Origin of the sequence: Vibrio ordalii ATCC 33509 (assembly GCA_000257205.1) — a bacterium.
GTDB lineage: Bacteria > Pseudomonadota > Gammaproteobacteria > Enterobacterales > Vibrionaceae > Vibrio > Vibrio ordalii.
The window spans coordinates 1-53,922 of the sequence record AEZC01000100.1 but is presented as its reverse complement, the minus strand read 5'-3'; the positions used below and the strand labels follow the sequence as shown (position 1 = coordinate 53,922).

Here is a 53,922-nt window from a genome sequence, read left to right as displayed (position 1 = left end):
CCTGTCTATGCCGCCATTCTATGGGCTGTAGGCGCATCGACAGAGCAGATCATAACTGCAGTATCAAGCAATGCCATTGTGTCGTGTGGAATGGGTGTTCTCTATGGCTATTTTTTAGATATGTGCCGCCGTTGGTTCCGTGTCCCTGGCTATCATCGTAGCGCCTAATCGTGACACTCACTGAAGAAAGGCTTGTATTGAATTTCATCAAATAAGTCAATAAGTAGTCAAACGAACCAAAGTGGTGGGCTTTTTTATTATTTTGGCTTGACCTAATCCTATAGAATCATTAAATTAACGCCTCGTTAGCCAAATGCGCTAACCACAATATAATTTGGTGAGTTGTCCGAGTGGCTTAAGGAGCACGCCTGGAAAGTGTGTATACGGCAACGTATCGAGAGTTCGAATCTCTTGCTCACCGCCATCTTATTGAAAAAAGACGTCTTAGGGCGTCTTTTTTCTTATTTAAAACTTCTTAAAATCAATAAATTATAGCCCGTATTCTTCCGTATTCGTCTAGCCAAATCCATTGTTTCAAGTAATACCCAAAGCAATACAAAGGCGTTTTTCTGATGTGAGTATTACTTTTTGCCCTTTCTTATGCTGATATTAAATCATGATGTCTCTGTTTTTATTTAACAATGTTGGGTGTAAGTAATACCATGATTTTGAGGTTCTTCGGCGTTGTTCAGGTCTTACTTGAGGGATAGATGATGGCCTATAAATTGACGGTAAGACAGGTACAAAGCGCAAAACCTAAGGACAAGGTTTATCGATTATCGGATGGAGGTAATTTGTACTTTTGTCTACGGCTCAATAATTCGAGATCTTGGCAGTTTCGCTATACAAGGCCAGGACAAGATAAAGTGACTTACCTGTCTGTCGGCACTTACCCAGATATGAGTTTGGCGGAAGCGCGAGATAAAGCCTTAGAGTCAAGAAAGATGCGTGCAGAAGGCATCGATCCTCAGTTAACGAGAGAAGAACAAAAATCCCAAGCGATTCTCGAGAAAAATGCGATTTTCCAGTTTGTTGCTGAACAATGGAAAGCGACGAAAGAGGGGAGAATCAAAGAAAAGACACTTCTGGGTAATTGGCGCAAGCTTGAACTTTACGCATTTCCAAAACTGGGGTCGATTCCAGTCACTAAGATTTCCGCACCGATTGCGATTGCAGCTCTTCGTCCTGTCGAAAAACGGGATTAAGAAGTGTTTGTTTTTAGCCTTAATCAATTTATGTAAAACATGACGCTAGCAACGGACATTAACTACTGACAATCGAGCTAATGACCAACGAGTTTGGTATCTGGCGCAGAGCCGAGAAGTTGTTGTGCATAAGAAATTTCACTTTCTGTTACTGGTCCCAAAGCCGCATCGGAGACTAAGTGCGTTTTTGTGGCCTTCGAAGAGTCGGTGAGCTAATTTAAAAGATACACGGGTGCGAAATCATGCCACTCTTCAGGTAACTGAGAGTTAACTAAGCGAAATACTTTTCGTGTTTTTGGAGAAATATGGTGAACCGCAGAGCCGTAATGTTTGCGGTAGATGTGCTCTAACACTCCATGTTGTTCGAGTTTTTGTAACCCTTGCTCAAGGTATTTTTGCAGTTTGGCTTGGCTCGGATTCACATAAAAGACGATAGGCAAAGGGTAGAAAAGCATCAGGCTCGGCTCTATGGCGAGCCTAGCCGTCTGATGTGGATACTCATCTAGCAGGCTCTGTGCTTCGTTGATACCGAGCGGGATAAAATCACACAACCCTTCTTGTAGCAGTAAAAACTGTTGTGCCAGTGTGCCACGTTCCAAGACCTGAAAACCATTTTGCCGCAAGAGTTCGGCGTCTGCCCAAGTGCCGGGAATGCCAGCGATTCGCTGTTGCAACTCAGAGAGCGATAAGTGAGTAAACTGATCTTGTTCACTACGGCGTACAATCAAGACACGGCAACCCAAGATGCCGCCGCAAATGGCGTGAGGCACCATCAGGTATGTTCCTTTGGCAAATTTACGGTTGCCGGCGACCGTGGTAGTGAGATCGGTACCGAATGTAAAAATGCTGGCTTCATCGGAGGCGAGAGGATAGTCCGTGGCATCATGGACGATGTCACAAGGCAGTTGCTGTGCTTGCAGGACCGCACGCAGCACATCGAGTTCGTGCTCTTGTCGTATCCATGATTTGTTACCATTCCAGAAATTGAGCATAGTAAGTAACTCCAACTTGTAATCTAACCTTATCATTTCACAGAATATTTAACCAAGAAAGCGCTTTCTTAAATTGTATGGAGAATTGTTCAAAAAATGGACAGCCATGATGATTCACACTCTTATCGGAGAATAAACGTTTGTTATGTCACAAAATTCATGACTGTTTTTATGTTGTAACCAATTGATTTTAATGACTTCTATTATTTTAACTTAACGGGGGGTGATGTTAACTTATTGATAAGTATGAGTTAACTGAATCTGTGATCTCTGGTCGGTTTTATCCATCTCCATTTGAATAGTTGCCTGCAAAGGGGAAGAATCCATAAAAAGAAAGCGCTTTCTTTCTCGTTTTGCCATCAATAAAACCGTTATTGTACGCACAATGGGAAGTGCATCGAAAAATAATAAGAAATCGCTTTCATGGGGTGTAACTAAAACAAGGATAATGTGATGCAAAAGAAAACTCTGCTCGCTACTCTCGCTGCCGGCCTTATGTTAACTGCAACCGCGACCACTGCGGCTGAGGTTAAACAAGGCGGTACGTTGACAGTGCCAATCATCAACACGGGGTTTGTTGATAACTTCAACCCATATACCACCAAAGATCTGTTGCACGGAGTGATGTTCGAACCTCTGTTGGTATTCAATAACATGACGGGGAAAACGGATTTCCGTTTGGCAAAATCGGTCGCTTACTCGGACGACTTGAAAACCCTCACTCTGACACTGCGTGACGGCTTGAAATGGTCTGATGGCTCACCGCTCACGGCAGACGACGTGGTCTATAGCTTTATGCTCACCAAAGACGCGCCAGCGTTTGACCAAAAAGGGATTTGGTCTGCTAAGAACCTGCAAACCATCACTGCCAAAGACGCCACAACGGTGGTATTTAACCTGAATGAAGCGGACTCTACCTTCGTTTGGAACCTAGAGCGTTACCACATTGTTCCTAAGCACATCTGGTCAAAAGTGGCAGACTTAACCACCTTTACCAACCCAAATCCAGTGGGTAGCGGCCCGATGACGGTGGTGAAATACGTTAAACCGCAACAAATGGAATTGTGCCGAAACCCGAACTACTACCTTGAAGGTCGTCCATATCTTGATTGCGTCAACTTCCGCTCTTACAACGACAACTCGCAAATTCAACCAGCGTTGATCAAAGGAGAAATCGACTGGGGATCAAACTTCATTGCGGATGTGGAATCGACGTTTGTCGCGCAAGATAAAGCCAACAACCACTTCTGGTACCCAGCCAACGATGCGATTCACCTATACGTCAACACCAAGAAAGCGCCTTTTGATGACTTGCGTGTGCGTCAGGCATTGTCAATGGCTTTGGATCGCCAAGAGATTGTCGATATCGCTGCTTATGGCTACCCAACGCCAAACTACAACGTTGGCGGCATTGGTGAGCTGTACAAAACGCATATCGACCCTAAGATTGCGCAAAAATATGGTTATTTGACCCAATATAACCCAGAGAAAGCGAAACAGTTGCTAGAAGAAGCGGGCATTGTGGATCGCAATGGTGATGGTTTACGTGACAACAAAGATGGCTCAACGGTTCAGTTTGATATCGAAGTGGTGAATGGCTGGACCGACTGGATCCAAGTGGTGCAGATGGTCACGGAATACTTTGACGAAATCGGCATCAAAGCCAACGTGAAAACCGTGGACTGGGCGGTGTATGACGCTAACTTGAAAGAGAGCAAGTACACCATGTCGATCAACTGGTCGATGGTCGCCACCAACCCAATTTTGGCCTACCAAGAGTATTTCTCGACATCGCGTATCGGCAAAACATGGCACGCGGGCCACGGTGTGAACTCGCCAGAGATCGACAAGTTGATTGAAAGCTTCGGCAAAATCGGCGATGCGAAAAAGCAAGAAGCAATCCTTTCTCAATTGCAGAAATACACCGCAGAAAACCTACCATTTATTCCTCTGTTCTCTAACCCAACTTGGTTCCAATACAGCACCAAGAAGATTGTTGGTTGGCCAAATGCAGAAAACCCATATGTACAGCCAGTGTGGTATGACGGCGGTAAGCGAGTGATCATCCTCAACAACTTACACCTGAAATAAGTGGTTTGTGTTTTCAATTGTTAGGAGTCACCGCCACGGTGGTGGCTCCTAGGTTAAAAGGTGTGTTATGTCGTTTTTACTTCGCCGTTTTGGCTTTTATTTTACTGCCTTCCTGATTGCGATTTCATTCAACTTTATGTTGCCGCGCTTGATGCCTGGAGATCCGGTGGATGCTCTGTTTGCGGCAGCCCAAGGTCGAATGGATCCGGCTCAGATGGACGCAGTTCGTGAGATGTATGGTTTTGTCGATGGCAACCTGTTCGAGCAGTATCTGGCTTACATGAAAAGCGTGTTTACGCTTGAGCTTGGCCCTTCGGTACTGATGTTCCCTGTAAGCGTATCGGATGTGATTGCCATGGCGCTGCCATGGACCATGTTTCTTGCGCTGGGCTCTTTGATTGTCGCATTGATCATCGGTGTCAGCATTGGTACCTATGCGTCTTATCGTCGTGAAGGACTGTTTGGCCAAGTGGTGCCACCGGTGTTGGCCTTCATTAGTAACTTCCCTTATGTCGTCACCGCGCTGCTGCTGTTCTACTTCTTTGGGTTGAAGTTGGAATTGCTGCCGCTGGCGTACACCTACGACCCAGCGTTAGAACCGGGCTTTAACCTGGAATTTATTGGCAGCGTAGCGAAACACGCGGTGCTTCCAGTGGGTTCGATGGTGGTGGTCGGCATCGCGACGTGGGTGTTTAACATGCGCAACGCGATGATCAACGTGCTCGGTGAAGATTACGTCACCATGGCCGAAGCGAAAGGATTGAGCAGTTTCCGCGTGATGTATCGCTATGCTGGCCGCAACGCGATTTTGCCAGTGGCGACCGCAATTGCCATGGCGATCGGTTTCTCCTTCGCTGGTTCTATCATGACTGAAGTAGTATTCAACTACCAAGGGCTGGGCAACATTCTGCTGAAAGGGATTGTTGCGCGTGACTACCCGCTGATCCAAGCCATCTTGTTGATTCTCGTGACGGCAGTTTTAACGGCGAACTTTATTGCCGATCTGCTCTACGTCTGGCTTGACCCCCGCATTTCAAACTAAGGTGTACCATGGACAAGACAATCAATACTAATAAAGCGTCCGAACCCGTTGAAATGATCGCTCGTGAGCCTCGTTTCTCGTGGAAAAAGACCAAAAAAACACTAGGTAAAATTTACGCATTTTTCTATGGCAACCCGCCAGGGATTATTGGTGGTTTGTTACTGACTATCATCCTCTGCGGTGCGCTGTTTGCGCCAGTATTGGCGACGCACAACCCAGAAAAGCGCGTGGCTCGCCCACATGTGGCACCAAATGCAGAATACGTGCTTGGTACCACGCGCAGTGGCCGCGATGTTTACAGCCAAGTGCTGCATGGCGCGCGCAAATCACTCACCGTAGCCATCGCTGCGGGTGTCATTGCCATGAGCCTAGCGGTGATCATTGGTGTTTCATCCGGCTACTTTGGCGGCAAAATTGATGAGCGCCTTAACTTTCTGACCAACGTCTTTCTGGTGTTCCCACAACTGCCCTTGCTGATTGTGCTCGCCGCCTTTCTTGGTCAGGTGGGATCCTTGGTGATCACCGTTTTGCTCGGAATAACGTCGTGGCCTTGGGGCGCTCGGGTCATCCGCTCGCAAACCATGGCGATTCGCAATAAAGAGTTCATCATTTCGGCAGAAGTAATGGGCGAGTCAAAAATTCGCATCCTCTTAGTGGAGATCCTGCCAAACCTTGTTTCCATCGTATTCGGTGGCTTCTTGGGCACCGTGATTTACGCCATGGGCGCGGAAGCGGGCCTAGGTATTCTTGGCTTAGGTGACGCAACCGAGGTGAGCTGGGGCTCAATGCTTTACTGGGCGCAAACCTCCTCGTCTCTCTACACTGGCGCATGGTGGGAGATGCTGGTACCAGCGTCGGCACTGGCTATTACCGGCGGCGCATTGGCGCTGATCAACATGTCGATCGACCAAGTGAGTAATCCGAAACTGCGCACTGGCCCACACATCAAACTGTGGCATCAATTGAAAAAGCAAGCCGATAAACGTCGAGGCCTACTATGAGTCAGTTACTTGAAATCAATAACTTGTGCGTAGATTACATCTCACCCAATGGCGTGGCGCGCGCAGTGAATAACGTTAGTCTTTCCATCGCACCTGGTGAAACGCTCGGACTGGCTGGCGAATCGGGCTGTGGTAAAAGCACCTTAGCGTTTGCCATCTCGCGTCTGCATAAAGCACCAGCGCTGATCTCGGAGGGGGAAATCCTCTACAAAGGACAAGATGTGCTGAAGATGAACGATCGCCAACTGCGCGATTTCCGTTGGAACGATGTTTCGGTGGTGTTCCAAAGCGCGATGAACTCGCTCAACCCGGTGATCACCATTGGCGAGCAACTGACGGATGTGATTTTGGCGCACCGTAAAGTGCCTTACACACAAGCCCATGAGCGAGCGGTAGAATTGCTGAAAATCGTTGGTATTCATGGCGATCGTATGAGCAGCTTTCCGCATCAGTTGAGCGGCGGGATGAGACAGCGTGTGGTGATTGCGGTGGCACTCGCCCTTGAGCCCAAACTGATCATCATGGATGAGCCAACCACGGCGCTGGATGTGGTGGTTGAGCGTGAAATCCTCAACGAGCTGTACGAACTCAAGAGCAAGTTTGGCTTCTCGATTCTGTTCATCAGTCACGATTTGAGTCTGATGGGTGAAATCGCTGACCGCATTGGCGTGATGTACACCGGCAACCTGATTGAGCTGGGTGAAGCGCAGCAAGTGTTTGGCAATCCGCAGCACCCTTATACCAAAGGATTGATCTCGTCATTCCCGACCATTCACGGGCCAAAAGAGCGTCTTTACGGTATTCCGGGTAACCCGGTCAATCTGCTCAACATCCCAACAGGATGTAATTTCCAAGAGCGTTGCGGAGTGTGTGCATCTGTATGTAAGCAGCAAGATCCACATCTCAAACGTGTCGGCAACGGCAGCTTAGTCTCTTGTCATTCAGCGTAGTTGGGGGAAATATGCAACAAGTAAACACACCTGAGGTGATTCTTTCGGTTAAGAATCTGGTGAAAGATTTTCCTCTGGGTCAATCGGTGAAAAGTAATCTGATGCGCGCGGTGAACGACGTGTCGTTTGAACTGCGCAAAGGCGAAGCGTTGGCGATTGTTGGTGAGTCGGGCTCGGGTAAAAGTACCGGAGCACGTATTTTAACCCGCATCTACGATAAAACCGTAGGGGAAGTCAGCTTCAAAGGCCAACCGCTGGCTGATTACATCAAAGAAAATGGTGAGTTGGAATACGCACGCCAAGTGCAGATGATTTTCCAAGACCCCTTTGGCTCACTCAATCCGGTGCACACCATCTATCACCACATTGCGCGTCCGTTGCAGATCCACAAACGAGCCGATAACGCCGCTATTCCCAAACTGGTGTTTGAACTGCTTGAGCTGGTGGGTCTGTCGCCAGCCAAAGAGACGGCGGAAAAATACCCGCACGAGCTCAGCGGCGGTCAGCGTCAGCGCGTCGCGATTGCGCGTGCCATCGCTGTTGACCCGGAAGTGATTTTGGCCGATGAGCCGATCTCGATGCTGGATGTGTCGGTCCGTTTAGGCATTTTGAACTTGATGGCGGATCTGAAAGACAAACACGGCATCTCATTTATGTACATTACCCACGACATCGCAACCGCGCGTTACTTTGCAGAAAAAACCGCGGTGATGTACGTCGGCCATATGGTGGCGTGGGGTGACAGTGATAGTGTGACGCAAAACCCGCAGCATCCGTATTCGCAGTTGCTGCTTTCGGCAGTGCCGGAAGTCGGCAGAGCGGGGCGACGGGAACTGCAAGCGAAAAAAGGCGAGATTCCACTGTGGAAACCCAGCAGTGTTGGCTGCCCATTTGTGGCTCGTTGCTTGAAAGCCACCGAATTGTGTACGCGTTCGCTGCCAGAAGCCACCCAAATTGCAGAAAACCACTTTGCTCGTTGCCATCACCTAGCTGGGTGATGGTTAGCTTCTCTATTTAAAAAAGCGCAAAGAGAAAGCGCTTTCTTTTAGTCGGAATGAAATTATGAATCTTACACAGGTTAAAAATCAAACGGTCACAGGTTCTTTTGTTGATTTACTTGGCGAGCGTTACTACAAAATCGCCAACCTAGATAAAATGGCCCCATTTTTCATTAGTGTGGTTTCGTCCAGCGATCATTGGCTGTTTATCTCCTCAACAGGCAGTTTGTCGGCGGGGCGCATTCGTCCTGAAAATGCCCTTTTTCCCTACAAGTCGGTGGATCATATCCATGAAAGTGCGGAAAACACTGGCTCAAAAACTATTGTCCGTGTGCAGCAAGATGGCCGTTGGGTACTGTGGGAACCGTTCAACCGTTTCCACGATGGCTTGTACCAAGTCGAGCGCAATCTCTACAAAAACAGCATTGGTGACAAAATCGTTTTTGAAGAGCTTAACCACACGTTAAAGTTGAAATTCCAATACACTTGGGCCAGCAGCGAAGAATTTGGCTTTGTGCGCCGCGCGCAAATTAGCGATCTCGCTGGCCAAGAGCGTGAACTCGATATTCTCGACGGTTTACAAAACCTATTGCCATCTGGCGCGCCATTGGCAGCGTTGCAAACACGCAGTGCCTTGGTGGATGCCTACAAGTGGAATGAGCAAGTTGCAGGCACTTCACTGGCGCTCTACACCATGTATGCCAAGTTAAGTGACCGCGCAGAGCCTGCCGAATCACTGTTAGCGACCACGGTGTTTAGCATCGATAACGACTACGGGCAGATTTTGCTCAGCAGCGAACAGTTAGGTGCTTTCCGTTGTGGTGAACCGATTGCCAATGAGCCATTGACGCGTGGCGTGCGCGGCAGCTACTTGATCAACAAAACCATCAAGCTGCCAGCAGGGCAGAGCAAGCACTGGCTGATTGTCGCCGATATCGACAAAAATCATTGTGATGTGCGCGCTTTAGAGCAGCAGCTTGCGACGCCAGCCAATGTGGAACAGCAGATCGAGGCGAGCATCGCACAAAATCAGCAAGAGCTGATTGCCCTGATGTCGGGCGGGGATGCTTGGCAAGTGACCGCAGAGGAAACCACGTTTGTACACCACTACGCCAACGTGCTGTTCAATAGCATGCGCGGCGGCGTGATTGAAAACAATTACCAGCTCGACAAGCAAGATGTGCTGAAAACCATGCGCAAAACCAACCAACAGGTGGTGGCACGCCAGCAAACCTTCTTTGCCGACCTGCCTGAGAGCTTCACTCATGCAGAATTAGTTCGTCTGGCAAAGCTCACTGGCGATGCACAGCTGCTGCGTTTGAGCTACGAATACTTGCCATTAACCTTTGGCCGTCGCCATGGTGACCCAAGCCGCCCTTGGAACCACTACGAAATCAAACTCAAAGATGACAAAGGTGAGCGTTTACTCTCTTACCAAGGCAACTGGCGCGATATTTTCCAAAACTGGGAAGCGCTGGCGCTGAGCTATCCGGGTTTCATCTCTTCATTCATGGCGAAGTTTGTTAACGCCTCGACCATGGATGGCTACAACCCCTATCGCATCACCAAAGAGGGCATCGAGTGGGAATTGTTGGAAGCGGATGACCCGTGGAGCAATATCGGTTACTGGGGCGATCACCAGATCATCTATTTGCTGAAATTCCTCGAGTTGGCGAAGAAATATCAACGTGAAGAGCTCAGCGAACTGCTCACCAGCGATCTGTTTAGCTACGCCAATGTGCCGTACGAGTTGTGTGGCGTGGATAAGTTGTTCGCCAATCCAAAAGACACGGTGGCATTTAATCATGATCTGCAAAAGCGTATCGAAGAAAAAGTGGCGAAGCTGGTCAGTGATGGCCGTTTGATCCTCGAAGGCGAAGACCGCGTTTACATGGTGAACTTGTGCGAAAAAGTGCTGGTGCCTTTGCTGTCGAAACTGAGTAATTTGGTGCTGGATGGGGGGATTTGGCTTAACACTCAGCGCCCGGAATGGAACGATGCCAACAACGCGATTGTCGGCAATGGTCTTTCGATGGTGACTTTGTACTACATGCGCCGTTATGTGGCTTTCTTGCAGGGATTGATGAGTGAACTGCCGTCCTCTGTCTCGATGTCGAAAGAAGTGTTTGATTGGATGCTCGCCATCACCCGTATTTTGCAAGACGCAACCAAAGAGATCCGCCAAGGCACGGTGAACCGTCAAACACGCAAAGCGATTTTGACCCTGTTAGAAAAATCGGCCGACGACTATAGACAGCGCGTTTACCGCATGAACGGTTTCTCGGGCAAAACCAAGGTGGAGAAAAGCGCGCTCGAGAAACTGTTGGAAGCCAGCCTTGCGGTACTTGATTCGAGCATCGAGAACAACTTGCGTGAAGACGGTTTGTACAATGCCTATAACATCCTGACTTACTCGGGTGAAAGCTTAAATATCGAAAATCTCTACCCAATGCTGGAAGGGCAAGTGGCGGTATTGAGCGCGGGCGTGCTGACACCGAAACAAGCCGTTGAGTTGTTAGACAAACTGTTTAGCAGCGAAATGTACCGTGACGATCAGCAAAGCTTTATGCTCTATCCAGATCGCCAGTTGCCCGCGTTTGTTGAGCGCAATCGCATCGCGCCTGCACAAGTTGAAGCAACTCGTGTCATTAGCGAGATGCTAGCCAAGGGCGATCAGCGCATTGTGCAGCGTGATATCCAAGGCGATTGCCATTTCCACGCTGCGTTTGAAAATGTCGATGGGCTGCGCAAGGCGGTCGCACAGGTGAAAGCAGATTATCCTGAGCTTGGCAAAGAGCAGTGGGACGAGCTGGATGCGCTTTACGAGCAAGTGTTCAACCATCGCGCCTTTACTGGTCGCTCTGGCACTATGTTTGGTTACGAAGGCTTGGGCTGCATCTACTGGCACATGGTTTCAAAGCTGCTGCTGGCGGTACAAGAGAACTACCAACACGCTTGGGAGCAAGATGCAAACAGCGAAGAGACTAAGCAGTTGGCGCACTACTACTACCGCGTTCGTCAGGGTATTGGTTTTAACAAAACGCCACAAAATTACGGCGCGTTCCCAACCGACCCATACTCGCATACGCCAAAACACGCTGGCGCTCAGCAGCCTGGCATGACGGGCCAAGTGAAAGAGGAAGTGCTGACCCGCTTTGCCGAGCTCGGTATTGAGGTTAACGTGCAGCGCATTGGTCTTCAGCCAACGCTATTGAGAAAGCAAGAGTTCCTCATTCAAGCAACCCCCTTTAGCTGTTTGAGCGTCTCGGGTGAAAAACGCAGCTACGTGGTGGAAGCCGGTCAGTTAGCCTTCACTTACTGCCAAGTGCCGTTTATTTACCAGCTCAGCGAGCAGGATAAAGGGCATATTGAAGTGATGATGAGTGACGACAGCGTGCAGTTGTTTGAGCAACTTGAGCTCGATGAGCGCATCAGCCAAGCGATTTTTGCTCGCACGGGTGAAGTGGAAAAAGTGGTGGTGAGTTTGCCAGAGTCGATGCTGTATCGCGGTTAATTGCTAAGTCAATCAAGCTGAAAAAACGATGGCCTCATCATATGAGGCCATTTTGCTTTTCACAACGAGAGGCTAAGGCATAGGGATCTCGTTGTTTCTTCATCGAACCGCCGTCATTTATTGGCAGGCTTTCACCGAATCTCGCACCACCAGCTCTGGCGTCAGCTTGTGCTTTAATGGATAGTTTTGCTTGTTGACCAAGGCCAATACCCCTTTGGCCGCTTCGCAGCCCATTTCCATCACTGGAAAGTTCACTGTGGTTAAACGTGGGCGAATGTGCTGGCTGTGGGTATCGTTATCAAAACCTACCACAGAGAGATCGTCGCCAATCGCAAATCCGCGTTCTGCGGCCACGTCATAAACTGCGAGAGCAATGTTGTCGTTTTGGCAGAAAATGGCGGTGATTTGTGGATCGCGATCGAGCAGACGGCGCGCCGCTTCGTGGTTGCCTTGATGGTCAAAACGCCCTTCGACAATCAAATTGGTATCGTAGGCAATACCAAACTCAGCCAGTGCATTGCGATAACCTTGTAAGCGATCGCGGCTATCACCTTTGCTTAGCTGACCAGTAATGCACGCCACTTTGCTGTGGCCATGTTCCAGCAGGTGCTTGGTCGCCAAATAGCCGCCGAGTTCGTTATCAATAAAAATGCAGTGATTGGCAATTTCAGGAATGTAGCGGTTCAAAACAATCGTGGCGTTTTGACGCTCAACCACGTCAATCAGTTCATCGTCAGAAAGAGTATCAGAATGGACAATCAAACCGTCCACCTGCTTTGAGCGCAGGAAGTTGATCGAATCTTGCTCTTTGGTGTGAGACTCCTGACCACTGGTGACGATCAAGTGAATGTTGTTTTGTCTTACGGTATTTTCCGCGTGGTGCATCAGTGGGCCATAAAATGGGCCGTCTAGCGAGCCGACCAACATGCCAATGCTGTTGGAACGGCTTGAAGCGAGCGCCTGTGCAAAGGCATTCGGTTTGTAACCGAGCTTTTCAATCGCTTCGAAGACTTTCTTACGATTGGCTTCTTTGACCGTTGGATGGTTATTGAGTGCTCTTGAAACCGTTGATTGAGAGACATTCGCCAGCTCGGATACTTCTTTAATGGTGATCAATGGAACTCCCCTTATGTTGCCTTTTGAGTTCAAGTCGACAGTGTAACCTCGTGTTCTCACAGCACCTAGCGCTCTTGACATCGAGATTAAAAAATTTGGAACTGAACAAGGTTCAGCGCATCTGCGTCAAATCCAATCACAATTAAAACGTGGTAGAAGCGATTATAATGTGATCTATGCATAAAGAAAGCGCTTGCTTATTGGTGGCGCTCACGTTTTTCTCCCTTATTTTTTTCTAGAATGGTTTTATCGACTGAGAGCATTGCGAGCTGCGTGTTTGTCAATGTTATTTCTGTTGCTTAGCGAGAGAGAACTTCGGACTATAGTCAATTTTCTCGCTCTTTTTTTAAACAAAAAAGAAATCGCTTTCTTTTTGTTATCTATAACGCTAGGACTTATAACGTGAATCTCATGATGAGCTTCTATAGTGCTTCATTATTTGGTTACTTTGACCAACGAGTGAAGTCTGGTGTCTACGAATCTAATAAATTTTGATAGCAGTGTGGCGATGAATTACTGCCGATGGAGGAACGATGAAATTACACAATCGTAATCGAATTAACCAGCTTGCTTTGGCCGTTTCCCTTGGCCTTTTGGCGGGCTGCAGCCAAACCGGCGACAGCGCATCCGGAACCGATCTTGTCCAAACCAAAAAGCCAGTGATGCTACTGGATCAACCTACGCCACCGAGCGCACAGTGGCAACTGGTGTGGGCCGATGAGTTTGACGGCAGTGAAATCAACAAGCGAAATTGGAGCCTTGAACAAAACTGTTGTGGCGGTGGTAACAACGAGCAGCAGTGTTATACCAAGCGCAGTCGCAATGCTTTTGTTCAAGATGGTTACTTGCACATTGTGGCGCACAAAGAGAGTTTCACAGGCCCGGATGATGCTGAGGGTAAGCCGGGGATGAACAAAACGTTGCCGTTTACTTCGGCACGTTTGCGCTCTAAAGATAAGCGCGACCACAAATATGGCCGCTTTGAAATTCGCGCCAAACTGCCATCAGGGCAGGGAACGTGGCCAGCGATTTGGATGCTGCCGACCGACAGCAAATACGGCACTTGGGCGGCCTCTGGTGAAATCGACATCATGGAAGCGGTTAACCTGAAAGCGCAATCCGATGCGCCAGGAGCACAAGCGGGTGATGGTGAAAATCGCATTTACGGCAGCCTGCATTATGGCAAAGCATGGCCAGATAATGTCTACAGTGGGCAAGGCGCGTCACTGCCGAACAACATCAACCCTGCTGATGACTTCCATACCTACGCGATTGAGTGGGAAGAAGGGGAAATTCGTTGGTACGTCGACAACATTCACTACGCGACACAAACGCAAGATGAGTGGTACAGCCAATACAAAGTCGATGGTGCTCTGGTCAACGCCAAAGGCGCAGCACCGTTTGATGAACGTTTCCATTTGCTGCTCAACCTTGCCGTGGGCGGCTCTTGGTCGGCCAATGCTAACCAAAAAGGGATTGATAAATCGGACTTCCCGAAAACCATGCTGGTCGATTACGTCAAAGTGTACCGCTGCTCGGTGGATCGCTGGAAAGGCAAAGGCTGTGCAACCATTGGTGAGCAAGCGGTGAAGGTCAAAGGGCATCAAGCCCCTGCGATTTTGGCGCAAGATGATCGCTACGCTGAGGGGCCAAACCTAGATATTTTCTCCGAAAGCCTCAACAGTAACTTGGCGTATGGCAGTTACGACCCAATGGACATTATTTCACACCAAGAAGTGGCCGATGGCGAGCATGGTCAAGTGCTGAAGATCACCAAGCAAAATGGCGCGGGTAATCTCTATTTCCGCTCGCCGACCACCGACGTGAGCCATTGGTTAGAGAGTGGCGAGCTGATTTTTGATATCAAAGTCGAGTCGATGACCGAGGGCAGTGAGTTGATGGTGAAGATCGACAGTGGCTGGCCAAAGACCAGTGACATGACGGTGACACTACCAGCGATGGGTGAATGGGGCGAAGTGCGTATTAAGCTGGCGGATTTACTCGCTCAGTCAAACCGCTTTGTTGCAGGTAATCAAGCGGATCCAACCATGATCAATAACTTATTGGTATTTGAACCTACGGCCGCGATGACATTCAGTTTAGATAACATTCGTTTCGAAAAACGCTGATCAATGCGCACTCTATCAAGCTCGTGGTGAAAATCACGGGTCCTTTTCGTTTTTTAAGGCTTCTTTTTATTTTTTAAGGTACAAAACGGCTTGAAAGTGTTTCTTTCTTTCTTTCTTTCTTTCTTTCTTTCTTTCTTTCTTTCTTTCTTTCTTTCATTGATAAGCTAAATATCAATTTGTGACGAATAACCAAGAAGGCGCTTTCTTTGATGAGGCTGATCACGGTTTTATCTTAGAAGATCCTTTTATACTTCTCTTGCACTGAACAAGGCGGTTGAGGCTATTAATTTATTAGCTTCATTGCATAGTTGAACGTGAATACTTAGTTTGCGTTCGTCACCAATGTTCAGTTTTTTTATAAAGAATAAAGAAAGCGCTTTCTTTTAAGGGCTAATGATGGAACATGGAGTTAATATGAAACTTTCTAAGCTTACCCTCGCTTGTCTCGTTGCGACTGCGGGCCTATCCGCTGCACCCGTTGTTCATGCTGAAAAATCAGATGGTTTTGAGTTCCACGGTTACTTCCGTGCGGGCGCACTGTACAGCAAGAATGACGATTTTAAACGTTCAAAATTCCCAGCGTCTAAAGAGCGCCTAGGCCGCTTGGGCATTGAATCTGACAACCATTTTGAGCTTGCGCTACAGAAAAACTTTGAAAACGATGACGGCCAAAAAATTCGCATCAAAACGCGTGTTGGTGCCGATAACGCACAGTCAGCTGGCAACAACCAGCTTGGCACCAACGCAGATGCGGCGAATAGCAGCATCGGTATGGTGGAAACCTTCGTTGAGTTTGATGGTGTTACTGAAACTGGCACACTTTGGGGCGGTACGCGCTTCTACGGCAAAGACAACTACATCTTCATGACCGACTTCTTCTACACCGACATGTCGGGTACCGGTGTGGGTATCGAAGGTGTTCAACTGGGTGATTACAAGTGGGATTTTGCGTATATCGCCAGTGATAACGCAGAAGATTCATTCTGGGCAACCAACTCGAACAACCCCATGCACTCTGTGCACGTCGGCGTTGATTTAAATGGTGTGGAACTGCACGCCATGGGCAAATACCTACCAGACAACTTTGTCGATGGTACAGAATACGCCAGCAACGGTGTTGAGATGACCGTGATTGTCCACTCAGACAAAGTATTCGGTTTATCAGACAAAGGCTTTACTAAGTACATCGCTCAGGCAGGTAAAGGCCTCGGTTCTGGTCAGCTACTGGGCGGCACACTGACCACTTACAATGCGTACAAGCCAGGCAATGGCTCGTTGGAAGGCCCTTCAAAAATGAAGAAAGTGGAAAGCGGTGATGTCTCTGCTCGTGCATTGGTATGGGGTGGCTACTTCTTTGAAAACGGCGTCAGCATCTTCCACTCTATCCAAGGTCAATACAACGATCTCGACAACGGCGGCAAAGACAGCTGGGCGTCGGCGATGATTCGTCCATCGTTCCCAGTGGCGCAAAACTTCTTCATCGCGACAGAAGCAGGCTTCCAGTACAACAAATGGGAAGATGCAAACGGCGTGGGTGACGATGCCACTAACTACAAACTGACGGTTGCACCAACTATTATCGTCCCAACCGGTTTTGGTCCTGCACCTGAAATCCGTTTCCTTGCAACATACCTAGACGGATCAATGCGTGATAAAGCGGACATCCTTGTGGGTATCCAAGCAGACATGTGGTGGTAAGCCACCTGTAGGGTAATGGGAGAGATTACCCAGTAGGGAGTGGCACTTTAAGGGACCGCCACTCCCAGTTTGGCAACAGGCAAGTCGGGCTACACGGGGGAACTTGTTTTTGTTGTATGAATGCATGCCACTGCCATTCATTACGCCGCTGACAACAGCGGATTTTTTCATTTCGGCTGCCGATCGTATTGGCTAGGGCTTAGGCCAAACTTCTGCTTAAAGCACTTGGAAAAATAGTTGCTATCACTGAATCCACACTGATCCGCCACCTGTTGAATCGACATGCCAGGTTCGTTATTCAAGAGATCGCGCCCGTAATTGAGCTGCATTTCACGCAAATATAAGTTGGGGGAGGTGTTGAGAAACTGCTTAAACAGCCGCTCCAATTGGCGCTGGCTGACAAACGCCGCTTGAGCGACATCGCCACTGTGGATGTCGCCGTCGGCAAAATGCTGCTCAATAAAAATCAGTGCGCGGCTGAGCGCCAGCGTGGTGTTGGGCAGTTCGTGCGTTTGCTGCTGATACATACGCGCAAGGGTGATGACCAATTGCTGCATCAAACTGGTGAGCATGGTTTCAAAGCCGCTTTCCCCTTGTTGATATTCGTGGCGAATCGCCTCAATCAACTGCGTGATCAATGGCTGTTGTTCATCATTGAGCGTGAGCTTAGCGCGGTATTCGCCAGTTTGGCGGGCAATCGGCTCAACCTTAAACATCGCCTGATAACCAGAGAGTTTTCTCAATGAGGGCGTTTCGAAAAACGGCGTACCCGCTTCAAACATCAAATTGATGATTTCCAGCCGATCGACATCCTGAAAAGCGTGCTCAATATCGCCGTTGATCACAAACACATCCCCAGCAGTGAGCGGATAGACATGAGAAGCAACAAGGTGGTTACCTTTGCCACTCACCACCAAAAACAGCTCAGAAAAATCGTGTTTATGCAGGCCAAAATCGCTGTGATGGTGGCCATCAACGTAAGCAAATTTGAAGTGGGGATAGCGAAGATGATGTTGCAACTGATAGGTGATGCTCATGTCGCTATTTTCCTTTTATTGGTCGGAATATTGGTAGAATTGCGCATTTGGCAAGCTTACACTGAAGCTCAATCAATGAGAATGCCGCAGGCAAAAATAAGGCCAAGATAAGGCAAAAAGAGGGCGATAAAGCGATGAGAAATCCAGCGATAGAAAAAGCGCAGCAAGCACTGGTGTCAGTGAGCCGACAAGCCGCGGCAGAAGGCATCGTCCTGCTGAAAAATGATGACCAAGCCCTACCGATTCAGCCATCGCAGGTGCTCTCCTTGTTTGGCCGTTGCCAGATAAATACCTATCGCAGCGGCACAGGTTCTGGCGGCGCGGTGAACGTGCCTTATGCAGTGAATGCATTGCAAGGTTTGCAAGCCAATCCGACTATTCAACTTAATACTTCGTTAGTCGCTCTGTATCAAGATTGGCTAGCCCACCATCCGTTTGATGATGGCGGCGGTGGCTGGGCGGCAGAGCCTTGGTTTCAACATGAAATGTCGCTGACCGATGAGGTCGTGGCGCAGGCTGCGTCGCAGTCAGACAAAGCGCTGGTGTTTATTGGCCGCACCGCCGGTGAAGATAAAGATTACGCCGATGAAGCAGGCAGCTACCGCTTAACGGAATTGGAAACGGACATGCTAACCAAAGTGTGCCGCCATTTCTCCTGTGTGATCGTGGTGATGAACGTCACCAACATTATCGATATGTCGTGGTTAACTCGCCTTGAAAACCATCACGCGATCAAAGCGGTACTCTATAGTTGGGCGGCGGGGATGGAAGGTGGTCATGCGCTGGCCGATGTGCTGTCTGGCGCTGTCTCACCCAGTGGCCGTTTGACTGATACCATCGCCCATCGTTTGCAAGATTACCCCTCTTCCGCCCATTTTGGCCGCAAAGATTTCAATCTCTACGCGGAAGATATTTACGTCGGCTATCGCTACTTTGAAACTTTTGCCCCAGAAGCGGTGCAGTTTGAATTTGGTGCAGGCTTATCCTACAGCCAATTTGAGCGCCGTTTGCTGCAGTGCTCGAGTGACGTGGCCGATGCTAGTGGCGATCTCACCAACGCCAAGTCGCTCTATTTTGAGATTGAAGTGCGCAACATCGGCCAGCAATTTAGCAGCAAAGAAGTGGTGCAGCTGTATGTTGAAGCGCCACAAGGCCAACTTGGCAAACCCGCCAGAGCGCTGTGTGGGTTTGCAAAAACCAGCGAGCTAGCGCCAAACGGCAGCGAAGTGGTACGCATCTGTGTGCCGGTGGCTTTGCTGGCATCGTTTGACGATAGCGGCGCGAGTGGCTACCCAAACAGTTATGTGCTTGAAGCAGGGCAGTATCATTTCTACCTTGGCGGCAGCGTGCGCCAAGCGCAGAAAATCGACACGACATGGTGGGTAGAGCAAACCACCTCACTGGAAACACTCAGTGAAGCCTGCGCGCCAGCCCGTCAGTTTGAACGCCTAGTGCCGGCCGAGCGCCAAGCCAATGGCGTCTATCAACCCCGCTATCAGCCTGTGCCATTGCGTACGGTGGATCTGGCGCAGCGAATCGAAGCGAATTTGCCGCCAACCTATGCGTTCACGGGCGATCAAGGCATTAAGCTGGCCGATGTCGCCCAAGGCCGCGCCAGCCTAGAAGCGTTTGTTGCCCAACTCACAGCTGAACAACTGGCCATTCTGGTGCGTGGTGAAGGCATGTGCAGCCCGAAAGTGACGCCGGGTACCGCCGCGGCGTTTGGTGGGGTATGCACTTCACTGTTTGAGTTTGGTATTCCGGTGGCCGCGGCGGCCGATGGCCCATCGGGCATTCGCATGGACAGTGGCCATCAAGCGACCCAAGTGCCAATTGGCACACTGCTCGCCTGCACGTGGAACACTGAGCTCAATCAACAGTTGTATTATTTGCTAGGCCAAGAGTTGCAAGCCTACCAAATCGACACCTTGCTCGGTCCGGGCATCAATATTCATCGCCACCCACTCAATGGCCGTAATTTCGAATATTTCTCGGAAGACCCACTGTTAACCGGTTGGATTGCGGCTGCGCAAACCACAGGCTTAAAACAAGCGGGTGTTTCCGGAACCATCAAACACTTTTCGGCCAACGATCAAGAAACCGCACGAGTGGATGTGGATAGCGTGATGTCGCAGCGCGCGCTGCGTGAAATCCACATCAAGCCATTTGAAATGGCGGTGAAGTATGGTCAGGCGTCCAGCATCATGACCGCTTACAATCCGGTCAACGGCCATTGGGCGGCGTCTAACTACGATCTCAACACCACCATTTTGCGTGGTGAATGGGGCTACACCGGCATTGTGATGACCGACTGGTGGGCGAAAATGAATCACCCCGTGGACGGGGGTGAAGAGAGTAAGCGCTTTACTGGCTATATGTTGCGAGCGCAAAACGATCTCTACATGGTGGTGGAAAACGACGCCGCAGAGCGCAACCCGATGGAAGACGACACCTTGCGCGCGTTAGCACAAGGCGATCTGACGCTCGGCGAGTTGCAGCGCAGCGCGATGAACATCTGCCGCTTTATTTTGCAATCGCCAGTGATGCAAAGGCCGCTGCAGGCGTATCAAGCGGTGAAGCCTTTTGTACAGCTAGCGGTTCAGGCGCGTCAAGCTGTTCCTGAATCGCCACCAATCTGCTTTGCGGATCAAACCATCGAGCTCAACAGCCAAACATCCAGCCAATGTTTGTTGCAGGTAGAACAAAGTGGCACCTACGTCTGCTTTGCTCAAATGGCTTACGATCGAGAAGCATTGGCGCAATCTTCTTGCAGTTTGAGTATCAATGGTGAGTTTGCCATGTCACTGCCGATCAATGGCACCAACGGGCAGAGTGTCAAAGTGGAAGGTCGAGCCATCTCTCTGTCATCGGGTGTTTACTGGCTAGAGAGCCAATTTGTGAAAAAAGGCGCAGTGTTGCAAACCTTACTCTTTGAGAGACAAGAAGAATAAGGCTGGTCAATTTGCGCTAAATTTAGCCATGATTTTTCTCTGTATTTGTGTGACTTGTTGCTTCAATCGATGGAACAAAGATCCTGCATCCATCGCTTTAATACGACGAGATTTAGCATTATTAAAAAGCCGCCTGAATTGGCGGCTAGGGTTGGATTCTCTATTTTAACTTGATGGCTGATCGCTATTACTACGCTGGAAAGCCATTGAGAGGCAGTCGTGTTTAATAGTTATAGTTCACCCAAAAACACTTGGCTTGCTTTAGTAAATTCACTATCGGTAAAGGTTAATTATACTGCCGAATTAGGTGTCTAACCTACACAGAAGCGATATTGTGACTCTTAAGCACGTTTTTTTAGCGTAAGAAATATTCTATTTTGTGGCCAGTAATAGCCGAGAGACTTTTGAATAAATAAAGAAGAGCTCCCATCATGATCAAGGTGACAGGAATGGAAATGACTGGGAAACTCAATGCCGTCATTTTGCCTATTTCTTCATTGAATGCTTCGGTTCCTGCTGGGCTAGTTACTATCCACTTTGCTAGCACATAGTTCAGTACCGCCGAGATAAAAAATGAAAAGGCGATCAGATAAGAGCCAAATTTCAACCTACGCTCAAATTCCGTCTGTTTTTGCTCACTGTCCAAAGCACCCTTTAGCTTGCTATGATCGATAATATCCTCATTAAGCAGCATTTTGCGCACCAACGGGTAGCCAATAAGGTTGCTCACTATGATGATCACGAAAATCAACCCAGGGATAGCCGCCTCTTTAATAGCAATGTAGGCAGGATCCAATTGCATCAAGCCAATGCCGCCTGTCAGTAATACGCTAATCATCCCAAGGGCGGAGTAGAAATTGATTTTACGCTCTTGGATAAAACTGACTAGGCCAAATAATAGTGGAAACGCCAATGCCGCTACTAGCGCCCAAGTTGGGCCAAGGTTATCTTCGCCACTCATTTTACTCAAAATAATCACTGGGATAATAATATTGACCAATACATTACTGAGTAAGTTTTTATTGGATTTCATGTAAAAGAGTCCTTTATTAATTCAGTGTTTAGTATACAAATGACTGGGTTTGACTCAAGTTTCTTACTCATGAGAGGCCGAGTTTATTGTAAGCAGTTGTTGAGTTGTATTTTCAATTCATTGAATCTAAATCCGTTTCCTTTCCCCTGCGCTTCTTCTCTCAATAAATTGCTAGGTGCATCGCCATGCAGCTTGGTGAATCCCCAATTTGTTATATCCATTATGAATGATGCATCAAACTCGCTTATCTCAACCGCAGTTGCGCCATCAAAGAGTCAGGTCTTGGCTGCGAGGGAGCAAAGCTGGGGCTAGACGAATATTTGGCAGTGAAATAGACACTAATGGGAGGCTTAAACTAACCTTTCTCTCACTATTTTTGTTGAGTCAGTAACACCCATCTTAAGGGGCCATTGGTTTCAAAATCATTAGCCTCTTGGCAGATCATATACAGCTCACCGACTTGAATCACTGCACCGATAGAATAAGCTTGGTCCTTATAATAGCAAACACGTTGCAAAGCTTTACCTTCAGTAGCTACCACAACCGGTAGCGAAGCGGTATTGATTACTTTCGTGTAGCCAAAGCTAGGAGCAATCAATAATAACCAAACACAGTACTTCAGCATGGTGTCTCTCCTATTTATAGTGAGGTAGTTAATCAAATTGCCGCTGATAGCGGGGCAGCATACTTTCATTGCCCAGTAACCCACCTTGATGAATATAAATCACCGTTTTTTCTGGATGAGCTTCCATCCAAGGTAACAAACATTGCCACATCATAGGGTCATACAACAGATCAAATTCCACATGAGTCTGCTCAAGTAGATTTTGCCACATCCGATAATCGGCTTCGTACAATCGTCCAAAGTGATGCTTTTTCTCTGTAGATATAATCGTAGGGTACTGGCGCTCTTCAAGCTCGTCAAATTGTTGGATGAGGTAGTCATTTCCCCCTACACAAGCACAGGTCAGAACCTCAATGCCGTGCGGTTTTAGATATTTTTGCAGGTAGATCGCAGTGGTTCCTGTCCCGGAGGGCAACGCAACGACGAATTGCGTTTTTGTCTCCATTCTCATCCAGTTGAGAATTTCTAGAGCCAGCTGCTTAATGCCTGTTTCGGCCATCTTTGAGCGACCGCCTTCCGGTACGACTAAGCATGAAGCATCAGGCTGGCGGATCGTATTAATATACTGCTCGGGGGGCATTATATTGATGGGGCTAACTTCGATGATGTGCGTTCCTAAATCCAGTGCACCACGATAGTTGCCAATCGGTCTTTGTTGTAGCCACGTTGGAATGTGGTCTACATAAAACTCAAATTTCCACCCTTTAATGAGTGCAAGAGCTGCCAGAGAATAGAGAGCATTCGACTGCGCCGAACCATAGCTGATTAAAGTGCTGATGCCGGGGAGATCGCTATCCAATAACGCCATGAACTTACGCGCTTTATTTCCGGAAAAATGGCTGTGAAGTTGATCATCACGTTTTAAATAGAAGCGGTTATTGGCAAAAGTATGTTGCGTTATGGGGGTGTCAGACAGTTTCATGATGATTTTCGAGCAGAAAAGGGCCGTAGTATATACTGACCTGAGTAAAAATTGCAGTGTTGGCCGATTTTATCGCTCGTCAGTTACTGCTTTGCCTCTCATGCGGCAAAAAAAAGCCCAGAGCAAAAGGCGCTGGGCGGATACAAATAAACATAGGAGTTAATAAGAAAAAGCAGCATATCGGTAGTTACAGTAAGAAGAAAAATTTGACGGCCTGTAAAATTCTTAATGCTCTGCTAACTACACTTATTGAGACTGAGCATTTCACAATCAGTTCCATCTTAAAGCTATTTTTTTCAATTTATTTTTAAAATATTTATCTTTCATTAGCTTACTTCTATTTTGCTCTTCAGCTCCGATCATTTCGTAAAAATGCGATGTTAATTGCTTGTTAATCAATTGTGTCGATAGTATATTTCAAACACCTGTTTGATACGAGTGATTGAAATGGCACCAAGAAGTAGTACCAAAGAAAAAATCCTAGATGTTGCAGAGGGATTGTTTGCTGAACATGGCTTCAACGATACATCGTTACGAGCTATCACCAGCAAAGCTGGAGTAAATCTAGCTTCGGTTAACTACCATTTTGGTGATAAGAAAACGTTAGTGCGGGCAGTGTTGAATCGTTATTTAGAAGCATTTATGCCGGCCGTTCAACAAGCGCTGCAGGAGTTAAACTCCCAAGATGAATATCAAATGTCTGAAGTGTTTGAGTCATTGCGTACACCATTACGTGCGTTGAATGATGTTAGGCCCAATGGTACCAGCCGTTTTATGTTGTTGATTGGTCGCGGCTATACCGATGTGCAAGGTCATTTACGTTGGTTTATCACCACACGCTACAGCGATGTATTGTCACTGTTTACTCAGTCAGTGATGAAGGCGAACCCAAAACTGACGCCTGAAACTCTATTCTGGCGTTTGCACTTCACGTTAGGCACGTGTGTTTTTACCATGGCGTCGAGCCAAGCATTGGCTGAGATTGCCGAAAGTGATTTTGGCAACCAAGTGGATGCCAAAGCCGTCGTCGACTTACTTATTCCTTATTTAGCCGCCGGCGTTGCGGCTGATTAACCCAATTAAATCTATTATAAGAAGTAACAATCCAAGCGAACAAAAGGATCTGATCATGAGCTCTCTACGAAGAAAATGGATAAGCGACCCCGCCTTTAAACTGTTTAAGCAAGTTTTGCCTCCGTTATCGGAGACAGAAAAAGAGGCGATGGAAGCGGGCAGCGTTTGGTGGGATGGTGAACTGTTTTCAGGTCGTCCAGACTTTACCAAGCTGCATCATTACCCAAAACCAACCTTGTCAGATGAAGAGCAATCTTTCATTGATAATGAGTTGGAAACGCTGCTGTCCATGTTAGATGACCATAAAATCGTGAAAGAAGATCGCGACTTGCCAGCGGAAGTGTGGACGTTTCTGCGTAAAGAGCGTTTCTTCTCTTTGATTATTTCAAAGGCCTACGGTGGTCGTGAATTTTCCGCACTCGCCAACTCCACCATAGTGTCACGGATTGCGACGCGCAGTATCAGTACCGCTGTTACAGTGATGGTGCCAAACTCGCTTGGCCCGGGAGAGCTCCTCTCTCACTACGGTACACAACAACAGAAAGACTACTGGCTTCCTCGCTTAGCTGACGGTACGGATATCCCTTGTTTTGCGCTGACCGGGCCAGAAGCAGGCTCCGATGCTGGCGGCATTCCTGATCAAGGCGTGGTGTGTTACGGCAAGCACGAGGGCAAAGAAGTCCTTGGGATTAAACTCAGTTGGAATAAGCGTTATATCACGCTGGCTCCGGTTGCAACTGTGCTAGGCCTAGCTTTCAAACTCAGTGATCCTGAAAAACTTCTAGGCGATAAGCTCGATATCGGTATTACCTGCGCGTTGATCCCTGCTAATCACAAAGGCGTGGAAATTGGCGAGCGACACGATCCACTCGGCCTTGCGTTTATGAACGGCCCAACGCGTGGTCAAGATGTTTTCATCCCGATGGATTGGCTCATCGGTGGTGCTGACTATGCGGGTAAAGGCTGGCGCATGCTGGTGGAATGTTTGTCGGCAGGGCGTGGTATTTCATTACCCGCACTTGGTACGGCGATTGGCCACTTAACTTCGCGTACGACAGGTGCATACGCTTATGTGCGCAAGCAATTTGGCATGTCGATTGGTAAATTTGAAGGGGTAGCTGAAGCACTGGGCCGTATCGGTGGCTTAACTTATTTGCTTGAAGCGACACGAACCTTAACCACGACCTCGCTCGATTTAAAAGAAAAACCGGGTATAGTGACCGCCATTGCCAAATACCATATGACAGAAATTGCGCGCACAATTTTAAATGATTCGATGGATATTCACTCAGGTAGAGCGATTCAAGATGGGCCAATGAACTACCTCGGAACACATTATCTCGGTATCCCGGTCGCAATTACGGTTGAAGGGGCCAATATCTTAACTCGCAATTTGATGATCTTTGGCCAAGGTGCCACTCGTTGTCACCCTTATGTTTTGAAAGAGATGGAAGCGGCGGCTAATCCTGATACAGAGCAAGGCGCGAAAGATTTCGATAAGCTGTTGTTTAAGCACATTAGCCACGCGACCAAAAATACCTTTGGGGCGCTCGGTGCTGCATTAACGGGTTCACGCTTTGTCAAAGCGCAGATGAGCGGCCCAACAAAAGCGTATTACCAACAGTTAACGCGCATTAGCCGAGCACTTGCCGTGAGTGCCGATTTCGCTATGTTGACGTTAGGTGGCGATCTTAAACGTAAAGAGATGATCTCAGCGCGTTTAGGTGATGGTTTGAGTTATCTGTACATGGCTTCAGCGACCTTAAAAAAGTATGAAGATGAAGGCCGCCAACAAACCGATTTAGATTACGTGCACTACGCGGTGCAATATTGTTTGTACCACGCCGCTAAATCTTTGCAAGAGGCGTACAGCAACTTCCCCAACAAAGTGGTTGGGCGCTTACTTAAAGTGTTGGTCTTCCCTTTGGGCAACCATTATGACAAACCTAGCGATGAGCTGTCGGTCAAACTGGCGGAAAGCTTAATGACTCCTGGAGCACATCGAGATCGTCTCACTCATCTTTGCTACATTGGGCCAGAGGAAGACGATAGCGTTGGCTTGATGGAAAAAGCGTTTTTGGCGATGTACGGTATCAGTACACTTGAGCGCAAGCTGTTCCGCGCGGTCAAAGAGGGTAAAATTGCGCGTAAAGGTGCCCTGACTGAGCGATTGGCTCAAGCTTTAAGCGAAAATGTGTTGACTCAAACTGAAGTGGACCAAATTTTGGCCGCAGATAAACTGCGTTATAAAGCGATTCAAGTTGACCACTTTAGCCATGACTTGAGCGAGGTGATGACCAATAAGCCGGGAAAGCCCAAGCTTAATCATGTCGCCTAGTCGCGAATATCGACACTAAAAGTGTAACCATATTTCAGGGCATCCTAGTCGGGTGCTCTGATTGTTTGAGCCACGAGAGATCCAACCACTTGCAATTTCTGCCTGTTTTTAAAGAAATAGGGTGAGATCTTCGAGCGAAACTTTTATCCTAGCGGAGATTTTTGAAGGAAGTTGAATATGATCATCAAACCTAAAATTCGTGGATTTATCTGTACGACAACGCACTCTGTGGGTTGTGAAGCTAATGTAAAAGAACAAATTGCTTACACCAAAGCACAAGGCCCTATCAAAAATGCACCGAAACGTGTACTTGTTGTAGGCTCATCCAGTGGCTATGGCCTTTCGTCTCGTATTACCGCCGCTTTTGGTGGCGGTGCTGCGACCATCGGTGTTTTCTTTGAAAAACCGGGCACGGATAAAAAACCAGGCACCGCCGGTTTTTATAACGCAGCCGCGTTTGACAAGCTTGCTCACGAGGCGGGTTTGTATGCTAAAAGCCTAAATGGTGATGCATTTTCTCACCAAGCAAAACAGAAATCGATCGAGCTAATCAAACAAGACTTAGGTCAAATTGATATGGTGGTTTACTCGCTTGCTTCACCAGTGCGTAAGTTACCTGAAACTGGCGAACTGATTCGCTCATCATTGAAACCGATTGGCCAAACATACACTGCGACAGCGGTTGATACCAATAAAGACATCATCATTGAAGCCAGTGTTGAACCTGCAACTGAGCAGGAAATTGCAGACACGGTAACGGTTATGGGCGGTCAAGATTGGGAGCTATGGATCCATGCACTTGCTGAAGCTGGCGTATTGGCCCAAGGGTGTAAAACCGTGGCTTATAGCTATATCGGTACTGAGCTAACTTGGCCAATCTATTGGGATGGTGCGCTAGGTAAAGCGAAGATGGATTTAGACCGCGCCGCATCGGCACTGAATGAACAGCTTTCTGTATTAGGCGGTACGGCTAATGTGGCCGTTCTTAAATCGGTTGTTACTCAAGCCAGTTCAGCTATTCCTGTTATGCCTCTTTACATCGCAATGGTGTTTAAGAAAATGCGTGAGCAAGGTGTACATGAAGGATGTATTGAACAGATCTATCGCATGTTTAGCCAACGTCTTTATAAAGAAGACGGTAGTGCGCCGGAAGTAGATGAGCAAAATCGTCTGCGTTTGGATGACTGGGAACTGCGTGAAGATATTCAAAAGCATTGCCGTGAGCTTTGGCCACAGATCACTACTGAAAACCTAAAAGAGCTGACGGATTACGTTGAATACAAAGAAGAATTCTTGAAGTTATTCGGTTTTGGTGTTGATGGCGTTGATTACGAAGCCGATGTCGATACTGAAGTGGCATTCGATGTAATTGATATCTAATCTATTGGTGTCACCGTGACACAATAAGATGTTCTAATCTCAAAGGTCTAGCCACAGTGCTAGGCCTTTGCTGTTATGGAGGGTAATACAGCATTATTCACCCTCAACAGCATTTTCTCGATCAATGAAACGGTTGCTGTTTCCCTGCAACAAAAAACACATCACAGTGGTGCTCGGCCGCTAATTGCTTGAGTAGGTGTTGGTTGATAGGCTCAATAGTATTTGACGCAATTACCGCACTGGCATTTCCCGAGCGGATAGCTTTAATCACAATCTCTAATTCCGATAAGGTTTGAGAGGGTTTCATGTGGATCACTCTGTCGCAATGTATATTGAAAGAAGCAAACTGTTCATACTGTGGTCGAGGACATTCAGAGGTGAATAAGATCCACTGCTGTTGATACTGGGATAGCTGAGCAAGCTTTGACATCATGGCTTGTTCAATCGTATTTACTGAGCGATGGGCATTAGCCAAAGGGTACTGAGCTGATCGTTGAGAAGCGAAATTTACTTGAAGCATAACACTGTCCTTTCATACATGCTGTATGTGTATACAGTATTTGAGTTGTAGATACTGATCAAGTTTTTTTTGCTGAATTTATCAGCATAACCAAGCTTGAATTCGTTAGATTTTGTTTTAATTTATTGATTAATAATGATTTTTAGCAAAAAATCAAATTATTCAAAGATAAAGCGCCATTGTCTGTTTTGTGATCAATGTAAGTATCCTAGTAACAGTGTCTCGCCACTAATTAGATAAGTTATCATAGTCGCTGAAATGGGTGTGCTTCAAAAATAGGCAGTAAAAAAGCGCCGTGTTGGCGCTTTTTCATGTATAGCTATTGATGCCTAATGTGACAGTGACTGTCGATCTCGAAATGCTTGCTCTGCAATATTAAACTGCCTGACATCCATGCGCGCAAACTCATTGCAACTTTCGCATGAGTGATGCGATTTCCCATCAATATATTCGTGTTTTATTAATAGCTTTGGTTGTTTACACCAATCGCAAATACCTTCAATCGTAAACATGTTTTCTCCCCACCTAGAAGATTTAGGTGTAATTTTCGCGGCGCATTATCCCATATAAAAGAGAATTAAGTTAACTATTTGTTACTTTAAGTGAGATGGAGATCGATTGCGTTGCCTATCTTTAGCAAGTGTTTTAACCGCGAGCGGTAATATTCTGCATTAAAAATAACATTTACTTAACGTGAGGCAGGATGATTTTTAACGCACCATTGAGTCGCTTCATTTCTTCTTGTGAGCCTTGAAGATCTGGGTGGTATATTTTACACAGTTGTTTGTAGCGAAGCTTGATGCTTTTTTCATCGGGAAGTTCACTGGGTTTAAAGCCAAATAATGCGCAGGCTAATAGTAATTTTTGATCCTGAGACTGGGCCACATGATTGTTTTGCAGTCTTTTGATCTCTTTGAATAAGCTTTCAAGCTGCCTTTTTTGCTGTTTGATTATAAAGGCCTGCGATTCGATTTCCTGTCGGTGTTGACTATTTTTATCGTGTTGTTGGGTCTTACGTTTTCGGCTCCAGAAGCGGAAAAGATAGATAAGCATCAAAAGGAGTAACATCAGCAGCAACAGAGATAAGTAATCCGTCATGATAGAGCTTGTCGAGTCGCGATCAACGGGTGCAGTGCCGGCCACCATGTCAGCTTCATCGCTGTTGTCAAAAGCGCTGTCTAATTGACTGATAGAGGAGACTTGCTTTGCACGTTGTTGATTGAATTTTTCTTGCAATACACGCTCATAACCGTCTTCGGCTTGGCTACTCTTATCTGCCGCAATGCGATACCACACTTCTGACAATTCTAACGCAGAGGGTGGCGAAGGGAGTGTTTCGTAAGTTCTAGCGAGTTGTAATTGAGCATTCACATCACCGCTAGTGGCTAAGTCGGTCAGCCAAAATAGAGCTTGAGGGATGTCTTTTGGAGTTCCTTGTCCCTTTAAATAGAGATTGGCTAGCCTGGATTTGGCTAAGGGGTGTCCGTTCTGTGCCGCTTGCTGAAACCAATAAAACGCATTGTTTAGGTTAACAGCAACTTTGTCCCCTTGCTGATAAGCCAGCGCCAATTGATATTGTGCATTTGAGTTTTGTTGCTGAGCTTGGGCAGTTAGCTCAGCAACAGGAGAGGCCAGTACTAATGAGGAGAAAAGCAGGTATAAACTAAGGACAACTCTCAAATTCTCACCATGTTTTGTGGGGCTAATTTCTGTTCAAATAGTAGCGCATTTCTATCGAATGCACAGAGCAGAATAGCGCATTAATGGCTATCTAAGACGAATGGTTACCTAAGACGAATGGTTATCTAAGACGTTTTGGAGCAGGAGCACCATCAATCGGTCGATTTACAGATACTTTACGGCCTTTTTTTAACCCAGTCTCATAATCCGCGGTAATATTTTTCATGGCATCACGCAGCTGCTGCTTGAAGGTTTCACGGTCAATATTTTGAAACTCTTTATCAATGTAATTATTGATTTTGTTATTGGATTCATCATCAGCGGTGATCACTGGAAGCTTCTCTAATGCCCCTTCAATCCAACCCGAAACGAACGAATTGACCCGTCGTGTAACCTCCGTACTGGAAGTGCCACTGCCCGCGAAACTGTTTCTAAATTGGCCTGTGTGCTCGTTCATTTCTCGGTAAATGATATCAAAAGCGAATGCGGCAAAAATAGCGCGATCGGCCTCACCAATAAACTCAACACGTTTGAGTCCTTTATGATTGAGTAGCACCGCTTCTACACCAAACTTAGTATTGATACCGCGGATCACTCGCAGTAGTGATGAGGTGATGGATGCGGGGAGTAAATGGGTTGATTGGGTTTTGCCCATCTTGATAAATTCGATGTCATCTTTATCAAGTCCATACTTTAGCATCAGGCTATGCGCCATCTTGATGGCATTGGCCGCTTCATTCACATTCGCGGAATTACCAAGTTCAAGACATTTAGCGATCTTCTTTAGAGCTTTCTGTTTATCCATTAATTCGCAAATACAATTCTACAACTTCAGAAAAGTCCGACATTTTAGCGGTTTTATGCGGGAAGTGAAAGCGAAGTGGAGAATCGCTGCCCAAAATCAGGCAGCGAGTCGAGAGGAAGCTGGTGGTTTAAATACCAAGTTCATCCAATAGGTCTGTTGTTACATTATCATCACTGTTGTTTTGCTTGTCATTTTTGTCTTTGGCAGACAATTGTTGCTGAGCTGCTTCTAAAATTGAATCAGGGCTTTCATCTTCTTGAACTTCAAATTCTTCAAGTTGGATGAATTCGGTTTTATCCATTGCCAGTTCAAGATAGAAAATATTATTACTTTCTGTCGAGAAGGTGACTCGGCGTGCTTGTGGACGGTCTAAATTGGTATCCACCGACAAAATCACCTGTTTGTTGAGTGATAACATCTTCGGTTGGTTTTGGGTAATGTTAGTTTGTAACTCCTTGCGGATTTTATTTGTAAAATCGCCTACGAGCTGGTTCATCAATTCGCCCAGTACGTCGCCCACTTCGTCAGAAGTATGCAGCACGGCTAGCTCTTCTTCTGGCATTCCCATATTGCGCATGTAACTGGTGTAAATTTCCAGTGCAGCCTTGGCGGTAAAGTTGATAACAACGAGCCCAGAGAAGCCACCATCAAACAAAACGAAACAGCCGAAATCTGGCTTCAGTGACGTTTTATTGATTTTTTGCACCATCGCTGAATAAGCAATGTTGGTCGCCGTTGCAGAACTGAGCACTCCTGACACTGATTGACAAAGCTTAAGCAAAATATCTTCAGTGGTAACAATCTTGTTTTTTTTCATTCTGATATCCGTAATGTGCATTGCAGTTTAAAAGCGGTGTTTAACTTTCTATATCGACATATAAAGCATAAAGCGTTATTTAACTATATATAGCTAAAATGTTGTGTACAGGAAAAATATTGTATTAATGACTTTTTCGCTAGATTCATTCTTGCATTGAGATTCTGATTTGATCACCTTTTTAAATGTTGTAAAGTGACGAAATTCAAAGATTAATATCAAAATAACCATTAACCCACAGCTGATTGGATCAGCGCAGTAGGGGCAGGAAGCAAATGTTACCAAGACTTCATCACCAAACGGACGTCGATCCCGTCGTTTTGAGCTTTTTACAACAACTCGAAAATCAAGGATTTAGCGGCGATATCGAATCACAATACTCTAGCCGACTTGCTGTTGCGACTGACAACAGTGTTTATCAGCAATTGCCCCAAGCCGTCGTGCATCCCAAATCAACTCATGACGTAGCACTTATTGGTAAGATTAGCTCAAAACCAGAATTTGAGAGAGTCACTTTTTCACCGCGAGGCGGCGGCACTGGCACTAATGGCCAATCACTAACCAAAGGTATTGTGGTTGATTTATCTCGTTATATGAACCAAGTACTTGAAATCAATGCTGATAAAGGTTGGGTAAGAGTACAAGCTGGCGTGGTAAAAGACCAATTAAATGATGCGGTCAGACCATTGGGTTATTTTTTCTCACCGGATCTTTCGACCAGTAACCGAGCCACACTTGGTGGCATGATCAATACCGATGCGTCAGGGCAGGGCTCTTTAAAATATGGCAAAACGTCGGATCATGTTCTGTCTCTGCAAGCTGTTTTTGCCGATGGTTCGGTACTTGAATCGGATCTCTCATTAGGCTTGCCTGAAAGTGGTACTTTTGCTGCGAACGCGTTGCAAGTGACCGAAGCGGTATGCCGTGACAAGCGTGAACAAATTGTGGCGAAATTTCCACCTCTTAACCGCTTTCTGACGGGCTACGATCTTAAAAATGCGCTTGATGAAGAACGTGATCACTTTAATCTCACTCGGGTACTTTGTGGCGCAGAAGGCTCTTTGGTCTTCATCACAGAAGCAACCTTGAATCTGACGCCTATCCCCCAAGCTCGCACCTTAGTCAATGTGAAGTACAACAGCTTTGATTCAGCACTGCGTAATGCACCTTTGATGGTAGAAGCCAGTGCTTTATCGGTTGAAACCGTTGATTCCAAAGTATTAAATTTAGCTAAGCAAGATATTGTTTGGCATAGCGTCAGCGAGTTATTAGCGGATGTTCCGGGCAAAGAGATGCAAGGCATCAACATGGTCGAATACGCAGGCCAAAGCGAGCAAGAGGTCGCCGCTCAGGTCGCTTCATTGACGCAGCGTCTTGATCAGATGCTTGAGCAAGAACAAGCGGGCATCATTGGCTATCAAGTGTGCAGTGATTTGGCGAGCATTAACCTGATTTACAACATGCGCAAAAAAGCGGTGGGATTATTAGGGGCGGCCAAAGGCAAGGCTAAACCTGTTGCTTTTGCTGAAGATACTTGTGTTCCGCCGCAACACTTGGCTGATTTTATTAGCGAATTCCGTACCTTGCTGGATAGTAAAAATCTCAGTTATGGCATGTTTGGCCACGTGGATGCCGGCGTGTTGCATGTGCGCCCTGCTTTGGATTTGTGTGACCCACAGCAAGAGCTTCTGATGCATGAAGTGTCTGATGATGTGGTCAAACTGGTGGCAAAATATGGCGGTTTAATGTGGGGCGAACATGGCAAAGGTTATCGCTCCGAATATGGCCCCGCGTTTTTTGGTGAGGAGCTATTTACTGAATTACGACGCGTTAAAGCAGCCTTTGACCCGCACAATAAAATGAACCCCGGCAAAATATGTACGCCACTTGAGACCAATTTTGAATTGGTCAAAGTCACGGACACCAAACGCGGCTATTTTGATCGTCAAATCGATGTGAAGGTCCGTGACAGTTTCAAACAGGCGATGGAGTGTAATGGTAACGGTTTATGCTTTAACTATGACACCAGTTCGCCGATGTGCCCGTCGATGAAAGTCACGGCGGATCGTCGTCACTCACCGAAAGGCCGCGCCGGTTTGGTGCGTGAATGGTTACGCCAACTTACCGAGCAGGGTGTGGATATTCTCGATCTAGAGAAGCAAGTGTTGGAGTCAAACCCAACCATCAAAACCATGATTGATCGCGTGCGTAACTCTTTCAATAAATCGCGCGAGTACGATTTTTCACATGAAGTGTATGAAGCGATGAATGGCTGTTTGGCGTGTAAAGCGTGTGCCAGCCAATGCCCAATCAAAGTCGATGTGCCGAGTTTTCGCTCTCGTTTTTTAAATATCTACTACTCACGTTATCAGCGTCCGGCTAAGGATTATCTCGTCGCGAATATTGAAACGCTTTTGCCGGTCATGGCAAAGGCACCGCAAGTGGTGAACGGGGTGTTGGCTCAGAAATGGGTACAAAGCCTCACCGCTTCAACCGTTGGCTACGTTGATGCGCCCTTGCTTTCGGTGCCGACGTTGGCAAAGCGTGTCGCAGGCCAAGTGGTGAAATTTGATATGCAGCGCCTCGCTGGGCTGTCACAGCAAGATCGCGCTGAACATGTGATTATCGTCCAAGACCCATTTACCAGTTATTACGATGCTGAGGTGGTTGAAGATTTCGTACAATTGCTGATCAAATTAGGCAAAAATCCGATACTGTTGCCATTCAAACCCAATGGTAAAGCGCAGCATATCAAAGGATTTTTAAAGCAATTCACAGCCACTGCGAAAAACACCGCTGCGTTTTTGTCACAAGTGGCGGATCTCAACATTCCGATGGTCGGTGTCGATCCAGCGTTAGTGCTTTGCTACCGTGATGAGTACAACGAAATTCTTGGCGATAAGCGCGGTGAGTTTGATGTACTGACCGTTCATGAGTGGCTGTTGCCACGTTTGTTGGAATTTAACCATCATCAGACCCTCAGTGACGCGCCTTGGTATCTGTTTGCTCATTGCACGGAAAAAACCAAACTACCGAATGCAGAAAAAGAGTGGGGCGCGATATTTAGTCATTTTGGTTCTCAGTTAAAAACGGTGCCAGTCGGTTGTTGTGGTATGGCCGGAACCTTTGGCCACGAACAGGATAAGCTGGAGATGTCGAAAGATATTTATGGCTTAAGTTGGAAGCCAAGTTTAGAAAAACTGCCCAAAGAACGTTGCTTGATCACAGGGTATTCCTGCCGCAGTCAAGTGAAACGATTTGAACAGGTAAAACCAAAGCATCCGTTACAGGCTTTACTGGCATTGTTGTAAACCCTAAGCCCAGACCTTACTGGGCTTTTTACTATACTGTCGATATTGGTTTGGAGCGAAGTACAGTCAGGTGGAGCAGCATGGAAAAATTTGAACTGAAAATACCCCCAGTGGCGATATTCATCGTGGCGCTACTGTTAATGCATCGTGTCTCATACAGTTTTGAGTTTGCAAGCCTCGCTTTACCTGCGCCTCGAGTGGTCTTTGCGATTTGCTTTGTTTTATCTGGCATCGTTGGTTTACTCGGGATTTACGAATTTCGCCGCAAGAAAACCACGGTCAATCCAACCAAACCAGAAACAACATCGTGCATTGTCGACAGTGGTATCTACCGTTATTCGCGTAATCCGATGTATCTGGGGCTCTTTTTGCTGTTGTTTGGCGTGGCATACTGGCAAAACAATGGGTTGAGCCTCGTGGTCGCATTTTTATTTGTGTGGTTTATGAATCGTTTTCAGATTTATCCAGAAGAGCGAGTGCTGGAAGCGCGTTTTGGCGAAGAGTATGTCGATTACAAGCAGCGTGTTAGGCGCTGGATATAGTTGAATATCGTAAGACATTCGAAATCAAAAGCCCCGCAAGAATAGCGGGGCGAAATCTACACAACGAACATGGTTCTAGACAACAAACATGGTTCTAGATAATGGGCAAAAGAGCTCAAGCCATAGTGAAAATAATACGGTTAGGCTGCTTTTGAAACTTGAGCTAAAAACATCTCTTTACGTTCATTGAAGCGATTAACCAAGTCATCTACTGCTTCTTGGTCATAAGGTTTCAGGCCACTGGCTACCATGCGCTTCACCCCTTTCCCTACGATTTGACCGTTTTCTTTAAAGGCAAAGTTAAGCGTGACAATGCCACGTTTACCGTCAACATCAAACGTCGCACCAGAAAACTCAACTTCAGGTGAAGTGAGGTCTAAACGTTCAAATTCCACTTCCATGCTTTCATAGATGACTAATGGGCGCTGGCAGTTAATCATCATTTGCGCTTCTTCCATCAATGGCACCATGATGTGCGGGAAGTTCATACCAGAAAACTGCACATAGTTCGTCACAACGTGTTCGATAAATGCAGTGTTGTGGCTTACTTGGCCTTCACGGCTCATGTGTAGATACTCTTTGCCGGCAGTATCGACAAGAGCGCTCTCTTTCATACACTTATTTTCAATGTGCAGTGCAATGCCATCGCTGACCATGCCTGAAAAATCAAAACGCATCTTTTGGCTAATGCCTTCTTTTTGCAGCAATACTGCAAAGAGCAAATCGCCCGGAACACAGAAACGCTTGCTGTCTTCGTCGTGGATTGGGTTGAAATCTCCCGCCACTTTTTTAGCAAAGTGACTCGCTTGTTGGCGAGTGAACTGGAATTTTTGATCTTGATGAGAGAAATAAGATGTAAGAGACATAATGTACGCTGTATAGCCAAAACTGACGCGATTATAAGTCAACTCCACTCGATGAATGGTCCAATCAGTAAAAAGAGCCTCACAGAGAGCGAGGCTCAATAGCGTAATATTATAAGCTAGGGAGAAGATTTTCCGGCATGAGAGAGTTATGTACCGCCAGTTCTAGCAAGGTATTGGCTTGTTCAATGTCTGGCGAGAAGTAGCGATCCTTATCGTAAAACGAAACTTTTTTACGCAGGATTTGTTTCGCTTGTTCGACCAATGCGGAGGATTTATTGGGCGCTCTGAAATCGAGCCCCTGCGCGGCAGAAAGATACTCGACCGCTAAAATACCACGCGTGTTTTCGCTCATATCACGCAGACGACGACCAGCAAACGTTGCCATCGACACGTGATCTTCTTGGTTGGCTGAAGTGGGTAAGCTGTCAACCGAAGCCGGGTGGGCGAGCGTTTTATTTTCACTGGCTAGCGCTGCCGCCGTCACTTGCGCAATCATAAAGCCAGAGTTAACGCCACCGTTGTCCACTAAAAATGGCGGAAGCTTGCTGAGCGCGCTGTCAATCAAAAGTGCCATGCGTCGTTCTGACAAACTGCCGATTTCGGCAATTGCTAGCGCCAAGTTATCCGCAGCCATCGCGACGGGCTCTGCATGGAAATTACCGCCAGAGATGATGTCGCCATCGTCTGCAAACACCAGAGGGTTGTCGGAAACGGCATTGGCTTCCACTTCTAGCGTTTCAGCCGAATTGCGAATTTGCTGTAAGCACGCGCCCATCACTTGTGGTTGGCAACGCAGTGAATACGGATCTTGTACTTTTTCACATGCGGTGTGGGATTCACCAATCTCGCTGCGGCTGTCAAGTACGTGGCGATAAGCGCTGGCGGCATCCATTTGCGCGCGATGGCCGCGAACGCGATGAATGCGCGGATCAAACGGGCGGCGACTGCCCAGCGCCGCTTCGACCGACATCGAACCACACACAATGGCGGAGGCAAATAAGTCTTCTGCGGCAAATAACCCCTCTAGTGCAAATGCGGTAGAAGCTTGTGTGCCATTGAGCAGCGCGAGCCCCTCTTTTGGCGCTAAAGTAATAGGAGTTAGCCCTGCGATTTTCAACGCGTCCAGCCCAGAGATGATTTCGCCGTTGTGGCGAGCTTGCCCTTCGCCGAGCAGTACCGTACTCATGTGTGCTAAAGGCGCTAAATCACCCGATGCGCCAACCGATCCCTTTTGCGGAACACAGGGGTAGACTTGGTGATTAACTAACGCCATCAAGGCGTTGATCACCTCAAGTCGAATACCAGAATACCCACGGGAAAGGCTATTAATTTTGAGTACCATCATCAAGCGAACGGTTTCATCCGCCATGAATTTACCAATGCCCGCAGCGTGTGAAAGCACGATGCTGCGCTGCAAGGTTTCTAAATCTTCAGGGGCAATTTTGGTATTGGCAAGTAGGCCAAACCCCGTGTTGATACCATAAACAGTACGATTTTCGGCAATCACCTGCTCAACGACTTGTTTACTTGCTTCAATACCTGCTATCGCGCTGGAGTCGAGTGATACGGTGACCGGCTTTCGGCTGACTTGACGCAGTGCTTTTAAGCTCAATTGGCCCGGTTTAATAACAAGATTTAACATGTTTTTTGTCCTTACTTCAGTTGCGCGAGTTCATGGTTGAGCATTGGCAGGTCGAGCTTTTGTTCTTTAGCGCAGCGTTTCGCAATGTCATAACCTGCATCAGCATGGCGCATGACACCCGTGGCTGGGTCGTTATGTAAAACACGTGCAATACGTTGTGCTGCGTCATCTGAACCATCGCAGCAGATCACCATGCCAGAGTGCTGAGAAAAGCCCATACCTACGCCACCGCCGTGGTGAAGTGACACCCAAGTTGCGCCACCGGCGGTATTGAGCAGTGCGTTGAGCAGCGGCCAATCGGAAACAGCGTCTGAGCCATCTAGCATACCTTCAGTTTCACGGTTTGGGCTTGCTACCGAGCCGGAATCTAAATGGTCGCGACCAATCACGACTGGCGCTTTTAACTCGCCACTTTTCACCATCGCGTTAAAGGCTTGGCCTAAACGTTCGCGATCTTTCAAACCCACCCAGCAGATGCGAGCTGGTAGGCCTTGGAATTGAATGCGTTCGCGCGCCATGTCTAGCCAGTTATGTAGATGGGGGTTATCAGGGATTAACTCTTTCACTTTTTGGTCGGTTTTATAAATGTCTTCGGGATCGCCAGACAGGGCGACCCAGCGAAAAGGTCCAATCCCCTCACAAAATAGCGGGCGAATGTAGGCTGGCACGAATCCTGGGAAGTCAAAAGCGTTTGCCACTCCTTCTTCGAGAGCCATTTGGCGGATGTTGTTGCCGTAGTCGAGTGTGGCAGCGCCGCGTTTTTGCAGCGTTAACATCGCTTGAACTTGGACGGCCATCGATGCTTTGGCCGCCTTGACCACCTGGCTTTCATCTTGAGTGCGCATTTGAGCGGCGTGTTCCATACTCCAATTTAAGGGTAAATAACCATTGAGTGGGTCATGGGCCGAGGTTTGGTCTGTCACCACATCGGGGGTGATATTACGCTCAACTAGCTGTGGAAAAATATCAGCGGCATTACCTAACAAACCGACAGAAATCGGTGTCTCCGAGCTATCGATCATCGCTAAGGCTTGATCTAAGCTGGTGGCTTTTTTATCGACATAACCAGTGCGTAAACGGTAGTCGATGCGCGATTCATCACACTCGACCGCAATCATGGAAAACCCAGCCATGGTTGCCGCTAATGGCTGAGCGCCGCCCATGCCACCCAAGCCACCAGTCAACACCCAGCGGCCTTTTGCGTTACCTGCAAAATGCTGTCTAGCGATGGCGACGAAGGTTTCGTAAGTACCTTGTACAATGCCTTGTGAGCCGATGTAGATCCATGAGCCCGCCGTCATTTGACCGTACATCATCAACCCCTGCTTATCGAGCTCATTAAAGTGCTCCCAGTTGGCCCAGTGCGGCACAAGGTTTGAGTTGGCAATCAGCACACGTGGTGCATTTTTGTGCGTCGGGAAAACGCCGACAGGTTTGCCTGATTGAACCAAGAGCGTTTGATCCTCTTCAAGGCGTTCAAGCACTTCAACAATTTTATCAAAGCACGGCCAATTTCGCGCCGCGCGGCCAATGCCACCATACACCACAAGTGCATGTGGGTGCTCTGCAACGTCTGGGTCAAGGTTGTTCATGAGCATGCGCAGTGGCGCTTCGGTTAACCACGATTTGGCTCGAAGTGTTGTGCCGTGAGGGGCGCGAATGGTGCGCGTGGTATCAAGACGTTGCTCTTGAGTATGGGGTTGCGTCATGTTGAGACTCCTTGTATTTCACAATGTGGCGCTATTGTTGTTATGGTGCCAGTATCGGGTTAAGTGAGGTGTAGCGATTAATCGTCGGTCATGGCATTGGCGATATCCCAACACAACCTTGCCGCAAGACGAGCGGTTTGATTGTCTTGGTCAAATTGCGGGTTGTATTCGGCAATGTCGGCAATTAACAGTTTGTTTTTGTGGTAGAAAATTTTGTCAAAATAAGGGGCGAGCGCTTCATAACTGACGCCACGTGCTGCTGGGGCGCTGACTCCCGGCGCCGTTGCAGCTGGAAAGACATCTAAGTCAATTGTCAAATAGAGATAGTCACACTGGTCAATGAAGTGCTGCAGTTCACGCAGATGATCAATCGGGCTCAGTGCTGAAAACTGATTATCTTGCATATACCAAACGCCCAGTTCATCGGCTCGTTGAAACAGTGCCGCCGTATTACTTGCTCGGCTCACACCTAAGCAAGCGTAATGAAATGGCCATTGATTTTGCTCGCACCATTGATGAATTTGATTAAAGGGCGTGCCCGAGCTAGGTCGCACCGAAGCGATCTCTGACTCAAAAGCACGTAAATCAAAATGTGCGTCAAAATTGATGATCCCAATCCGTGGTTGGCTGATAGTTTGTTGACTCAGATATTGCTCTGCGCCTTGAAATGTGGCCCAAGCGACTTCATGACCGCCACCCAGTACGATAACGGGCGTTTGTTTAAGCGTATGGGCAATCACATCAGCGCACTGTTGCTGAGCCAGCTCAAGCTCATCATCAATACAACGAATATTGCCCAGATCAAAAAAGCGAGAGTGCTTATGCCAAGCCATGTTGGCCAGCGCTTGGCGAATGGCATCGGGAGCCTGTTTTGCGCCAATGCGCCCTTTGTTGCGTGCCACCCCTGCATCGCATTCAAAACCGATAATGGCAATGGCTTTCTCATCTTGGCTTGGTTGAATGGGAAGCGTATTGACGGTGCAACGTTGAGTTTGATGGTGAACGCGTGTACCTAACTCGCCATCTTCGGCATCGTCACGGCCTTGCCACTCGAAGCTGTGCTGAGTGTTGCTAAAAATAGGGTTATTCATAGGTAAATGCTCCGTCAACTACGCGTGCATGCAAACGCGGTACGCCCACTTGATAACTTAAATCGGCTGGGTGGCTAATATTCCAAATGGCGAGATCGGCATCATAGCCAGTGGCAATTTTGCCGCGAGAATCAGCAAAACCTAACGCTTGCGCAGCATGTTGAGTCACACCTCGTAAGGCTTCTTGGGGGGTTAAGCCAAACAGTGTGCACGCCATATTCATCATAAGAGTGAGGTCAGCAAACGGCGATGTACCGGGGTTGAAATCACTTGCGATGGCCATTGGAATATGATGCTGACGCAGTAAATCAATCGGTGGGCGTTGGGTTTCACGTAAGAAATAAAAAGCACCGGGCAGTAAGGTTGCCACGGTATTGGAACGGGCGAGTGCAAACACACCTTGCTCATCTAAATATTCGATATGATCGGCAGACAAACCTTGGTAATGGGCGGTTAAAGCGCTTCCCCCTAGGTTTGATAATTGCTCGGTATGACCTTTCACTTGCAGCCCATGCGCAATTGCGGCTTGGAACACTTTTTCTGTTTGTGCCAGCGTAAAACCAATCGATTCACAAAACACATCGACGCTCGAAGCGAGTTTTTGTTCGGCCACCAGAGGGATGATTTCCTGACAAATATGCTCAACATAATCGTCTGATCGGTGTTGATATTCTGGTGGAATGGCGTGAGCGGCGAGCAGTGTTGTGACGACTTTAATGCGGCGATGATCCTCAAGGTGCTTAGCCGCTTTGAGCATTTTTATCTCATCATGGAGCGTTAAACCGTAGCCCGATTTGATCTCAACGGATGTGACACCGGAACGCAGCAACCCCTCTAACCTTGGTAGTGCCAACTCAACCAATTGGTCAATGGATGCGGTGCGGGTGGCGTGGACGGTTGATAAAATACCGCCGCCTTGCTTGGTGATTGCTGGGTAGGGGACGCCTTGCAAGCGCATTTCAAACTCATTGGCGCGGTTACCGGCATAGATAAGGTGAGTATGGCAATCTATCAACCCCGGAGTGATAAGCTTGCCTTGGCAATCTATGACTTTGTGTTCTGGCGCGGCGGCGATGGGAATGTGGCTATCAAGGCAGGCGTCAATTTTGCCCGCTTTTATCACCACAGTTTTAGGAGAGCTAGGCTGATAGCCAAGATCTCCTTGTTCCATGCTGACGATACGCGCGTTGATCAGTATTAGATCCATCTTTATTGTCACCGTTATGGCTTATTACTTCACTGATTTAAATGTATATACAAATAAATAAGACAAAAAAGCAGGTTGCGCAAGGTGAATGTTGCAGAACTGTGATCGAATGTTGAAATGTGTAGCGTTAATCGAGCATCACTTTAGAGGTTAATTTGTATTTCGAGCCCGGGTGATAAAGCAGTGCAGAGCTGACTAACTTATCGCCACTCCAAGTACGGCGATTGAGTAGTAAACAGGGTTCATTGATGGCCAACTGCAACAATTGTTTGATGTGATGATCGGCAATAATGGCTTCAACAGTGTGCTCAATTGCACTCAATGGGCAGTTTTGTGAAAGATATTGATTGGGCGTCATGAAGGCGAAGTTTTGTTCAAGATAGTGGGGCGCGTAGCGGCTATTGACCCAACGCACTTCCAGTTGTATCGGAGTGTCATTAGCAAAGTGAATGATTTCACTATAAAAAACAGAAGATCCTAGCATGACGCCGAGTTTGATAGCGACACTTTCATCTGCTGCTAACGCAAGTTGCTTTAAGACTTTACTGCGATATTGCTTTCCTCGGCTAGCGACCTCGTCAGCAATATTACGAATATCAAGTAGCGGTGATTCCGCTTTGTCTTCTACAGCGCAAACAAAAGTACCTAGCCTTGGTCGGCGCTGCAGTTTTCCATCAGCTACCAGATCCCGTATCGCTTTATTCACCGTCATCCGACTCACATTAAATTGCTCGGTCAGTTCTAGCTCGGTGCTTATGCGTTGGCCGACAGGCCAGTGTCCGGAGTCAATGTTATCTAAAATAAATTGTTTTATTTGTCTATAAAGTGGTGAGCTTGACATGGGCATGATGAGTTTTATTTGAATATACAAATAATTAACGAAGTCGCTGGGAAATGCAATATTTAGATAAGGCTTTGCGATCATCATCGGCCAAAACGGTGAATTGGTGAAGCCGCTATCGACGACAAAGGGTCAGTGTCACGGTAAGATGGCGCCGTAACTTGTGTTGTCAATAGTAACCTGTGTTGTAAATAATAACCTGTGTTGTAAATAGTAACTTGTGGTTTAAATAATAAAGAGAAAATGCGATGACAGCTCCAACAGAAATGACTTTTTTCGCTCGTTTTGAAGCGGATATTTTGGCGAAAAAGAAAGTGATCACCATTCGTGATGAGAGCGAAAAGCACTACCAAGTTGGCTCTATTGTTGAGGTGAGTACGTTGGAAGAGGGACGAAAGTTCTGCCGCTTGTTAATCAATAAGGTTGAACCGATCCTATTTAGCGAATTAAGCCACTACCATGCAGAGCAAGAAAATATGTCACTCACGACACTGAAAGAGGTGATTCAAGACATTTATCCCAATATTGAACAGTTGTATGTAATTCACTATCAACTGGTTGAAGAAAAAGCTCTGGAAAAAGATCACGCTTAAAAATAATAACGCCAATCAATCACGATTGGCGTTATTGCTGTTTGCCTCAAGACAGTGTCACGACGATTTCATTATAAAACGCAGCAACAGTAATGAGGTTAGTCACGCTTCCACAGAATGTGGCAGAACTTTTGGTCTGGGTCGCGGCTAACGAGCATTCTTGCAAACACATCGTCTAGTACGTCGTCCTCTTCGTTGACAAGACCGATCAATACTTCCGCGTAAGCTTCCTTATCGACGTCAAAACCCACGTGTTGAACCCAATCATCACCAACGTCAAGCAGTTCAGCCGCGCCACGGTCTTCAAATTGTGCCGTAAACAGGATCACATCAACAGGTTCTAGATTATCGGGTGCCATTTCAAGAAAGATGTCGTAAGCCGCATCAATGGCATCGTCGTAAGAAATCAAATCAGACATTATTATGCTCGGCTCATGTATTTGCGTTCAGCGGTGTTGACGATAATACGGTCACCAGTTGCCACATATTCAGGAACTTGCACGACAAGGCCAGTGCTTAAACGTGCTGGTTTTGAACGCGCAGAAGCTGAAGCACCTTTGATGGAAGGGTCTGTCTCTTCAATCACAAGCTCAACAGATGAAGGGACATCTAGTGCTACCGCAACACCGTCAACGACAACCACATACATACCTTGGATTTCTTCAGTGATGAACAGCAGCTCATCTTCGATATCCGCCTGTTTAAACGTAAATTGAGTGTAATCTTCGTTATCCATGAAGATGTACTCATCGCCATCAACATAAGAAAACGAAACCGCACGGCGGTTCATGTCAACGGTGTCGACAAAGTCATCGGCTTTTAAACGCTCATCAACGCGAGCGCCAGTGTTCAAATCAGTACAACGTAGTTTGTAGATTTTAGAACCACCGCGGCCACCAGGAGTGGTCACTTCGATATCTTTGATCAATAGCGTCTTGCCATCAGAAATAATAGCAAACCCTTTTTTTAATTCATTCGCCTTTGGCATGGAATTTTTCCTTCATACTTAGTTTCGGCGCATTATACCTTGCCGTTTTCGAAAAGGAATATCTTGATTGATTGCTTTGCATAGTAGAACATGACCGCGTGTACTTTTTCTTAAATTAACTAACGCTTTTTGCTATGTATTTATCGGTTATTGACCCAAAACAACCCTTTCAGGCTGAATATCAAGCGGCTATCGATGATCTCATCAAGTTTCTGCGTGCCGGGTTAGGTGACAATCTACATAGTCTTTACCTTTATGGCAGTGTGGCGCGCAGAACTGCGCGTTATGGGCGCTCCAATTTGGATGTAGTGTTGGTGACGCACCGTGATTTCTCCGAGCAACGAGCAACTCTGCTGAATACGATAAAATGGCGATTTCAGAAAAGTTTCCCACATATCACCGAAGTCTCGATCAAAACTGCACTCGTGAGCGAAGTAGCTACTTTAGAGAGCATTTTTACGTGGGGATTTATGTTGCGCCATTGCAGCGTTTGCATCTTGGGTGATGATCTGGCGCAATGCTTTGGCGATTTCGAACCCAGTTGGGAAATAGCTAAACACTGGAATATGGACATCGCAGATTGGGTCTTTTTTTACCGTGATAAAATTGCAAAAACCAGTTCTGAAAGCGAACAGAGCAAGGCGCAAGTAGCCATTGCCAAGAAATTACTGCGCGCCAGCTATGCTTTGATTATGTATCGTGACAAAAATTGGTTTGATGATCCTATCGAATGCGGGCAGCAGTTTTTACGTTATCACCCGGAGAAAAAAATCGACATTGAGAGATTGGGTATTTTGCTCTCTGGACGAGTGATCGCCAAACGTTCAGTGATTGGGATTCTAGACAGTTATGGTCAATGGCTGGCAAAGCAGTACCAAAAAACAGAGTTTCGGATTGGTTAACCGCTGGCTAGATCGTCGTACTTCTTAAAATAGCCCAAGTTGTGGTTGGCTGAGCTGTTCGAAATTCAAGCCAACAAAAGGCAAAATGGCTTCTGCGACTGGCTGCAATTGTTTATCGATATAGTGCTGATAATCGATAGGACTTTTTAAATACTCTTTAGGCTCAGGGCCATTCAGTGTGATGAGATATTCGATACGACCTCGATTTTGATATTGTAATGGTAGGCCTAACTGCTGGTTTATCGTATCAGCAAGTCGCGCAGCTCTTACTTGTGGCGGTACGTTTTTTTGGTATTCATGCAGTTTGCGACGCAACCGTTTTTGGTACACGAGCTCATGGTCGAGTTGACCTGTTTGAGTTTGCTCAACGATTTCACGAATAAACGCCGCAGGGTCTTCACCATTAAAAATCATCGAATAAAGTTGGTGCTGAAAGCGTTGTGCGAGCGGAGTCCAGTCCGTTCTTGCACTCTCAAGCCCTTTAAAAATTAGCCGCTCGTTTTCGCCTTCACCGATCAATCCCGCATAGCGTTTTTTTGACCCTGTTTCTGAACCTCGGATGGTGGGCATCAGAAACTTTCGGTAGTGGGTTTCGTATTCCAATTCCAGCATCGATTCCAATTGGTACTCTTCACGCAAGTGGGTCGTCCACCATTGATTGATGTGTTCAACCAGTTGTATTCCTACGCGATCCGCTTGCTGCTGTGAATATTGACCACCTAAAGAGACAAAGGTTGAGTCGGTATCACCATAAATCACTTGATAGCCTTGCGCCTCAATTAACTTTTTAGTTTGCTTCATGATCTCGTGTCCGCGCATGGTAATGCTGGACGCCAAACGAGTATCAAAAAAACGACAACCTGACGATCCAAGTACACCGTAGAAAGAGTTCATGATGATTTTTATCGCTTGTGAAAAGGCTTTGTTATTGTTCTTTTTCGCCACATCACGCGCAGCCCACAATTTCTCGATCATCTCTGGAAGAAAATGTTTGGTGCGGTGAAATTGACCGCCACGAAATCCCGTTACCGCTTGATTATCCTCTTTGCCAATCGGAATTTTTAGCCCTTCAATCAAGCCAAGTGGGTCAATTAAAAATGAACGAATGATCGAGGGATATAAGCTTTTAAAATCAAGAAGTAACACAGAGTCGTAGAGGTTAGGGATGGAGTCCATCACATAGCCTCCTGGGCTTGCGACCCAATTTTCGGAGTGTAAGTTAGGTGCGATGTAACCCGCGCGATGCAATTGAGGTAAATAGAGATTGGTAAAGGCGGCGACAGAACCGCCGACGCGATCTAGCTCCACACCCGTGAGACGGGAACGTTCAATGGCGAAATCCAGCAAATGGGTATGTTCAAAGATTTTATTCACTAACACACAATCTTGCAGGTTGTATTTCGCTAGTGATGGTTTGTCTTTTTGAAACATACGGTTGATTTCATTCATCCGATCATGGGCGTTATGAATCGCTTTTCCTTCGCCTAAGAGCTCCCTTGATACTGATTCCAATGACCAAGAACGAAATTGGTAAGTGGCTGTTTTTAATGTATCAATTCCATCCAACACGACTCGCCCGGGAATGGTAATAAACCCTTGCTGACTCTGGTTTGAACTACGAAAAAAACTGTGCTGTTTGCCGCGACCAATCGCAAGTTTTAACTTATGCCACTCGGCTCTTTTATGGAGTAAGCGAAAATCAAAATCAATCACGCTCCAGCCAATTATTACATCAGGGTCGAACTCAGTGAACCAATCGATGAGAGCGTTGAGCAATGCGTATTCGTCTTTCACCCACTGAATTGGGGTATCGCAAGGCTCGGGCTCACCAATCATGATTACGCGGCTGTCCATTGGGCTATCAAAACCAATCGAGTAGAGAATGCCTTTTTCAGAACACTCTAAATCCAGCGAAACCACTTTCAGATGAGGAAGATAGTTGCCCGGTCGACATTTCGCCTGTTCTATTTTTGAGTGGGAAAACGCCTGGGTAAGCCGCCCAGTAAATTCAATGCTGCCTTTAAGGAAGCGCTCCATAAGAAAGCGGTCGGCAAGCTTAATATCATCTTCTAACGTCAGAATATGATGTTGCTTTAGTAGTGCCGAAAACTCAGCATGCGTTTGAATCGTTTGGCAATAACAACCCGCTAGGAGGGTATGTTCAAAATCTTCCAAATCCAATGTTTTTAATTCGATAGAGAGCTGCCGCTCTAACGCTAATTTTTGCGCTTGTGGTACATCTTTCTGGGCTATGAAGAACACGGGTTTTTCACCACGGATAATCAGTTGGGTTGGACCTTGAGGCGTACTCAACCACAACTCAATATGAGTCGAGCCATGAAGGTCTCTTGCATGGCGAGTAAGTAAAAAACCGTGTTGAATAACCAAGCGTAATAAATCCAAATAGTCGTAACCTTGGGGGAGGGCATCATATCAGAGCTATGAGTTAAATAACGAATTTCAGTGAGGCGAGTAAGCGGGCGATGGAGATGAAATAACCGTTAATTAGTATGGTGTATGTATTTTAACTTTATGATTTGTTTTGGTTTTGTATTTTTATGAGGCTGGTTGCATTTTTATGTTTAGGTTCAAATTTGTCAAAAAATCATGTAAAAGTCGTGCGGCATCTCTGCTAATATAATTAAGCTTTTGATTTGTTAATGGATTCTCATTGGATGATTAGCCGAACAAATAAGTACTTGCCAAATTTGGGGTTTGAGCACATATTCAGTGTGAGTAAAAACCAATGTTAAGTTAATTACCCGATTGTGAGTTAATTTCCAATTGTGAGCTAATTAATGTGGGCCGCGATGCTGCTATCCACGATTCAGTGGGTGCAGAGCCAATAGATGAGTGTGGAGATACAAGTTTGATAAGTGTTTTCCTTGTAGATGATCACGAGCTGGTTCGCACAGGGATACGACGTATTATTGAAGACGTCCGTGGAATGAACGTAGTAGGGGAAGCTGACAGCGGTGAAGAAGCAGTAAAATGGTGTCGCAGTAATCATGTCGACGTTGTTTTAATGGATATGAACATGCCTGGTATCGGCGGTTTGGAAGCGAACAAAAAAAATTCTGCGCTTTAATCCAGATGTGAAAATCATCGTGTTAACGGTTCATACGGAAAATCCATTTCCGACCAAAGTGATGCAAGCTGGAGCCGCGGGTTATTTAACCAAAGGTGCAGGCCCAGATGAAATGGTCAACGCGATTCGCATTGTGAATAGCGGGCAGCGTTATATCTCGCCTGAAATCGCACAGCAAATGGCATTAAGCCAATTCTCGCCAGCTTCTGACAATCCATTTGCTGATCTCTCGGAAAGAGAGCTGCAGATTATGATGATGATTACCAAAGGGCAAAAAGTGACGGATATTTCCGAGCAACTTAGTCTTAGCCCCAAAACAGTAAATAGCTATCGCTATCGACTGTTTAGTAAGTTAGCGATCAGCGGTGATGTTGAACTGACCCATTTAGCTATTCGACACGGAATGTTAGACACAGAGACGCTTTAGTGACTTCTTTGTTCGACTCGGTCGCTTTTCTTAAAACCGTTACCCATCAGCCCGGCGTTTATCGAATGTATAACGCCGAGGCTGATATCATCTATGTTGGCAAAGCCAAAGACCTCAAAAAACGCCTTTCGAGCTACTTTCGAAAAACAATCGACAGTGAGAAAACGCGCGCGTTAGTCAGCCATATCAATAAAATTGATGTCACCGTTACTCACACAGAAACGGAAGCGTTGATCCTTGAACACAATTACATCAAGCAATATTTGCCTAAATACAATGTGCTGCTGCGAGACGATAAATCTTACCCGTATATTTTTATTAGTGGGCATAAGCACCCTCGTTTGTCGTTGCACCGTGGCGCGAAAAAGCGCAAAGGTGAGTATTTTGGTCCATATCCTGATTCTGGTGCGGTTCGAGAGTCGTTACACCTCATCCAAAAAATATTTCCGGTAAGACAATGTGAAGATACCGTCTATAGCAACCGGACTCGTCCTTGCCTGATGTATCAAATTGGCCGCTGCGCTGCACCTTGTGTGAGTCATATCATTGCGGATGAAGAGTATGCTGAATTGGTTAATTATGTTCGATTGTTTTTGCAAGGCAAAGATAACCAAGTACTTGAAACATTAGTGCAAAAAATGGAACAAGCCAGCCAAGCACTGCAGTTTGAAAATGCCGCTAAATTTAGAGACCAGATCCAAGCCATTCGAAGAGTCCAAGAACAACAGTTTGTTTCTGAAGAGACGATGGATGATATGGATGTATTGGGATTTGCCCAAGAAAATGGCATCGCTTGCATCCATATTTTGATGATCCGCCAAGGTAAAATATTGGGTAGTCGTAGTCATTTTCCTAAAATTCCGGCTAACACGACTCAAGAAGAGGTGTTTGATGGCTTTTTAGGGCAGTATTATTTAAGTCACAATGAAGCGCGTACGATCCCAAGTAGAGTGATCTTAAATGCGGGTCTGCTAGAGGATGAAAAGCCGCTGCAAGCAGCCTTACAGACCTTGGTCGGACGTAAAGTTTCTTTCCACATCAGCCCAACAGGTGTGCGTGCCCAATATTTAAAATTGGCTAATACCAATGCATTGAGTGCAATAACGGCTAAGATTAACCATAGAATGACGATCAACCAGCGCTTTAAAGCACTTCAATCTGTTTTAGGGTTGGATAGCATAGAGCGTATGGAGTGTTTTGATATTTCGCACACCATGGGAGAGAGCACGATCGCCTCATGCGTGATATTTAACCAAGAAGGGCCTGTTAAACCAGAATACCGCCGTTATAACATCACGGGAATTACTGGTGGGAATGATTACGCCGCAATGGGGCAAGTGTTAGATAAGCGGTATTCAAAGCAGCTTGATGTGGAAAAAATCCCCGATGTCATTTTCATTGATGGTGGTAAAGGGCAATTGAATCGAGCTTTGCAGATCATCTCTAGCCATTGGCAAGATTGGCCGAAAAGACCGGTGATGATTGGTATCGCCAAAGGTGTTACCCGCAAACCGGGGCTGGAAACGTTGATTACAACCGATGGCGATGAATTTAACCTTCCAAGTGATGCGCCAGCTTTGCATTTGATTCAGCATATTCGCGATGAAAGTCATAATCACGCCATTGCTGGGCATAGAGCCAAACGAGGTAAAACACGGCGTACCAGTACATTGGAAGGCATAGAAGGGGTTGGGCCTAAACGCCGGCAAGCACTGCTGAAATATATGGGAGGGCTGCAAGAGCTAAAAAGAGCCACTGTTGAAGAAATCGCCAAAGTGCCCGGTATTAGCCATTCTTTAGCTGAAAACATTTACCAAGCATTGAAACAATAAGAAAAATAACGCAACATAACCGCGCAATCGATAAGAGCCTATAAATATGCGTTTGAATATTCCTAATATTTTGTCTTTATTACGACTTTTCCTTATCCCAGTATTTGTCGTTGTTTTCTATCTGCCTTACGGCTGGGGCCCTTTTGCTGCGGCAATGGTGTTTTGGGTAGCGGGTTTTACCGATTGGTTAGATGGTATGCTTGCGCGAAAACTTGGGCAAACCTCTCGCTTTGGTGCTTTTATCGACCCAGTAGCGGATAAAGTGCTCGTTGCGACGGCTCTTATCTTGATCACTGACCATTACCACAGTATCTGGATAACGATTCCAGCCGTGACAATGATTGCCCGTGAAATCATCATTTCTGCGTTGCGAGAATGGATGGCGGAAATTGGTAAACGAGCCAGTGTGGCCGTTTCATGGGTTGGGAAGGTTAAGACGCTCACCCAAATGTTTGCATTGTGGGTACTGATTTGGCGTCATGATGATTGGATGGTGTGGGTCGGCTATGCAGCGTTATACATCGCCACCATTTTGACCTATTGGTCAATGGTTCAATACTTGGCGGCAGCTAAAGACGACCTCCTCAATGCAGAGCATCATTAAGAAACGGGCTTAGGCCCGTTTTTTTGTTCCTCCAATTTCTACAATCCCTTTCACAACATGCATTATTGCTTCAGTTAAATCACAGTTATCTCGTGTAAAAGGTGGTTAATTTTGCTATCAAATTAACCAAATCTGTCCTTTTTGAATGCAAAATAGCCAAACGGTTTAAAAACTAAAAAAATAATATTGACTCATCGAATCGAATGCGTAGAATGCATCCCGTACTTAAGAGGAACGGAAGAAACAACCCCCTTGATGTTACAGGGGCGCGTTGGCAGAGGGGCTATGCAGCGGATTGCAAATCCGTGGACCTCGGTTCGACTCCGGGACGCGCCTCCATTGCGACACTAGCTCAGTTGGTAGAGCGCAACCTTGCCAAGGTTGAGGTCACGAGTTCGAACCTCGTGTGTCGCTCCAAATTTTGAGGTGTTGAACTTAACGTTCAGTATCTAAAGATGGTGTTACTAAATTTTGTAAACAGCATCGCAATGCAGAATTGCGTGCCCTGGTGGTGAAATTGGTAGACACAAGGGATTTAAAATCCCTCGACTTTCGAGTCGTGCCGGTTCAAGTCCGGCCCGGGGCACCATCTTTTTACTGCTTATGCAGTATGCGACACTAGCTCAGTTGGTAGAGCGCAACCTTGCCAAGGTTGAGGTCACGAGTTCGAACCTCGTGTGTCGCTCCAAATTAAAGCCCTAGCAGAAATTGGGTAAATCCCCCCCTACGTTCACTATATTCGTTGACGGTTTCGGACGTGAAATTAAAATATTTTAAGTAAAGCCATCACCATTAAACCGTAATGCTTCAATTTATGGTCAAATATTGCTTCGTTTTTACTCTCCATCCTCAATTCTAGAATGTTAATAATTTGATAAAGCAACTTTTATCTTGAGTTGTTATTATTTTGTTAAGTAAAATTTCGGCCTACTTCACATAATTTTCATGCCAACATTTAATTCTTGGTGTGAATTATTTGCAAAAGCGTGATTTATATAAACTTATCAATAACCCATTCATGGGAACGATCCCCAATGTGACATTGATCTATTTTTACATTGATTCAGTGAATGTAAACTCCATCCCCGTCAGCAACGTTAAGCGAATACATAAGCAGTGGTTGCTGAGCAATAAAGAGATTGAGTTATTCATGATTACCAAAGTAGCGTGCTACTTCCCCCGGTGAATGTGAGCCTAACTCATTAATTTTATTGTCTATATCTCAGGATGAGATTCAAGGTGTCAAGCACCAACATAATGATAATGATGACCATAAGGTCGATGGAGTATAAAAAATGAATTTTGCTACCTCTGGTAAACTTTCTCTTGCCGCAATTCTAATTTCAGCCGCACTACAAGCAAACGCAGGTATCAGTGTTGAAGGTGAACAAGGTGTTTTCTCAATCGGCGGTGATGTTGAGTTCGATATCAACCTTCGTGATAAAAATGCCACTGATAAGCAACATCTAAATCAAGATGGCCGCCTTTTGGTTCAAATCGCTGGTGAGCGCAGTGTGAGTGGTGACCGTTATATCAAAGCGCAAGCACAACCTTTACTTAAAACAACGGGTAAAGTTGAACTTGATGATGCGTGGATTGCATTTGGTCAAGCAAATAACTGGGAATTGAGAGTAGGTCGTTATGAAGCATTTGATCTATTCCCTGTTGGTCAAGATACTATGCTTGAATACGCTAAAGTTGATAATGACGCTGAGACAAGTTTTGGTAACGGCGACGTGTACCGAGCGAATGCGGCTCGTGGCCGTGGCGATAACGGCCAAGTCGGTTTTAGTAAGACAGCGGATAATCTTTACTTTGAACTCTCTACCAAATTTGAGAAGAATGCGACTACAGCGGATAAAAATGCTGTGTTCGTACGCCCAGTTGTTGCGTACCAAATCGTTGACTCAGTTCGTGTTGCTGCTGGTTTAGAAGCCAATCTGACAGCAGATGATAAAGATGCTGCGAATGATTTCCTTGGTTATGGCGCGACAGTTAACTATTCTGCTAACGATCTTTCTATCAACGTGAACTATGCGTTCCGTGATTTCGACAAAACTAAACAAGAAGATACGACCATCGGTGCTAACTTACTGTTTAAAGGCTTTGGTCTAGGTCATGTCTATGGTGATGTTGATAAAGGTACTAGCGAGAAAGTAAACACCACTTATGCTTCTTATCAATTTGCTAATGTGATGGATGTGGAAGATTTCTCTGTTTATCTAGGTACTTACTATTCGAAAGTAGACGACACAGAAAACAAAGATCTAGGCATGCGTATTCGTCTAAAATATTTCTTCTAAGTTTTAAAGCTTTAAGCATTAAATCTCAACTGCTTTTGATGCCTACCATTCAGTAGGC

General features: G+C 46.6%; 41 protein-coding genes, 5 tRNA genes and 2 pseudogenes. 27 read left to right on the top strand and 21 right to left on the bottom strand.

What is annotated here, in order from left to right; translation table 11 throughout:
- The 3 genes and pseudogenes from alaE to VOR_RS16870 form a co-directional block, all read left to right on the top strand.
- The coding region (gene alaE, locus VOR_RS18335; RefSeq protein ID WP_155815349.1) for an L-alanine exporter AlaE at positions 1-168 on the top strand (168 nt) is incomplete at its 5' end.
- 168 nt (positions 169-336) lie between these two features.
- Positions 337-424 (top strand) — tRNA-Ser (locus tag VOR_RS0107330).
- A gap of 289 nt (positions 425-713) precedes the next feature.
- Positions 714-1,199: pseudogene (locus VOR_RS16870) on the top strand (integrase arm-type DNA-binding domain-containing protein); the annotation flags it as partial.
- Positions 1,200-1,417: 218 nt separating this feature from the next.
- On the opposite strand, the gene VOR_RS0107320 reads toward VOR_RS16870, so the two are convergent.
- Positions 1,418-2,197 carry a type 2 periplasmic-binding domain-containing protein gene (locus VOR_RS0107320; RefSeq protein WP_010319056.1) on the bottom strand — a complete coding sequence of 260 codons (780 nt, stop codon included), beginning with the start codon at positions 2,195-2,197 and terminating at the stop codon, positions 1,418-1,420.
- Between the two features lie 453 nt (positions 2,198-2,650).
- On the opposite strand from VOR_RS0107320, the gene VOR_RS0107315 reads away from it, so the two are divergent.
- The 6 genes from VOR_RS0107315 to VOR_RS0107290 all read left to right on the top strand — a co-directional run bounded on the left by VOR_RS0107315 (position 2,651) and on the right by VOR_RS0107290 (position 11,793).
- The gene (locus tag VOR_RS0107315) at positions 2,651-4,288 is read left to right on the top strand and encodes an ABC transporter substrate-binding protein (protein WP_010319055.1); all 1,638 of its coding nucleotides are present in this window, start codon (positions 2,651-2,653) and stop codon (positions 4,286-4,288) included.
- Between the two features lie 67 nt (positions 4,289-4,355).
- Entirely contained in the window at positions 4,356-5,330 is a 975-nt protein-coding gene (locus VOR_RS0107310) for an ABC transporter permease (RefSeq protein ID WP_010319054.1), read from the top strand.
- 8 nt (positions 5,331-5,338) lie between these two features.
- Positions 5,339-6,331 (top strand): ABC transporter permease, encoded by a 993-nt coding sequence (locus VOR_RS0107305; RefSeq protein ID WP_010319053.1) that lies wholly within the window; start codon positions 5,339-5,341, stop codon positions 6,329-6,331.
- Positions 6,328-7,281, top strand: a complete 954-nt coding sequence (locus VOR_RS0107300; RefSeq protein WP_010319052.1) for an ABC transporter ATP-binding protein — start codon at positions 6,328-6,330, stop codon at positions 7,279-7,281. The genes VOR_RS0107305 and VOR_RS0107300 overlap by 4 nt, the downstream gene beginning before the upstream one ends.
- 11 nt (positions 7,282-7,292) lie before the next feature.
- Positions 7,293-8,279, top strand: a complete 987-nt coding sequence (locus tag VOR_RS0107295) for an ABC transporter ATP-binding protein (RefSeq protein ID WP_010319051.1) — start codon at positions 7,293-7,295, stop codon at positions 8,277-8,279.
- 64 nt (positions 8,280-8,343) lie between these two features.
- A complete protein-coding gene (locus VOR_RS0107290) occupies positions 8,344-11,793 on the top strand; it encodes a 1,3-beta-D-glucan phosphorylase, GH149 family (protein WP_010319050.1) in 3,450 nt (1,149 codons plus the stop codon).
- A 117-nt stretch (positions 11,794-11,910) separates the two neighbouring features.
- Here VOR_RS0107290 and VOR_RS0107285 read toward each other — a convergent pair whose 3' ends face one another.
- Positions 11,911-12,909, bottom strand: coding sequence for a LacI family DNA-binding transcriptional regulator (locus VOR_RS0107285; protein ID WP_010319049.1), 999 nt, complete (start codon positions 12,907-12,909; stop codon positions 11,911-11,913).
- A gap of 533 nt (positions 12,910-13,442) precedes the next feature.
- Between VOR_RS0107285 and VOR_RS0107280 the strand changes: the two genes are divergently transcribed.
- Complete coding sequence (locus VOR_RS0107280) at positions 13,443-15,038, top strand: glycoside hydrolase family 16 protein (protein ID WP_010319048.1); 1,596 nt, start codon at positions 13,443-13,445, stop codon at positions 15,036-15,038.
- A gap of 73 nt (positions 15,039-15,111) precedes the next feature.
- Here the strand turns inward: VOR_RS0107280 and VOR_RS18685 are convergent, their stop codons facing one another.
- Positions 15,112-15,261: a hypothetical protein gene (locus VOR_RS18685; protein ID WP_155815348.1), complete on the bottom strand. Its 150-nt coding sequence runs from the start codon at positions 15,259-15,261 to the stop codon at positions 15,112-15,114.
- Between the two features lie 191 nt (positions 15,262-15,452).
- Between VOR_RS18685 and VOR_RS0107275 the strand changes: the two genes are divergently transcribed.
- Complete coding sequence (locus tag VOR_RS0107275; protein WP_010319047.1) at positions 15,453-16,736, top strand: carbohydrate porin; 1,284 nt, start codon at positions 15,453-15,455, stop codon at positions 16,734-16,736.
- 167 nt (positions 16,737-16,903) lie between these two features.
- On the opposite strand, the gene VOR_RS0107270 is transcribed toward VOR_RS0107275, so the two are convergent.
- The gene (locus VOR_RS0107270; RefSeq protein ID WP_010319046.1) at positions 16,904-17,773 is read right to left on the bottom strand and encodes a helix-turn-helix domain-containing protein; all 870 of its coding nucleotides are present in this window, start codon (positions 17,771-17,773) and stop codon (positions 16,904-16,906) included.
- 134 nt (positions 17,774-17,907) lie between these two features.
- Between VOR_RS0107270 and VOR_RS0107265 the strand changes: the two genes are divergently transcribed.
- Positions 17,908-20,724, top strand: coding sequence for a glycoside hydrolase family 3 protein (locus tag VOR_RS0107265; protein WP_010319044.1), 2,817 nt, complete (start codon positions 17,908-17,910; stop codon positions 20,722-20,724).
- A gap of 355 nt (positions 20,725-21,079) precedes the next feature.
- Here the strand turns inward: VOR_RS0107265 and VOR_RS0107260 are convergent, their stop codons facing one another.
- From VOR_RS0107260 to VOR_RS0107250, 3 genes are all read right to left on the bottom strand, one after another.
- A complete protein-coding gene (locus VOR_RS0107260; RefSeq protein WP_010319043.1) occupies positions 21,080-21,757 on the bottom strand; it encodes a VC0807 family protein in 678 nt (225 codons plus the stop codon).
- A gap of 370 nt (positions 21,758-22,127) precedes the next feature.
- Positions 22,128-22,382 carry a DUF1496 domain-containing protein gene (locus VOR_RS0107255; RefSeq protein ID WP_010319042.1) on the bottom strand — a complete coding sequence of 85 codons (255 nt, stop codon included), beginning with the start codon at positions 22,380-22,382 and terminating at the stop codon, positions 22,128-22,130.
- A 28-nt stretch (positions 22,383-22,410) separates the two neighbouring features.
- Entirely contained in the window at positions 22,411-23,304 is an 894-nt protein-coding gene (locus VOR_RS0107250; RefSeq protein ID WP_010319041.1) for a 1-aminocyclopropane-1-carboxylate deaminase/D-cysteine desulfhydrase, read from the bottom strand.
- Between the two features lie 447 nt (positions 23,305-23,751).
- Here VOR_RS0107250 and psrA point away from each other — a divergent pair, with 447 nt between their 5' ends.
- The 3 genes from psrA to fabV all read left to right on the top strand — a co-directional run bounded on the left by psrA (position 23,752) and on the right by fabV (position 28,096).
- On the top strand, positions 23,752-24,378 hold the full coding sequence (gene psrA / locus VOR_RS0107240; protein ID WP_010319039.1) for a TetR family transcriptional repressor PsrA: 627 nt from the start codon (positions 23,752-23,754) through the stop codon (positions 24,376-24,378).
- 55 nt (positions 24,379-24,433) lie between these two features.
- Entirely contained in the window at positions 24,434-26,716 is a 2,283-nt protein-coding gene (locus VOR_RS0107235; RefSeq protein WP_010319038.1) for an acyl-CoA dehydrogenase, read from the top strand.
- Positions 26,717-26,893: 177 nt separating this feature from the next.
- A complete protein-coding gene (gene fabV / locus VOR_RS0107230; protein ID WP_010319037.1) occupies positions 26,894-28,096 on the top strand; it encodes an enoyl-ACP reductase FabV in 1,203 nt (400 codons plus the stop codon).
- A gap of 121 nt (positions 28,097-28,217) precedes the next feature.
- Here fabV and VOR_RS0107225 read toward each other — a convergent pair whose 3' ends face one another.
- From VOR_RS0107225 to VOR_RS0107205, 5 genes are all read right to left on the bottom strand, one after another.
- Positions 28,218-28,616: a 50S ribosomal protein L7ae gene (locus tag VOR_RS0107225; protein WP_010319036.1), complete on the bottom strand. Its 399-nt coding sequence runs from the start codon at positions 28,614-28,616 to the stop codon at positions 28,218-28,220.
- Positions 28,617-28,945: 329 nt separating this feature from the next.
- Positions 28,946-29,128 carry a hypothetical protein gene (locus VOR_RS0107220; protein WP_010319035.1) on the bottom strand — a complete coding sequence of 61 codons (183 nt, stop codon included), beginning with the start codon at positions 29,126-29,128 and terminating at the stop codon, positions 28,946-28,948.
- 172 nt (positions 29,129-29,300) lie between these two features.
- Positions 29,301-30,296 carry a J domain-containing protein gene (locus tag VOR_RS0107215; RefSeq protein ID WP_010319034.1) on the bottom strand — a complete coding sequence of 332 codons (996 nt, stop codon included), beginning with the start codon at positions 30,294-30,296 and terminating at the stop codon, positions 29,301-29,303.
- A gap of 121 nt (positions 30,297-30,417) precedes the next feature.
- Positions 30,418-31,101: a DUF2786 domain-containing protein gene (locus VOR_RS0107210; RefSeq protein ID WP_010319033.1), complete on the bottom strand. Its 684-nt coding sequence runs from the start codon at positions 31,099-31,101 to the stop codon at positions 30,418-30,420.
- 127 nt (positions 31,102-31,228) lie between these two features.
- Positions 31,229-31,918 carry a DUF3334 family protein gene (locus VOR_RS0107205; RefSeq protein ID WP_010319032.1) on the bottom strand — a complete coding sequence of 230 codons (690 nt, stop codon included), beginning with the start codon at positions 31,916-31,918 and terminating at the stop codon, positions 31,229-31,231.
- A gap of 275 nt (positions 31,919-32,193) precedes the next feature.
- On the opposite strand from VOR_RS0107205, the gene ydiJ reads away from it, so the two are divergent.
- Both ydiJ and VOR_RS0107195 read left to right on the top strand, forming a co-directional pair.
- Positions 32,194-35,229, top strand: coding sequence for a D-2-hydroxyglutarate dehydrogenase YdiJ (ydiJ, locus tag VOR_RS0107200; RefSeq protein ID WP_010319031.1), 3,036 nt, complete (start codon positions 32,194-32,196; stop codon positions 35,227-35,229).
- A 50-nt stretch (positions 35,230-35,279) separates the two neighbouring features.
- Complete coding sequence (locus tag VOR_RS0107195) at positions 35,280-35,771, top strand: methyltransferase family protein (protein ID WP_029626980.1); 492 nt, start codon at positions 35,280-35,282, stop codon at positions 35,769-35,771.
- A 140-nt stretch (positions 35,772-35,911) separates the two neighbouring features.
- Here VOR_RS0107195 and VOR_RS0107190 read toward each other — a convergent pair whose 3' ends face one another.
- The 6 genes from VOR_RS0107190 to hutC form a co-directional block, all read right to left on the bottom strand.
- Positions 35,912-36,637 carry a DUF3581 domain-containing protein gene (locus tag VOR_RS0107190; protein ID WP_010319029.1) on the bottom strand — a complete coding sequence of 242 codons (726 nt, stop codon included), beginning with the start codon at positions 36,635-36,637 and terminating at the stop codon, positions 35,912-35,914.
- 109 nt (positions 36,638-36,746) lie between these two features.
- The gene (hutH, locus tag VOR_RS0107185) at positions 36,747-38,279 is read right to left on the bottom strand and encodes a histidine ammonia-lyase (protein ID WP_010319028.1); all 1,533 of its coding nucleotides are present in this window, start codon (positions 38,277-38,279) and stop codon (positions 36,747-36,749) included.
- An 11-nt stretch (positions 38,280-38,290) separates the two neighbouring features.
- The gene (hutU, locus tag VOR_RS0107180; protein WP_010319027.1) at positions 38,291-39,988 is read right to left on the bottom strand and encodes a urocanate hydratase; all 1,698 of its coding nucleotides are present in this window, start codon (positions 39,986-39,988) and stop codon (positions 38,291-38,293) included.
- A gap of 77 nt (positions 39,989-40,065) precedes the next feature.
- Positions 40,066-41,079 (bottom strand): formimidoylglutamase, encoded by a 1,014-nt coding sequence (gene hutG / locus VOR_RS0107175; RefSeq protein WP_010319026.1) that lies wholly within the window; start codon positions 41,077-41,079, stop codon positions 40,066-40,068.
- Positions 41,072-42,286, bottom strand: coding sequence for an imidazolonepropionase (hutI, locus tag VOR_RS0107170; RefSeq protein ID WP_010319025.1), 1,215 nt, complete (start codon positions 42,284-42,286; stop codon positions 41,072-41,074). The genes hutG and hutI overlap by 8 nt, the downstream gene beginning before the upstream one ends.
- Positions 42,287-42,413: 127 nt before the next feature.
- Complete coding sequence (gene hutC, locus VOR_RS0107165) at positions 42,414-43,127, bottom strand: histidine utilization transcriptional repressor HutC (RefSeq protein WP_029626979.1); 714 nt, start codon at positions 43,125-43,127, stop codon at positions 42,414-42,416.
- Positions 43,128-43,375: 248 nt separating this feature from the next.
- Here hutC and yqfB point away from each other — a divergent pair, with 248 nt between their 5' ends.
- Positions 43,376-43,720 (top strand): N(4)-acetylcytidine aminohydrolase, encoded by a 345-nt coding sequence (gene yqfB, locus VOR_RS0107160; protein WP_010319023.1) that lies wholly within the window; start codon positions 43,376-43,378, stop codon positions 43,718-43,720.
- 98 nt (positions 43,721-43,818) lie between these two features.
- Here yqfB and VOR_RS0107155 read toward each other — a convergent pair whose 3' ends face one another.
- Both VOR_RS0107155 and yeiP read right to left on the bottom strand, forming a co-directional pair.
- A complete protein-coding gene (locus VOR_RS0107155) occupies positions 43,819-44,139 on the bottom strand; it encodes an HI1450 family dsDNA-mimic protein (RefSeq protein WP_010319022.1) in 321 nt (106 codons plus the stop codon).
- A gap of 2 nt (positions 44,140-44,141) precedes the next feature.
- Positions 44,142-44,708, bottom strand: coding sequence for an elongation factor P-like protein YeiP (gene yeiP / locus VOR_RS0107150; protein WP_010319021.1), 567 nt, complete (start codon positions 44,706-44,708; stop codon positions 44,142-44,144).
- Positions 44,709-44,842: 134 nt separating this feature from the next.
- Between yeiP and VOR_RS0107145 the strand changes: the two genes are divergently transcribed.
- Entirely contained in the window at positions 44,843-45,610 is a 768-nt protein-coding gene (locus VOR_RS0107145) for a nucleotidyltransferase family protein (RefSeq protein ID WP_010319020.1), read from the top strand.
- 24 nt (positions 45,611-45,634) lie between these two features.
- Here the strand turns inward: VOR_RS0107145 and VOR_RS0107140 are convergent, their stop codons facing one another.
- Complete coding sequence (locus VOR_RS0107140) at positions 45,635-47,998, bottom strand: DNA polymerase II (protein WP_029626977.1); 2,364 nt, start codon at positions 47,996-47,998, stop codon at positions 45,635-45,637.
- Between the two features lie 481 nt (positions 47,999-48,479).
- Here VOR_RS0107140 and uvrY point away from each other — a divergent pair.
- The 8 genes and pseudogenes from uvrY to VOR_RS0107100 all read left to right on the top strand — a co-directional run bounded on the left by uvrY (position 48,480) and on the right by VOR_RS0107100 (position 53,864).
- Positions 48,480-49,125 (top strand): annotated as a pseudogene (gene uvrY / locus VOR_RS17755) (UvrY/SirA/GacA family response regulator transcription factor).
- Entirely contained in the window at positions 49,125-50,957 is a 1,833-nt protein-coding gene (gene uvrC / locus VOR_RS0107130) for an excinuclease ABC subunit UvrC (protein ID WP_010319018.1), read from the top strand. The pseudogene uvrY and the gene uvrC overlap by 1 nt, the downstream one beginning before the upstream one ends.
- Before the next feature lie 46 nt (positions 50,958-51,003).
- Positions 51,004-51,561 carry a CDP-diacylglycerol--glycerol-3-phosphate 3-phosphatidyltransferase gene (gene pgsA, locus VOR_RS0107125; RefSeq protein ID WP_010319017.1) on the top strand — a complete coding sequence of 186 codons (558 nt, stop codon included), beginning with the start codon at positions 51,004-51,006 and terminating at the stop codon, positions 51,559-51,561.
- Positions 51,562-51,826: 265 nt separating this feature from the next.
- A tRNA-Cys gene (locus VOR_RS0107120) sits at positions 51,827-51,900 on the top strand.
- A gap of 2 nt (positions 51,901-51,902) precedes the next feature.
- Positions 51,903-51,978: transfer RNA gene (locus tag VOR_RS0107115), tRNA-Gly, on the top strand.
- An 85-nt stretch (positions 51,979-52,063) separates the two neighbouring features.
- Positions 52,064-52,150 (top strand) — tRNA-Leu (locus VOR_RS0107110).
- A 23-nt stretch (positions 52,151-52,173) separates the two neighbouring features.
- Positions 52,174-52,249 (top strand) — tRNA-Gly (locus VOR_RS0107105).
- Positions 52,250-52,856: 607 nt separating this feature from the next.
- Positions 52,857-53,864 carry a carbohydrate porin gene (locus VOR_RS0107100; RefSeq protein WP_010319016.1) on the top strand — a complete coding sequence of 336 codons (1,008 nt, stop codon included), beginning with the start codon at positions 52,857-52,859 and terminating at the stop codon, positions 53,862-53,864.
- The last annotated feature ends 58 nt before the right edge of the window (positions 53,865-53,922 follow it).

What these genes read in the sequence shown, in the direction of transcription:
- VOR_RS0107320 (WP_010319056.1), bottom strand. Translation starts at nt 2,197, where the DNA reads ATGCTCAATTTCTGGAATGGTAACAAATCATGGATACGACAAGAGCAC.
- VOR_RS0107315 (WP_010319055.1), top strand. Translation starts at nt 2,651, where the DNA reads ATGCAAAAGAAAACTCTGCTCGCTACTCTCGCTGCCGGCCTTATGTTA.
- VOR_RS0107310 (WP_010319054.1), top strand. Translation starts at nt 4,356, where the DNA reads ATGTCGTTTTTACTTCGCCGTTTTGGCTTTTATTTTACTGCCTTCCTG.
- VOR_RS0107305 (WP_010319053.1), top strand. Translation starts at nt 5,339, where the DNA reads ATGGACAAGACAATCAATACTAATAAAGCGTCCGAACCCGTTGAAATG.
- VOR_RS0107300 (WP_010319052.1), top strand. Translation starts at nt 6,328, where the DNA reads ATGAGTCAGTTACTTGAAATCAATAACTTGTGCGTAGATTACATCTCA.
- VOR_RS0107295 (WP_010319051.1), top strand. Translation starts at nt 7,293, where the DNA reads ATGCAACAAGTAAACACACCTGAGGTGATTCTTTCGGTTAAGAATCTG.
- VOR_RS0107290 (WP_010319050.1), top strand. Translation starts at nt 8,344, where the DNA reads ATGAATCTTACACAGGTTAAAAATCAAACGGTCACAGGTTCTTTTGTT.
- VOR_RS0107280 (WP_010319048.1), top strand. Translation starts at nt 13,443, where the DNA reads ATGAAATTACACAATCGTAATCGAATTAACCAGCTTGCTTTGGCCGTT.
- VOR_RS0107275 (WP_010319047.1), top strand. Translation starts at nt 15,453, where the DNA reads ATGAAACTTTCTAAGCTTACCCTCGCTTGTCTCGTTGCGACTGCGGGC.
- VOR_RS0107270 (WP_010319046.1), bottom strand. Translation starts at nt 17,773, where the DNA reads ATGAGCATCACCTATCAGTTGCAACATCATCTTCGCTATCCCCACTTC.
- VOR_RS0107265 (WP_010319044.1), top strand. Translation starts at nt 17,908, where the DNA reads ATGAGAAATCCAGCGATAGAAAAAGCGCAGCAAGCACTGGTGTCAGTG.
- VOR_RS0107260 (WP_010319043.1), bottom strand. Translation starts at nt 21,757, where the DNA reads ATGAAATCCAATAAAAACTTACTCAGTAATGTATTGGTCAATATTATT.
- VOR_RS0107255 (WP_010319042.1), bottom strand. Translation starts at nt 22,382, where the DNA reads ATGCTGAAGTACTGTGTTTGGTTATTATTGATTGCTCCTAGCTTTGGC.
- VOR_RS0107250 (WP_010319041.1), bottom strand. Translation starts at nt 23,304, where the DNA reads ATGAAACTGTCTGACACCCCCATAACGCAACATACTTTTGCCAATAAC.
- psrA (WP_010319039.1), top strand. Translation starts at nt 23,752, where the DNA reads ATGGCACCAAGAAGTAGTACCAAAGAAAAAATCCTAGATGTTGCAGAG.
- VOR_RS0107235 (WP_010319038.1), top strand. Translation starts at nt 24,434, where the DNA reads ATGAGCTCTCTACGAAGAAAATGGATAAGCGACCCCGCCTTTAAACTG.
- fabV (WP_010319037.1), top strand. Translation starts at nt 26,894, where the DNA reads ATGATCATCAAACCTAAAATTCGTGGATTTATCTGTACGACAACGCAC.
- VOR_RS0107225 (WP_010319036.1), bottom strand. Translation starts at nt 28,616, where the DNA reads ATGCTTCAAGTAAATTTCGCTTCTCAACGATCAGCTCAGTACCCTTTG.
- VOR_RS0107220 (WP_010319035.1), bottom strand. Translation starts at nt 29,128, where the DNA reads ATGTTTACGATTGAAGGTATTTGCGATTGGTGTAAACAACCAAAGCTA.
- VOR_RS0107210 (WP_010319033.1), bottom strand. Translation starts at nt 31,101, where the DNA reads ATGGATAAACAGAAAGCTCTAAAGAAGATCGCTAAATGTCTTGAACTT.
- VOR_RS0107205 (WP_010319032.1), bottom strand. Translation starts at nt 31,918, where the DNA reads ATGAAAAAAAACAAGATTGTTACCACTGAAGATATTTTGCTTAAGCTT.
- ydiJ (WP_010319031.1), top strand. Translation starts at nt 32,194, where the DNA reads ATGTTACCAAGACTTCATCACCAAACGGACGTCGATCCCGTCGTTTTG.
- VOR_RS0107190 (WP_010319029.1), bottom strand. Translation starts at nt 36,637, where the DNA reads ATGTCTCTTACATCTTATTTCTCTCATCAAGATCAAAAATTCCAGTTC.
- hutH (WP_010319028.1), bottom strand. Translation starts at nt 38,279, where the DNA reads ATGTTAAATCTTGTTATTAAACCGGGCCAATTGAGCTTAAAAGCACTG.
- hutU (WP_010319027.1), bottom strand. Translation starts at nt 39,988, where the DNA reads ATGACGCAACCCCATACTCAAGAGCAACGTCTTGATACCACGCGCACC.
- hutG (WP_010319026.1), bottom strand. Translation starts at nt 41,079, where the DNA reads ATGAATAACCCTATTTTTAGCAACACTCAGCACAGCTTCGAGTGGCAA.
- hutI (WP_010319025.1), bottom strand. Translation starts at nt 42,286, where the DNA reads ATGGATCTAATACTGATCAACGCGCGTATCGTCAGCATGGAACAAGGA.
- hutC (WP_029626979.1), bottom strand. Translation starts at nt 43,127, where the DNA reads ATGTCAAGCTCACCACTTTATAGACAAATAAAACAATTTATTTTAGAT.
- yqfB (WP_010319023.1), top strand. Translation starts at nt 43,376, where the DNA reads ATGACAGCTCCAACAGAAATGACTTTTTTCGCTCGTTTTGAAGCGGAT.
- VOR_RS0107155 (WP_010319022.1), bottom strand. Translation starts at nt 44,139, where the DNA reads ATGTCTGATTTGATTTCTTACGACGATGCCATTGATGCGGCTTACGAC.
- yeiP (WP_010319021.1), bottom strand. Translation starts at nt 44,708, where the DNA reads ATGCCAAAGGCGAATGAATTAAAAAAAGGGTTTGCTATTATTTCTGAT.
- VOR_RS0107145 (WP_010319020.1), top strand. Translation starts at nt 44,843, where the DNA reads ATGTATTTATCGGTTATTGACCCAAAACAACCCTTTCAGGCTGAATAT.
- pgsA (WP_010319017.1), top strand. Translation starts at nt 51,004, where the DNA reads ATGCGTTTGAATATTCCTAATATTTTGTCTTTATTACGACTTTTCCTT.
- VOR_RS0107100 (WP_010319016.1), top strand. Translation starts at nt 52,857, where the DNA reads ATGAATTTTGCTACCTCTGGTAAACTTTCTCTTGCCGCAATTCTAATT.